This is a genomic window from Chroococcidiopsis sp. TS-821 (genome assembly GCF_002939305.1).
Lineage (GTDB): Bacteria > Cyanobacteriota > Cyanobacteriia > Cyanobacteriales > Chroococcidiopsidaceae > Chroogloeocystis.
In genome coordinates this window covers 1-57,671 of the sequence record NZ_MVDI01000012.1, presented here as the reverse complement: position 1 = coordinate 57,671, position 57,671 = coordinate 1, and the positions used below count along the sequence as shown (strand labels likewise).

At 44.5% G+C, this 57,671-nt stretch carries 48 protein-coding genes (1 of these 48 running past the window's edge); 25 read left to right on the top strand and 23 right to left on the bottom strand.

What is annotated here, in order from left to right; all coding sequences use genetic code 11:
• Window positions 1–395, top strand: the 3' portion of a protein-coding gene (gene rnhA / locus B1A85_RS20805) for a ribonuclease HI (protein WP_104548639.1). It extends 499 nt beyond the left edge of the window; the window shows 395 of its 894 coding nt (coding positions 500–894); its start codon lies off the left edge, out of view; the stop codon is at window positions 393–395.
• Here rnhA and cruG read toward each other — a convergent pair.
• Complete coding sequence (gene cruG / locus B1A85_RS20800; RefSeq protein ID WP_210404641.1) at window positions 355–1,518, bottom strand: 2'-O-glycosyltransferase CruG; 1,164 nt, start codon at window positions 1,516–1,518, stop codon at window positions 355–357. The two genes, rnhA and cruG, sit on opposite strands and share 41 nt — an antisense overlap.
• A 45-nt stretch (window positions 1,519–1,563) precedes the next feature.
• On the bottom strand, window positions 1,564–2,478 hold the full coding sequence (gene cruF, locus B1A85_RS20795) for a gamma-carotene 1'-hydroxylase CruF (protein WP_104548638.1): 915 nt from the start codon (window positions 2,476–2,478) through the stop codon (window positions 1,564–1,566).
• A 337-nt stretch (window positions 2,479–2,815) separates the two neighbouring features.
• Between cruF and B1A85_RS20790 the strand changes: the two genes are divergently transcribed.
• A complete protein-coding gene (locus B1A85_RS20790) occupies window positions 2,816–3,250 on the top strand; it encodes a hypothetical protein (RefSeq protein ID WP_104548637.1) in 435 nt (144 codons plus the stop codon).
• Between the two features lie 62 nt (window positions 3,251–3,312).
• On the opposite strand, the gene rpmA is transcribed toward B1A85_RS20790, so the two are convergent.
• Both rpmA and rplU read right to left on the bottom strand, forming a co-directional pair.
• Window positions 3,313–3,600 carry a 50S ribosomal protein L27 gene (gene rpmA / locus B1A85_RS20785; RefSeq protein WP_104548636.1) on the bottom strand — a complete coding sequence of 96 codons (288 nt, stop codon included), beginning with the start codon at window positions 3,598–3,600 and terminating at the stop codon, window positions 3,313–3,315.
• A 24-nt stretch (window positions 3,601–3,624) separates the two neighbouring features.
• On the bottom strand, window positions 3,625–4,023 hold the full coding sequence (gene rplU / locus B1A85_RS20780) for a 50S ribosomal protein L21 (protein ID WP_104548635.1): 399 nt from the start codon (window positions 4,021–4,023) through the stop codon (window positions 3,625–3,627).
• Between the two features lie 243 nt (window positions 4,024–4,266).
• On the opposite strand from rplU, the gene B1A85_RS20775 reads away from it, so the two are divergent.
• From B1A85_RS20775 to B1A85_RS20765, 3 genes are all read left to right on the top strand, one after another.
• Window positions 4,267–5,451, top strand: coding sequence for an NAD(P)H-quinone oxidoreductase subunit H (locus B1A85_RS20775; protein WP_104548634.1), 1,185 nt, complete (start codon window positions 4,267–4,269; stop codon window positions 5,449–5,451).
• Entirely contained in the window at window positions 5,451–6,635 is a 1,185-nt protein-coding gene (locus tag B1A85_RS20770) for a class I SAM-dependent methyltransferase (protein WP_104548633.1), read from the top strand. The genes B1A85_RS20775 and B1A85_RS20770 overlap by 1 nt, the downstream gene beginning before the upstream one ends.
• 856 nt (window positions 6,636–7,491) lie before the next feature.
• Window positions 7,492–7,932, top strand: a complete 441-nt coding sequence (locus B1A85_RS20765) for a CAAD domain-containing protein (protein ID WP_104548632.1) — start codon at window positions 7,492–7,494, stop codon at window positions 7,930–7,932.
• Window positions 7,933–8,057: 125 nt separating this feature from the next.
• On the opposite strand, the gene B1A85_RS20760 is transcribed toward B1A85_RS20765, so the two are convergent.
• The 3 genes from B1A85_RS20760 to petH form a co-directional block, all read right to left on the bottom strand.
• On the bottom strand, window positions 8,058–9,056 hold the full coding sequence (locus B1A85_RS20760) for an S-layer homology domain-containing protein (RefSeq protein ID WP_104548631.1): 999 nt from the start codon (window positions 9,054–9,056) through the stop codon (window positions 8,058–8,060).
• Window positions 9,057–9,168: 112 nt separating this feature from the next.
• Window positions 9,169–10,467, bottom strand: coding sequence for a homoserine dehydrogenase (locus B1A85_RS20755; protein WP_104548630.1), 1,299 nt, complete (start codon window positions 10,465–10,467; stop codon window positions 9,169–9,171).
• 133 nt (window positions 10,468–10,600) lie between these two features.
• Window positions 10,601–11,908 (bottom strand): ferredoxin--NADP reductase, encoded by a 1,308-nt coding sequence (gene petH, locus B1A85_RS20750; protein ID WP_104548629.1) that lies wholly within the window; start codon window positions 11,906–11,908, stop codon window positions 10,601–10,603.
• 535 nt (window positions 11,909–12,443) lie between these two features.
• Between petH and B1A85_RS20745 the strand changes: the two genes are divergently transcribed.
• The 3 genes from B1A85_RS20745 (at window position 12,444) to B1A85_RS20735 (ending at window position 16,823) form a co-directional block, all read left to right on the top strand.
• Window positions 12,444–13,457 (top strand): phosphoribulokinase, encoded by a 1,014-nt coding sequence (locus B1A85_RS20745; RefSeq protein ID WP_104548628.1) that lies wholly within the window; start codon window positions 12,444–12,446, stop codon window positions 13,455–13,457.
• Between the two features lie 109 nt (window positions 13,458–13,566).
• Entirely contained in the window at window positions 13,567–16,299 is a 2,733-nt protein-coding gene (locus B1A85_RS20740; protein ID WP_210404632.1) for a valine--tRNA ligase, read from the top strand.
• A gap of 83 nt (window positions 16,300–16,382) precedes the next feature.
• The gene (locus B1A85_RS20735) at window positions 16,383–16,823 is read left to right on the top strand and encodes a hypothetical protein (protein ID WP_104548627.1); all 441 of its coding nucleotides are present in this window, start codon (window positions 16,383–16,385) and stop codon (window positions 16,821–16,823) included.
• 71 nt (window positions 16,824–16,894) lie between these two features.
• On the opposite strand, the gene B1A85_RS20730 is transcribed toward B1A85_RS20735, so the two are convergent.
• Window positions 16,895–18,988 (bottom strand): AarF/ABC1/UbiB kinase family protein, encoded by a 2,094-nt coding sequence (locus B1A85_RS20730; protein ID WP_210404631.1) that lies wholly within the window; start codon window positions 18,986–18,988, stop codon window positions 16,895–16,897.
• 232 nt (window positions 18,989–19,220) lie between these two features.
• On the opposite strand from B1A85_RS20730, the gene recN reads away from it, so the two are divergent.
• Complete coding sequence (gene recN, locus B1A85_RS20725) at window positions 19,221–20,957, top strand: DNA repair protein RecN (RefSeq protein WP_104548626.1); 1,737 nt, start codon at window positions 19,221–19,223, stop codon at window positions 20,955–20,957.
• Here recN and B1A85_RS20720 read toward each other — a convergent pair.
• The gene (locus B1A85_RS20720; RefSeq protein ID WP_104548625.1) at window positions 20,947–21,537 is read right to left on the bottom strand and encodes a DUF2808 domain-containing protein; all 591 of its coding nucleotides are present in this window, start codon (window positions 21,535–21,537) and stop codon (window positions 20,947–20,949) included. The two genes, recN and B1A85_RS20720, sit on opposite strands and share 11 nt — an antisense overlap.
• 190 nt (window positions 21,538–21,727) lie before the next feature.
• On the opposite strand from B1A85_RS20720, the gene B1A85_RS20715 reads away from it, so the two are divergent.
• Window positions 21,728–22,222, top strand: coding sequence for a hypothetical protein (locus B1A85_RS20715; RefSeq protein ID WP_104548695.1), 495 nt, complete (start codon window positions 21,728–21,730; stop codon window positions 22,220–22,222).
• 54 nt (window positions 22,223–22,276) lie between these two features.
• Here B1A85_RS20715 and B1A85_RS20710 read toward each other — a convergent pair whose 3' ends face one another.
• The 3 genes from B1A85_RS20710 to B1A85_RS20700 form a co-directional block, all read right to left on the bottom strand.
• Window positions 22,277–22,570 (bottom strand): TMEM165/GDT1 family protein, encoded by a 294-nt coding sequence (locus tag B1A85_RS20710; RefSeq protein ID WP_104548624.1) that lies wholly within the window; start codon window positions 22,568–22,570, stop codon window positions 22,277–22,279.
• Window positions 22,570–22,908 (bottom strand): TMEM165/GDT1 family protein, encoded by a 339-nt coding sequence (locus tag B1A85_RS20705; RefSeq protein ID WP_371681698.1) that lies wholly within the window; start codon window positions 22,906–22,908, stop codon window positions 22,570–22,572. Before B1A85_RS20705 ends, B1A85_RS20710 begins: the two co-directional genes overlap by 1 nt.
• Before the next feature lie 151 nt (window positions 22,909–23,059).
• The gene (locus B1A85_RS20700; protein WP_104548622.1) at window positions 23,060–23,410 is read right to left on the bottom strand and encodes a YkgJ family cysteine cluster protein; all 351 of its coding nucleotides are present in this window, start codon (window positions 23,408–23,410) and stop codon (window positions 23,060–23,062) included.
• A 204-nt stretch (window positions 23,411–23,614) separates the two neighbouring features.
• On the opposite strand from B1A85_RS20700, the gene psb30 reads away from it, so the two are divergent.
• Window positions 23,615–23,755 (top strand): photosystem II reaction center protein Ycf12/Psb30, encoded by a 141-nt coding sequence (gene psb30, locus B1A85_RS20695; protein ID WP_210404630.1) that lies wholly within the window; start codon window positions 23,615–23,617, stop codon window positions 23,753–23,755.
• Between the two features lie 274 nt (window positions 23,756–24,029).
• Here the strand turns inward: psb30 and B1A85_RS20690 are convergent, their stop codons facing one another.
• The 6 genes from B1A85_RS20690 to cysH all read right to left on the bottom strand — a co-directional run bounded on the left by B1A85_RS20690 (window position 24,030) and on the right by cysH (window position 35,422).
• Window positions 24,030–24,587, bottom strand: coding sequence for a sugar O-acetyltransferase (locus B1A85_RS20690; protein ID WP_104548621.1), 558 nt, complete (start codon window positions 24,585–24,587; stop codon window positions 24,030–24,032).
• A gap of 359 nt (window positions 24,588–24,946) precedes the next feature.
• The gene (gene recJ / locus B1A85_RS20685) at window positions 24,947–26,995 is read right to left on the bottom strand and encodes a single-stranded-DNA-specific exonuclease RecJ (RefSeq protein ID WP_104548620.1); all 2,049 of its coding nucleotides are present in this window, start codon (window positions 26,993–26,995) and stop codon (window positions 24,947–24,949) included.
• Between the two features lie 561 nt (window positions 26,996–27,556).
• Window positions 27,557–29,800 carry an EAL domain-containing protein gene (locus tag B1A85_RS20675; RefSeq protein WP_104548618.1) on the bottom strand — a complete coding sequence of 748 codons (2,244 nt, stop codon included), beginning with the start codon at window positions 29,798–29,800 and terminating at the stop codon, window positions 27,557–27,559.
• Window positions 29,797–32,571, bottom strand: coding sequence for a hybrid sensor histidine kinase/response regulator (locus B1A85_RS20670; protein WP_104548617.1), 2,775 nt, complete (start codon window positions 32,569–32,571; stop codon window positions 29,797–29,799). The genes B1A85_RS20675 and B1A85_RS20670 overlap by 4 nt, the downstream gene beginning before the upstream one ends.
• Before the next feature lie 705 nt (window positions 32,572–33,276).
• Window positions 33,277–34,596, bottom strand: coding sequence for an exonuclease subunit SbcD (gene sbcD, locus B1A85_RS20665; RefSeq protein ID WP_104548616.1), 1,320 nt, complete (start codon window positions 34,594–34,596; stop codon window positions 33,277–33,279).
• A 97-nt stretch (window positions 34,597–34,693) separates the two neighbouring features.
• The gene (cysH, locus tag B1A85_RS20660; RefSeq protein ID WP_104548615.1) at window positions 34,694–35,422 is read right to left on the bottom strand and encodes a phosphoadenosine phosphosulfate reductase; all 729 of its coding nucleotides are present in this window, start codon (window positions 35,420–35,422) and stop codon (window positions 34,694–34,696) included.
• 114 nt (window positions 35,423–35,536) lie between these two features.
• Between cysH and B1A85_RS20655 the strand changes: the two genes are divergently transcribed.
• The 3 genes from B1A85_RS20655 (at window position 35,537) to B1A85_RS20645 (ending at window position 38,983) form a co-directional block, all read left to right on the top strand.
• Window positions 35,537–35,809 (top strand): glutaredoxin family protein, encoded by a 273-nt coding sequence (locus B1A85_RS20655; RefSeq protein ID WP_104548614.1) that lies wholly within the window; start codon window positions 35,537–35,539, stop codon window positions 35,807–35,809.
• 93 nt (window positions 35,810–35,902) lie between these two features.
• Window positions 35,903–37,423 carry a UDP-N-acetylmuramoyl-L-alanyl-D-glutamate--2,6-diaminopimelate ligase gene (locus B1A85_RS20650; protein ID WP_104548613.1) on the top strand — a complete coding sequence of 507 codons (1,521 nt, stop codon included), beginning with the start codon at window positions 35,903–35,905 and terminating at the stop codon, window positions 37,421–37,423.
• Between the two features lie 174 nt (window positions 37,424–37,597).
• Window positions 37,598–38,983 (top strand): DICT sensory domain-containing protein, encoded by a 1,386-nt coding sequence (locus B1A85_RS20645; protein WP_104548612.1) that lies wholly within the window; start codon window positions 37,598–37,600, stop codon window positions 38,981–38,983.
• 95 nt (window positions 38,984–39,078) lie between these two features.
• Here the strand turns inward: B1A85_RS20645 and B1A85_RS20640 are convergent, their stop codons facing one another.
• Both B1A85_RS20640 and B1A85_RS20635 read right to left on the bottom strand, forming a co-directional pair.
• Window positions 39,079–39,333 (bottom strand): DUF2087 domain-containing protein, encoded by a 255-nt coding sequence (locus tag B1A85_RS20640; RefSeq protein ID WP_104548611.1) that lies wholly within the window; start codon window positions 39,331–39,333, stop codon window positions 39,079–39,081.
• A 51-nt stretch (window positions 39,334–39,384) separates the two neighbouring features.
• Window positions 39,385–40,881, bottom strand: coding sequence for a sensor histidine kinase KdpD (locus tag B1A85_RS20635; protein WP_104548610.1), 1,497 nt, complete (start codon window positions 40,879–40,881; stop codon window positions 39,385–39,387).
• 492 nt (window positions 40,882–41,373) lie between these two features.
• On the opposite strand from B1A85_RS20635, the gene B1A85_RS20630 reads away from it, so the two are divergent.
• Window positions 41,374–42,057, top strand: coding sequence for a general stress protein (locus tag B1A85_RS20630; protein ID WP_104548609.1), 684 nt, complete (start codon window positions 41,374–41,376; stop codon window positions 42,055–42,057).
• Here B1A85_RS20630 and bioF read toward each other — a convergent pair.
• Entirely contained in the window at window positions 42,029–43,225 is a 1,197-nt protein-coding gene (bioF, locus tag B1A85_RS20625; protein WP_104548608.1) for an 8-amino-7-oxononanoate synthase, read from the bottom strand. The genes B1A85_RS20630 and bioF overlap by 29 nt on opposite strands.
• A 183-nt stretch (window positions 43,226–43,408) precedes the next feature.
• Between bioF and B1A85_RS20620 the strand changes: the two genes are divergently transcribed.
• The 5 genes from B1A85_RS20620 (at window position 43,409) to B1A85_RS20600 (ending at window position 47,698) form a co-directional block, all read left to right on the top strand.
• The gene (locus tag B1A85_RS20620; protein WP_104548607.1) at window positions 43,409–44,389 is read left to right on the top strand and encodes an ATP-binding cassette domain-containing protein; all 981 of its coding nucleotides are present in this window, start codon (window positions 43,409–43,411) and stop codon (window positions 44,387–44,389) included.
• Window positions 44,389–45,177 carry an ABC-2 family transporter protein gene (locus B1A85_RS20615; RefSeq protein ID WP_104548606.1) on the top strand — a complete coding sequence of 263 codons (789 nt, stop codon included), beginning with the start codon at window positions 44,389–44,391 and terminating at the stop codon, window positions 45,175–45,177. Before B1A85_RS20620 ends, B1A85_RS20615 begins: the two co-directional genes overlap by 1 nt.
• 245 nt (window positions 45,178–45,422) lie before the next feature.
• Window positions 45,423–46,208 (top strand): ABC transporter permease, encoded by a 786-nt coding sequence (locus tag B1A85_RS20610; protein WP_104548605.1) that lies wholly within the window; start codon window positions 45,423–45,425, stop codon window positions 46,206–46,208.
• 11 nt (window positions 46,209–46,219) lie between these two features.
• Window positions 46,220–46,699 (top strand): GNAT family N-acetyltransferase, encoded by a 480-nt coding sequence (locus tag B1A85_RS20605; RefSeq protein WP_104548604.1) that lies wholly within the window; start codon window positions 46,220–46,222, stop codon window positions 46,697–46,699.
• Window positions 46,700–46,828: 129 nt separating this feature from the next.
• The gene (locus tag B1A85_RS20600; RefSeq protein WP_104548603.1) at window positions 46,829–47,698 is read left to right on the top strand and encodes an aldo/keto reductase; all 870 of its coding nucleotides are present in this window, start codon (window positions 46,829–46,831) and stop codon (window positions 47,696–47,698) included.
• 34 nt (window positions 47,699–47,732) lie between these two features.
• On the opposite strand, the gene ribBA is transcribed toward B1A85_RS20600, so the two are convergent.
• Window positions 47,733–49,436: a bifunctional 3,4-dihydroxy-2-butanone-4-phosphate synthase/GTP cyclohydrolase II gene (gene ribBA, locus B1A85_RS20595; RefSeq protein WP_104548602.1), complete on the bottom strand. Its 1,704-nt coding sequence runs from the start codon at window positions 49,434–49,436 to the stop codon at window positions 47,733–47,735.
• A gap of 339 nt (window positions 49,437–49,775) precedes the next feature.
• Here ribBA and argC point away from each other — a divergent pair, with 339 nt between their 5' ends.
• Window positions 49,776–50,834: an N-acetyl-gamma-glutamyl-phosphate reductase gene (argC, locus tag B1A85_RS20590; protein WP_104548601.1), complete on the top strand. Its 1,059-nt coding sequence runs from the start codon at window positions 49,776–49,778 to the stop codon at window positions 50,832–50,834.
• Between the two features lie 151 nt (window positions 50,835–50,985).
• Here argC and eno read toward each other — a convergent pair whose 3' ends face one another.
• Window positions 50,986–52,275, bottom strand: a complete 1,290-nt coding sequence (gene eno, locus B1A85_RS20585) for a phosphopyruvate hydratase (RefSeq protein WP_104548600.1) — start codon at window positions 52,273–52,275, stop codon at window positions 50,986–50,988.
• A 293-nt stretch (window positions 52,276–52,568) separates the two neighbouring features.
• Between eno and gloA the strand changes: the two genes are divergently transcribed.
• From gloA to B1A85_RS20565, 4 genes are all read left to right on the top strand, one after another.
• Window positions 52,569–53,000: a lactoylglutathione lyase gene (gene gloA / locus B1A85_RS20580; RefSeq protein ID WP_104548693.1), complete on the top strand. Its 432-nt coding sequence runs from the start codon at window positions 52,569–52,571 to the stop codon at window positions 52,998–53,000.
• A 9-nt stretch (window positions 53,001–53,009) separates the two neighbouring features.
• Window positions 53,010–54,584: an iron uptake porin gene (locus tag B1A85_RS20575; protein ID WP_104548599.1), complete on the top strand. Its 1,575-nt coding sequence runs from the start codon at window positions 53,010–53,012 to the stop codon at window positions 54,582–54,584.
• A gap of 48 nt (window positions 54,585–54,632) precedes the next feature.
• Window positions 54,633–57,293 (top strand): ATP-dependent chaperone ClpB, encoded by a 2,661-nt coding sequence (gene clpB, locus B1A85_RS20570; RefSeq protein ID WP_104548598.1) that lies wholly within the window; start codon window positions 54,633–54,635, stop codon window positions 57,291–57,293.
• Between the two features lie 261 nt (window positions 57,294–57,554).
• On the top strand, window positions 57,555–57,671 hold a 117-nt coding region (locus B1A85_RS20565; RefSeq protein ID WP_148669260.1), incomplete at its 3' end, for a sugar phosphate nucleotidyltransferase.

The window sequence follows — 57,671 nt, the reverse complement described above, 5'->3', positions numbered from 1 at the left end:
CTGATTGCGTACCACAATCTACGATAACTTACGAAACAACTACTTCTAGCCACCTTGTCTCAGATATGACCATGATAGAATCTAGCGCACCAAACTCCGTTGTCAACAGTGAAGAAATTCCCCGCGAGACGAGAGTGGCACTGCTGCGCAGCTTAGTCGAAACCTTACGAATTGCTGACGAAATCGCGGCGAAGGGTTACTTAATCACAAGTTCTGAACTAGCGGATCTTATGGATGTCCACGCCAGCGCAGTCACAAGCCGCGGTGACGAATGGCGCTGGCGCAATTGGATTGTGTCGCGCGTCCGCCGCGAAGGCAACCAAATTCTGTGGGAGTTAGAACGCGCAGATCAAGTTAACTCGGATGACCATACTGGCGACCCCGCCACTGAGTAGGCGTGCGAAAAGCCGATAAGAAAATCCGCAGTACCGCCAAAGGATCGGCAAAAGGTGACAACCAGAATAACCAACCTCCTCGTGCTTGCGAGCGATCGTACGAAGGCGCGATCGCCAACAACAAAGCAAAGCGGACAACGAGTAAAAATACATTGAGTCCGAGCAATGCTAGTAAAAAAGGCGAAGGTGTAGACGGCAAAAAAAGCAAATAGCTAAGAACAATCGGTAAGGGTAAGGCTTGCACGGCAAAAAGTAGCCACAAATCCCACCACAAAGCCGCAGGTGAAGACGCGTCTTTTAAATCAAGCGATCGCCCCCACTCTTGCCAGGTTTGGACTGCGCCTTCATACATCCTCACCTTAAACACCTTAGCACCATCCAAAAATCCCACACGGAAGCCTTGTGATGAGATATTTCGTGCCAAAGTCACGTCATCACAAAACGAACTTTTGGCGCTGCTATAGCCGCCTACTTGAGCTAATACCGCCCGCCGACACAAAAAACACTGCCCGTTCGCCATCACTCTTTCGGCGACTGAACTATCGACACCCGCACTTTCAAACCTGTAGAGCAGCGTCATTAACAACGCCGGTTGCAACCAGCACTCTCCAGGAGACTTCAAAATAAATTGCGGTGATAAAGATAGCAAGTCATAGCCTTCAGTTTGAGCCGTTTTCACAAGGCTGGCAACCAAGCCAGGATGCGGTTGAGTATCGGCATCCATGCCTAAAAACCACTCGCTGTGTTCAGAACTGTGTAGAAAGCCGTTGTGTAAAGCCCAAGGACGTCCTACCCAGCCAGTGGGTAAAGGATCGTCGGTCATTAACCGAAAGCGCGGATCGTTTTTTTGCGCCGCCTTCACTAAGTCTGGCGTGCCATCCTGCGAGTTGCTATCGACAACAATCACTTCTCGCACTTCATAGCTTTGCCGGCTTAACCCATCTAAACAGGGACTAATGCGGTCAGCTTCATTTAAAGTCGGAACTACAACACTGACACTTCCTAATAAATCGGGTGTCGCCAAGGTTGGTTCCAGCGGAGGATGGCGACTGGGACCTTTGAGCAAACGCGACAGCAAAACTGCCGTTGCTGGTATTTGAAGAAGTAGGAATAATAATGCCATAGCGCCTTGAATTAACCAGCTGACCACATCTACTCCCCGCACGGCTTACTTCAAGGCAATTTTTACCGAAGGATTGTTGACAACTCCTGTCTTAGCTTCTGTAACAGCGTCTGTACTGGGTTGTGCTATCCACCAAAGGAAAATTACTGGGATGACACCAAAAATGAGACCTAAAGCGACGGGAAACCAAAATCCAAAAGCTAGGCTAATAGCAGCAGCAAACGCAACGTTACTTAAGTAGACAATTAGGGGAACGACAAGTTGCGATCGCTTTAAATTTAAGCGCGGATTTCGCCACAAGAGGGCAGCTACACTCATAAATAAGGCACTCGTGCCATACCAACCTAAATAATTACGATAAGGTGTTCCAAAGAACGCTCCTGGTTCTGCCCAATACCAAAATGGAAATGTTGTTTGACTCATTGCTGGTTCTAGCGCAAAATCCCAAGCAGTAAACAACATCGCACCCAAGAGAACTGCACTTACTTGGCGTAACCAGTTTGATTTATCGGAATTTAAAGCAACACTAGCAATTAAATAGGAAGAAAAACCCATATAAAACCAAGACAGCGGGATAGTAAAAGGAACTAGCCCCGCAATTTTGTATCCTAATCCGCTGAGGTAGCTGTAATCCCCAAACGGAAATCCAGTGCCTGTTCCTAATAATTCACTCGTCAAAGATATTGAAATGGCTGGCAGCATAAAGGCTAATGTCAGCCGCATCCCGACCGTGCGATAGGCAAAAATCGAGACAGCGGCTAACCCAAACAGGATATCTGTGACGCCGCCTCCTGCCATTGATTTTTCCACACTCCATTGAAATAAACTTTGCCCATCTGGCAGTAAACGTAAGATGGCATCCGCGTGCGGTACGACTAGGAGCAACCCTGCTAGTCCAAAAGTCTTTGCCAAAATATGACCGATTAAGCAGTAGCGTTCAGCAATAACAAGTTGCTTCATGAGAATTCCTTAAGACAATCTGACACTCTATCAATGTCACTCATAACAGTTTACAAATGTTTACGAACACAGTTAATAAGTTTTTTGATACATCAGTACATAAGTAAAGTAATAGTGCTGCGATCCTTAATCATAGAATTTTCACAGGAGTGTGAAAACCTCCAGGATGCGAAATGGCGCTATCAATAATGCTATGAGTCGAGGTAGAATACGACTGCTGCTTAAATAAAAAGTTAGAAGAAACAAAGATATAGAAGATCTATTTTCATTAGAAAGCGCTTCTTCTCGCCTTTGCGATCGCCACCTAAATAGATAAGACTTGTTGCTTGCCTGTCTGATGCTAAGCTTAAAAGTTCCCTGGGTAGCTTTTACATTGTTGTTATTAACGTATATCACCTTGGGGTGGCTGCTAGAAGCATTTGCAGATCCGGTAGCAGCTTGGGTAATCATTGTTATTGGTATTTTCTTGCTTTCCCTCCTCCTGTCTTCGCCGTGGTCTCACATCAGAAATGACTTAGGACTTTTGTTTAAGTCAGACACCAGAGCTTTTTTTGCCGCCGTTATCGGCGCTTTTTTAACTGTCCTGATTATCTCCTGGTTTCATATATTCGCGCATGGTTTAGTTGCTGTATCTGCAGCTATATTGTTTCGCTTAGATGCTCAAACGGCAGGGTGGAGTGAAACTCAAATTTTCTGGATAATGACTGCTGTTTCGATTGCGGGTTTGGCGCTGGGCGCATTCGTACAAAATTGGGTTTATTGGCAACTCTAAGGGCAGGTAATACTAATAGAGGCTAGGCAATGCCTAACCCCTGTTGTTCTGTTGAGCATCTTTTACGATGCGGTTGTCGTTGTTGCTTCTGTCGTGGCTACTGGATAAATGCTGACTTTTTTGCGGGTTCTATCCTTTCTTTCAAAAGTAACAATGCCATCAATCAGAGCAAACAAGGTGTCATCGCTACCGATACCCACGTTATTTCCAGGGTGAAATTTAGTACCGCGCTGGCGCACCAGAATATTACCAGCACGAACTGTTTCTCCACCAAAGCGCTTAACGCCTAGACGCTGCGCGTTTGAGTCACGACCGTTGCGGGTACTACCCGTTCCTTTCTTATGAGCCATAATTTCCTCTAGATCTCTATTTTTCTATTGTGCTTCATCAGCAGACTCTGTCTCAGAAGCTGCTTCAGGTTCAGCAGGTGCTGCGGCTGCGGCGGTAAATACAGAACCGTTGAAGCTAATCGAATTAATCATTAACCGTGTAATTTCCTGACGATGTCCCCGCTTTTTGCGTGTTTTCTTTTTGGGCTTCATCTTGTACACGAGCACTTTGCGATCGCGTAAATGACGCAAGACTGTTCCTTCTACAGTGGCTCCTTCCACAAACGGCTGTCCGATCGCAACGCCGTCGTCGTGCTGTACAAATAAAACTGATTCCAAAGTAACTTTCTCGTTAGGTTCAACGCTTAAGCGTTCGATATCGTAAAAACGACCAGGTTCTACTCTTAATTGCTTGCCGCCGGTTTCAATAATTGCGTATGTCATGGGATAGTTTCGTAACTTTGCCGTACAGGTAGCTGATCAGTTTGATTTTCAAGCTGCCAACTTTTGCTAATCGTTTACCTGATCCGAGCAGGATTTAGACAGCACAATCTATAATCTTATTAATAAAAATGGGTGTTTGTCAATAAAAATAGCTCTATGAGCTAATTGCTCATTCTCAATACACAAAAACATCGCTGTCAGGGATAATGAAGACAACGCTACAAAACTTAAACTTGCTGCTCTATGCCAAGAATTGAAACGAGAACGGAACCTATGGTGCTGAACATGGGTCCGCACCATCCTTCGATGCATGGCGTACTACGACTTATCGTCACTTTGGATGGCGAAGATGTAGTCGATTGCGAGCCAGTGATTGGCTACTTGCATCGCGGAATGGAAAAAATCGCGGAAAACCGCACCAATATCATGTACGTCCCTTACGTCAGTCGCTGGGACTACGCCGCAGGGATGTTTAATGAAGCTGTTACGGTCAACGCCCCGGAAAAGTTAGCTGATATTCCTGTCCCCAAACGCGCCAGCTACATCCGCGTCATCATGCTGGAGTTGAACCGCATTGCCAATCACTTACTGTGGTTGGGACCATTTATGGCTGACGTGGGCGCGCAAACTCCGTTTTTCTATATTTTCCGCGAACGGGAGATGATTTATGACCTGTGGGAAGCCGCCACAGGTTATCGCATGGTGAACAACAACTACTTCCGCATCGGTGGCGTAGCAGTAGACTTACCCTACGGCTGGGTAGATAAGTGCTTTGACTTTTGTGATTATTTTGAACCAAAAGTCGATGAATACGAACGCTTAATCACCAATAACCCCATCTTCCGCCGTCGCGTGGAAGGAGTAGGCACAATCTCGCGCGAAGAAGCCATCAACTGGGGACTGTCTGGACCAATGTTACGCGCTAGCGGCGTGAAGTGGGACTTGCGCAAAGTCGACCACTACGAATGCTACGACGATTTTGATTGGGAAGTGCATTGGGAAACAGCCGGAGATTGCTTCGCACGCTACTTAGTGCGGATTCGGGAAATGCGCGAATCTGTCAAGATTTTGCGTCAAGCACTGAAAGGATTGCCAGGCGGACCATTTGAGAACTTGGAAGCGAAGCGGTTAGCCGAAGGCAAGAAATCCGAGTGGAACGGATTTGATTACCAGTACATCAGTAAGAAAATCGCGCCCACGTTCAAGATCCCCAAAGGCGAACACTATGTTCGGATTGAAAGCGGTAAAGGCGAGTTAGGGATCTACATCATTGGCGACGATAATGTTTTTCCCTGGCGGTGGAAGATTCGTCCGGCAGATTTTAACAACTTGCAAATTTTGCCGCACATCCTCCGCGGAGTGAAGGTTGCCGATATCGTCACGATCCTCGGTAGTGTAGATATCATCATGGGTTCTGTAGACCGTTGATGACGCAACTGGTTAGTGACTCCCATCCGGCGTTGTGTGAGGCGATCGCGCTGCGGATAGCAGAAAGTCCGCAGCACCGCATTACTTTTGCAGAATATATGGATTTAGTGCTGTATCATCCTCAGCACGGTTACTATACAACCCACGCTACGCAGCTTGGTAAGCAAGGTGACTTTTTTACCTCACCGCATTTAGGCGCAGATTTTGGCGAGTTACTTGCTGAACAATTTCTGCAAATCTGGGAAATTTTAGAAAAACCGATTCCTTTTACGCTTTTAGAAATGGGCGCGGGTCAAGGTATTCTAGCGTCGGATATCTTGAACTATCTTGAAAGGCAGTATCCAGATTTTTTAGCAGCGCTTAATTACGTAATTATTGAGCGATCGCCTACTCTGATACAAGAACAGCAACAGCGACTCCACAAATACCACAGTCGCCTTCAGTGGCTGACGCTTGAAGAAATTCCCGAAAACTCAATTGTCGGCTGCTGTTTTTCCAATGAACTTGTAGACGCGTTCCCAGTACATCAAATTATTGTTCAAAACGGACAATTACGCGAAATTTACGTCACAACTGAGAAAACGGCTGATCCCCAAGCGACATTTACAGAAGTTATAGGCGAAGTTTCGACAAATAGGATTTTTGAGTACTTTGATTTCATCAAGATTGCGTTACCTTCTCCCGCTTATCCTGAAGGTTATCGTAGCGAAGTCAATTTAGCAGCTTTAGATTGGTTGAAAACGGTAGCAGCACGCCTTCAGCGAGGTTACTTGTTAACAATCGATTATGGATATTTGGCTAGCCGTTACTACAATCCATTTCGCCAAGGAACGCTACAGTGTTACTATCGCCATCATCGCCACAATAATCCTTATATTTACGTTGGAAAACAAGATATTACAGCGCACGTCGATTTTACAGCACTACAAGCATGGGGTGAACTGTGTGGTTTAACGACCGTTGGTTTGACGCAGCAGGGATTGTTTTTAATGGCTTTAGGATTAGGCGATCGCATTACTGCACTTGCGACATCATCGCCGCCATCAGTGCAAAAGCTACTACAGCGCAGGGATAGTTTGCATCAGCTAATCGATCCTATCGGACTTGGTGGATTCCATGTCTTAGTTCAAGGTAAAGCGATCGCGCCTACGCCACTTAAAGGTTTAAGTTCACCTTTAGTTTAAACGATTCGCGACAAGCGATCTGCTAGAGTTAGTAAAAGTAAATTTGCTTTGTCACATACTGCACGCGTTCAATTCCTGTCTGTCAACTTATTCTCGAAAGTACCTTTTCAGATTACCAAACTTCCGAGAATGGTTTTATTGTTTAATTGATGAGTTACACGCCTGAGGTGGGGCTAAGTATGTATCTCGATAGCACAATCCTCCGCAAGTGTGAGTGCATTTTTGATAACAGTAAATAAAGTGAGTTTAAAGTTCTAGAAGGAGACAAAAATGAATACCCATGACTTGTTGATGCTGATATTGCTACTTACACCTGGTATTCTCCTGTCAGTTTTGATTATGGCTACTTTTGCTGCGGGCGGTTAAGCTTGAACAATTTTGGTTGTCGATTTGTATAGTTAACCTTTATGCGAACGTTAGCTTTAACACAGTTAACTAAACAGTAATTTGCGTATTGTAAATTAGCCTTAACCTTGGCTAGTAGTAAATAGCTTCCCCAAGGCGCTCATAATCCATTGGTAGAAAAAACAGGTGATATACTAAGCAAAACTAGTTATATTCCAACAAGTGCATAAAAGTTGCGTAAAAGACAGGGATTTAAAGCTGAAAACTCAGCAAAATCAGCTATCTTAGTTTAGATGTTTATGTGCAAAAGGAGGATATATTATTCTGTCTTCTGACTTTTCTCACAATCGCACCTCTCTATCTTGGAGTTGATGAAGCAGACTTGTGAGTTAAGTATCGTAAATAAAGAAATCAAGAATACTTTTCTTTGCCAAACTTAGCGGTGCTACAAGTTTACAGTATCACCAAAGAATACTCATCAAAGTTGTCATTGGAAAACGAGCTTATAACTATGGAATCACAAGTGCAACCACCGGAATACAAAGACCCTACTACTTCGGAAACGATAGGTGTTTCAGATTCAGCACCTCTAGCTACTTTACCACCCTCTACACAAGACGAGCAGTGGCGACGTGTTGGCTCGCAAATTTCTGAATTCCTTGCCCAACTGCCTGATTATATTGGCAGATTTTTCAATGAGTATAAGCAGCCGATTATTACTGTCGGTTTGATTTTAGCAGCAATTATTACTGTCAAGGTAGTTCTAGCCGTGTTGGATGCACTCAACGACATTCCACTACTGGCTCCTACTTTTGAACTTGTAGGTATTGGTTACTCAATTTGGTTCGTAAATCGCTATTTACTGCAAGCTTCCAAACGGCAAGAGTTATCTCAAGAGCTGCAATCGTTGAAAAAGCAAGTAATTGGCAGTCAGCAACTACCAGAATCGTAAACAAGCTATTAACCATAGCCAAAGATGAGGGCGAGGGAAATTGTATTTGATACAACCTGCGCCCATTTATTTTGTTGATACGTTGATTTTCTTGCTGCGACTTCACTCGCCCAGCTTATCCAAATTTATTGTTGCTGTTGTACTATGTATTGCGATTGAATTGGCTCTACTCTTCCTGCACGCACTAACGCTTGGTAAATAGAGGCAGTTACCTCAGCACGGGTAGCATTGCGGTTTGGTTCTAGGACATTGGTATCAGGATAATTCACAACTAAACCAGCATCGGTTGCAGCTGCTACCTGCTCAACTGCCCAGTTAGGAATTTGATTAGCATCACCAAATATGCCTAAGGTTTGGTTAGGGTTTTGGGGTGCTGGTAAGTTTAAGCCACTTGCTAGGGCAACAAATACTTGGGCACGCGGAATCTGTTGTTGTGGTTGAAAGATATTTCCTGGATACCCTTGCATAAAGCCACTTCTAATCGCGCTACCAATTGCTGGAACTCCCCAGAAATCAGCGGGAACATCTGTAAAAGCGATCGCTTGTTCTGCTGGTCCTGGTTGTTCGTCAAAAGCTGCTTGTAAAATTGCGGCAAACTCCGCACGCGTTACTGGTTCATCGGGACGAAAATAGTCGCCAGCAAAGCCACTTACGATCCCGCGCGCCGAGAGCGCATCAATAAAAGGACGTGCCCAGTAATTTTCGGGAACATCAATAAACGCAATCGGTTGCAGTTGTTCTGGAGTCGGAGTAGGTGTCGGTGTTGGTGTTGCTTGCGGGACGGGCGCGGGAACCGGCACAATACCTGCAAAAGGTTGGGGTTGTGCGGGCGCCGGTACAAGTGCTTCGGGTGACGGTGCGGTTGGAGCAACTGGTGGCAGTGGTAGGATCGGTGTTGCTGTTGCCGCTGGTGGAGTTGGTGCCAATGGGGGAGTCACAGTCGGTGTAGGTGATGGTGTTAATAACCCTGGAATACCAACCCAGTCGAAACCGCGATCGCGACGACCAATTGACCAAAACAAAATTGCCCCAATAGCGCTCAAAGCAACCAAAACAGCAATAAATTCATCAAATCCTAAGGGACTTCTTGGCGATGACGGCGGGTCGGGAGGAAGATTTGTCATCTGAACTACCCAAATAGGTAAATCTAACTCTTAAAAAAGTAACCCACAGGTGCAAATTTTGAAATACTCCGTTTTGGAGAGTTTTACTGGAAAATTGCAAAGAAATTTGCCTCTAGAGAACTCGTAGTACGCTAGGAATGCTATCCACTGCTTCAAGAGTCCGAATTTCAGCTAAAGATGAGTGGAAATCTCCTTCGCGGACGTCGTGGGTGACAACGACAATTTCGGCCAAATCGCCTTGCAAACCAATTTGCACGATTGATTCTAGGCTTACGCCGTAGTTACCAAAACAAGTTCCTAATTTACCGATGACACCAGGACGGTCTTTTGTTAAAAAGCGGGCATAAAATCGCGTTGTGAGTTCAGCCATTGGGGCGATCGCGCAATAGTCTTGATGCGAACAAGCAAGTAATGGATTCGATTGCGTTTGCACGCGATCGCTTTTTGTTTTCAAGACGGCGGCGATGTTCATAATATCTGAAACTACAGCACTTGCCGTTGCCCCTGCCCCTGCGCCAGGACCATAAAACATTACTTGTCCCAAGGGTTCACCTTCGATTAAAATCGCGTTGTATACGCCCTGAATGCTCGCTAAAGGATGCGATCGCGTTACTAGCGTCGGGTGGACTCTGACGGAAAGTGCTGTAGAGGTTGGTGTCCGTTGCGCAATTGCTAAGAGTTTAATCACAAAGCCGAGTTTATCGGCGTACGCAATATCTGCTTGACTAATGCTGCGAATTCCTTCTGCATAAACTTCTTGTCGCTTGATACGCCCGCCAAACGCCAGCGACGCGAGAATCGCAATTTTATCTGCGGCGTCTAAACCATCTACGTCTGCACTCGGATCGGCTTCGGCGTAGCCAAGTTTTTGGGCATCGGCTAAAACTGCGTCAAAGTTGCTACCTTCAGTTTGCATTCGTGACAAGATGTAGTTCGTTGTGCCGTTGACAATACCTGTTACAGCTTGAATGCGATTAACGCTTAAAGCTTGCTTGAGGGGTTGAACCACAGGAATACCGCCACCTACTGCTGCTTCTAGCATGACGTAAACGCCCGCCGTATTTGCCGCTGTAAAGATTTCGTCGCCATAACGCGAAATTACGGCTTTATTTGCGGTGACGACGTGTTTACCGTGATGAATGGCTTTGAGAATGAGCGATCGCGCGGGTTCTAATCCACCTAAAACCTCGACAACAATATCTACCTCTGGCGCAGTAACTATTGATTCTAAATTTGTTGTCAATATATCTTTCGCAAGATTTATTTGACGTGCTTTGGCAAGCGATCGCACTCCTATGCGGTAGATTTCGATTTCTTGTAATAGTGGATGCCGTCCAGCAGGGTCGAGTAGTACCTGTGCAGTACCCGTGCCGACAGTTCCTAATCCTAGTAAACCTACTTTAAAATTCACAGTTTTTTTTGCACCAGTTCACCAAAAACAAGGGAGCAAAGAATCGAAGATTGGAGGTCGGGGAATCTGTTTTGTGTAAACAGGACTTCCATTGATGTTGTTTCCCCGATCTCTGACCTTTGATCCCTGACCTCTAGTACGTTTCTACGTGCCAGCGACCTGCTTTTTTCATTTGTTTCTGGTATTCCATCCAGTTGACACCATCTTTAGCTGCAGCCGCTGATAGTGCCTCATCGATCCCACCTTCCATACCCTTGAGACCGCAAATATAAGTATGCGTATTCTCCTGCTGAATCAATTGCCACAATTCATCAGCGTGTTCGGCTACGCGGTCTTGGATGTACATCCTACCGCCTTGGGGGTTTTTCTGTTCGCGGCTAATCGCGTACGTCAAGCGGAAGTTATCGGGATACTTCTGTTGAATTTCTTCGAGTTCTTTCTTGTAGAGAATATTTGGAGTTGTAGGAATACCAAAGATGAGCCACGAGAAGCCCTTAAATTCATAATCCGGGTTAGCGGCTTTTTCCTCATCTTTAAACATCCGCCACAAGTAAGCCCGAAAAGGTGCAATACCTGTTCCGGTAGCAAACATGATGATATTCGCATTCGGATCGTTGGGCAGCAGCATTTCTTTACCGACAGGACCGGTAATTTTGACATCTGCACCAGGTTCGAGATGACACAGGTAAGTTGAACAAACACCGTAAACAGTTTCTCCCGTCTCTGGATGTTTGTACTCGAGTTGCCGGACGCAAAGCGATACTGTTTTATCGTCAACAAAGTCGCCGTGACGCGTCGAGGCAATTGAGTATAGTCGAAGTTTTTCTGGCTTACCGTTTTTGTCGGTTCCAGGGGGAATAATACCGATACTTTGACCTTCAAGATAGCGTAAGTTACCTTCAGAGATATCAAATATCAGGTGACGGACAGTACCAATACCACCTTCACCGACTAACTCTTGATTTGAAATACACTTACCAATAAAAGGAGCATTCGGGCGATAGATGTTAACTGGAACATCAGCGTGCGATTCTTTAGCCTTTGCTTGAGTCATAGGCTTGCCTTTTGTTTCAGAAGTTTTTGGCTGTTGATCGTCTGATTTGATGGCATTACCTTTGCTTGTAGCAGTTGCAGGGGTGGCTGTTGCGCCATCTCCTTGACTTTTACTTGCTTGCATCTTCAATACAGAAGAACCATTGGTTACGCCATCAGCATTCATGGGGTGGATGCTAACAATTTTGCCGCCTAGACGAGTGATGCGCCGCATTTCTTGATTCATACGGCTGTAAGGCACTCTGATAAAGACACTACCGCTTTGACGAATGGGGTAGTTGGTTTTGTCAGTTTCTTCGTTTTGACGTAAACCTACTACTTCGTAAATAAAAACGCGGCTACCAGATACTGTATTGGCAGCACCATCAGCGGCGCTTGAGTTGTACATCGATGAATTTTCTCCGAACCCTACTTAACTTGTGACTGAACAAAGTTCCTGCCCAAAACAAATTTTACTGCCGCAGCACGGAAGTAAAAAATATTTAAAGACAGTAACCTTATTCATAGGAACCCCTACGACGCTCACTCGTTATTCAGCAACAATTGCAACAATGACACCTGAGCTTTTATCACCCTATCGGGTAAACAACTTGCATAATGTCAAGAGTGAGTCAGTTTTGATTTTTTTTAGAAAAATGCGCAACTAAACCTTAGCATAAGTACTGAGGACGATAACGCTCGCGTCAGCCTTGTAGAGTAGTTTACATTCTGGTAGGATCTACTATAACAGTAGGACTAAATACTTAACAGCTATATCTCCCGTCTCCCAAGTTGGGGATTGCTGGAGTGTTACGCGAAGACGCTGTCTCCTGTCAAGAGCTCTGTGGTGTTGTATCCACAGCTAGCTGACCAACAGAATAACCCCTGGGCTAAAGATAAGCGAAAACTTAGCAATTGACTCATCTTGTTGTTAGAGGACACCTATGACCAGTAAGCCGGACCGCGTGGTTCTAATTGGCGTTGCCGGAGACTCCGGATGCGGGAAATCCACCTTCTTACGCCGTTTAACAGATTTATTTGGAGAAGAATTTCTAACAGTCATCTGTCTCGATGACTATCATAGTTTGGATCGCAAACAGCGTAAAGAAACTGGAATAACTGCACTTGACCCAAGAGCAAATAATTTTGACCTAATGTACGAGCAGATCAAAGCGCTCAAGAACGGTCAAGCGATTGATAAACCGATTTATAACCACGAAACCGGCACAATCGATCCGCCGGAGCGGGTAGAGCCGAATCATATCATTGTCATCGAAGGGTTACATCCGTTGTATGACGAGCGAGTGCGATCGCTCCTCGATTTCAGCGTTTACTTAGACATCAGCGACGAAGTCAAAATTGCCTGGAAAATTCAACGCGACATGGCAGAACGCGGTCATCGTTACGAGGACGTGCTGCAAGCTATTAATGCGCGTCGCCCCGACTTCCAAGCGTACATCGAGCCACAACGAGAATTTGCGGATGTCGTGTTGCAGGTATTGCCTACCAATCTCATCAAAGACGACACCGAGCGCAAAGTATTGCGCGTGCGAATGCTCCAGCGCGAAGGTAAAGAAGGCTTCGATCCGGTGTATCTCTTTGACGAAGGCTCAACAATTCACTGGACACCTTGTGGTCGCAAACTGACTTGTTCGTATCCTGGAATGCGACTATTCTACGGCTCTGACGTCTATTATGGTCGCTATGTGTCGGTGCTAGAAGTTGACGGTCAGTTTGACCGCCTAGAAGAAGTCAGTTACATCGAGACGCATCTGAGCAACACTTCGACCAAGTATCCTGGTGAAATGACGCATTTATTACTACAGCACCGCGAGTATCCTGGTTCGAATAATGGTACAGGATTATTCCAAGTGTTGACAGGTTTGAAGATGCGGGCGACTTACGAGCGCTTGACGGCTGCTAAGTATAAAGAAGCTAAAGTTGCTGTTCAAGTTTAGAAGTACATACGAGACTTCTTCAGGGGCGCAGCAGAATGCGTCCCTTTTTTTTCTTCCATCACCCTGTGGCAAAATCTTATATAAGCTGTCCTCATATAGTCTTCCCTCCATGACCGCAATCGTGACCAATTTGCCTAGCCTCTACGAACCTTTCTCCACCGAAGCCAAATGGCAAAAAGCGTGGGAGGAAAACCAAATCTACAAAGCCAATCCCGAAAACGGCGGCGAACCCTACTGTATCGTCATTCCACCGCCGAATGTCACGGGGAGTTTGCACATGGGACACGCCTTTGAAAGTGCCTTAATCGATACATTAGTGCGCTACCATCGCATGAAAGGGCGCAATACCCTCTGGCTTCCTGGGACGGATCACGCGAGTATTGCGGTACAGACAATTTTGGAAAAACAACTCAAAGCTGAGGGGAAAACGCGCTACGATCTGGGACGCGAGAAGTTTCTCGAACGCGCTTGGCAATGGAAGGCAGAATCGGGCGGAACAATTGTCAACCAGCTGCGACGCTTGGGTGTGTCGGTGGATTGGTCGCGCGAACGCTTCACGATGGATGAAGGTTTATCGAAGGCGGTTTTAGAAGCGTTTGTGCGGTTGTATGAAGAAGGGTTGATTTATCGCGGAAACTATCTGGTCAATTGGTGTCCGGCTACGCAGTCGGCAGTGTCGGATTTAGAGGTGGAAAGCCAGGAAGTTAACGGACATTTGTGGCATTTTCGCTATCCATTGAGCGATGGCTCGGGTTATGTAGAAGTCGCGACGACGCGCCCTGAAACGATGTTGGGTGATACGGCAGTAGCGGTGAATCCGAATGACGATCGCTACAAGCATTTGATTGGTAAAACCCTAACTCTTCCCATTCTCAATCGCGAAATTCCCATAATTGCGGATGAGTTGGTGGAGATGGAGTTTGGCACAGGTTGCGTTAAAGTGACTCCGGCGCACGATCCGAACGATTTTGAGATGGGTAAGCGCCACGATTTGCCGTTTATCAACATTATGAACAAGGACGGTACGCTTAATGAAAACGCGGGACCGTTTCAAGGACAAGATCGATTTGTGGCACGGAAGAATGTCGTGCAGCGATTAGAGGCGGATGGTGTTTTAGTTAAGGTAGAAGAGTATAAGCATACTGTACCGTACAGCGATCGCGGCAAAGTTCCTGTGGAACCGTTGCTGTCAACGCAGTGGTTCGTTAAAATTCGCCCTTTGGCAGATAAGGCACTGAAATTTCTTGACGAACAAAATTCCCCTGAGTTTATTCCGCAGCGCTGGAAGAAGGTCTATCGCGACTGGTTGGTCAATCTCAACGATTGGTGTATTTCGCGTCAATTGTGGTGGGGACACCAAATTCCAGCTTGGTACGCTGTCAGCGAGACAAATGGAGAAATCACGGATGCAACGCCGTTTGTCGTGGCACCGAGTGCGGCGGCAGCTCGCGAAAAAGCGGTAGCAAAATTTGGAGAAAATGTCAAACTAGAGCAAGATCCTGACGTTTTAGATACGTGGTTTTCTTCAGGATTATGGCCGTTTTCGACTTTGGGCTGGCCTGAGCAAACTCGCGACTTGGAGTTTTATTACCCCACGTCTGCGTTAGTAACAGGCTTTGACATCATTTTCTTCTGGGTGGCGCGGATGACAATGCTAGCAGCACATTTTACTGGACAAATGCCGTTCAAAGATGTGTATATCCACGGCTTGGTGCGCGATGAAAATAATAAGAAAATGTCGAAGTCGGCAAATAATGGCATCGACCCCTTGATTTTGATCGATAAATATGGTACTGATGCACTGCGCTACACGTTGGTTAAAGAAGTTGCAGGCGCGGGACAAGATATTCGCCTGGAATACAACCGCAAAACTGATGAGTCGGTTTCAGTTGAAGCATCGCGCAACTTTGCGAATAAACTGTGGAACGCAGCGCGGTTTGTGATGATGAATTTGGATGGAAAAACACCGCAGCAGTTGGGTTCGCCAAGTAGCAGTGAATTAGAATTAAGCGATCGCTGGATTCTGTCGCGGTTCTATCAAGTCGTGCAGCAAACGAGTGACTACATCAATAAGTATGGATTAGGAGAAGCTGCAAAGGGATTGTACGATTTCATCTGGGGTGATTTCTGCGATTGGTACATTGAACTTGTTAAATCGCGTCTGCAAAATAAATCGACAACAGCCTCGCGACAGGTAGCTCAACAAACTCTAGCGTATGTTTTAGAAGGCATTCTGAAACTGCTGCATCCATTTATGCCGCATATTACGGAGGAAATTTGGCACACGTTGACGCAAGCAGAGGCAAATCAATTTTTGGCGTTGCAGTCGTATCCAGAGGTCGAGCGAAACCTTATCGCCCCAGAGTTGGAACAACAGTTCGATCTACTCATTGGTACTATCCGCACAATTCGGAATTTACGCGCTGAGGCAGATATTAAGCCTGGAGTAAAAGTCACAGCACTTTTGCAAAGTGAAAGCGATCGCGAGCGCGAAATTTTGACACAAGGACAATCTTACATTCAGGAATTAGCGAAAGTCGAAACATTAAAAATTACGGCTACTGTCGAGCAAGAGCTAAAATCGGCGATCGCAGGTGTTGTGGGTACGATCCAAGTACTCATTCCGCTGACAGGTGTTATTGATGTAGAAGCGCTGCAAGCAAAGCTCAAGAAAGATATTGCGAAACTTGAAGCTGAAGTCCAAGCACTCACTGCACGGTTGAATAACCCTAATTTTGTGAATAAAGCTCCGGCGGAAGTTGTCCAAGGTGCAAAAGAAGCACTTACAGAAGCCCAAACGCAGCAACAGATTCTCCAAGAACGGCTGCGTCGTCTAGGTTGATGTCTCTTGTTTTTAATGTAGATGCGCAGCAGCTTGCCAAAGTGTTATAGATAAATTACTCCCCTTCACCCCTCTATCAGACAATGCGACATTTGGCTCAGGTGCAAAAACAACAACTATCTGGGAAGTTGAATCTTCGGTTACTTGCGGTTCAAGAAGCTGAGTACACCTGGGCAATTTTGACTGAGGAAAAAGTGATTCCGCCGGCTGAAGTGTTAAAAAGCTCTGATGCTGAACAACTGCATGAAGGGTTACTGGTCTTGTTGGAGTTATCCCCCACAGGGGAAATTCAGCATATCGAAAATGCGACAAATTGGGTGCTGGATTTGATCAAAACTTATTTAACGAGTGGCATTACTCCAGCGTTTTTACAGCAGGAAACCGAAAGAGCAGAACAGTGGCGACAAACTTTAACTTTACAAACTCAAGAGCTGGCAAGGCGATCGCTCGAGGTTGAAGCGCGTCGCGAACAAATTCAAGCGTTGGAAGAAAGTTTGAAGCGCGAACGAGAAGGGGAAAACTGAAGAACGGTTTTAGATGCGAGTCCGCGTAGGCGGACTTTGTTTATTAGCGGCGAATTTATTCGCTAGGCTTTTTATCTGAAGCTTGTTTGTTCGCTAGCCGCTAACCTAACCGCGAAATTGTTCGCTTGGCTGTCTTGTGTTTTAGCTGGAACAGGCGCGATCGCAGGTTTCTTAACTTGACCGTTAGCGTACGCTGGTTCGGGCGAAACGAGGACTTCTCGAATCAAACGCGCGATCGCCCGTTGGGCTAAACGGCTAGCAACTTGTTGCCCCATGCGTTGTAGTTCAGGTTTTAACAAGAGTTGTGGAATCTGCGGCGCGATTTTGGCAGCGTCAAAGCCTTGGGTATCTTGCAAGATATTCCACACGCGCTTGATGTGTTCTAGCGTTTGTTCTTGCTCAACAGAGGCGTTGGGTGTTTCTTCGATTGCCCAAGCGAGGCGGTTGGCTAAAGGTGCTTTGAGGAGGCGATTGCGCAGGTTACTCGTGACGTTGTGCAAGGTATTTTGACCTAAAGCGTCAATACCTTTAACAATTTCATCGACGAGGTTGTTGCGAATGAAAGCACCGCGTTCAGAGGAGAGAAACTCGATCGTTTGGTCTAAAACTTGATTGAAATCGTATTCCTGACTACTACGCGCGTTGCGCAATAAGTTTTCTAGGCGATTCCAACGAAAACGACCGTCTCGAAACAGCAAATCGCGTAACGACGCGCGTAATTCGGGCGCTGGATCCGTGAGCAATCGCTTCGCAACGTAGGGATAAGCCGCACTGAGAACTTTAAAGTTGGGGTCGATATTAATCGCAATTCCTTCTAACGTCACCAACGACCTGATAATTAACGCGTAGTAGGCTGGAACGCGGAAGGGATATTCGTACATCAATGCCGATAGCTCATCGGTAATATTTTTAATATTTAGCTCTGCAACACTTGCACCTAAAGCATTATTAAAAACGCGCGCTAACGCGGGAATAATTGGAGTCAAATCGGTATCTGGAGTTAGAAAGTCAAGCTTGACATAATCGCGGGCTAAACCTTCAAAATCGCGGTTAACCATGTGGACGATCGCTTCGATCAAACCATAGCGTTGATGCGGTTTAATCTCGCTCATCATGCCGAAATCGAGATACGCTAGTTTGCCATCAGGAGTTGCTAACAAGTTACCTGGATGCGGATCGGCGTGGAAAAAGCCATGTTCGAGTAATTGGCGCAACGAACATTGAACGCCGACTTCAACGAGATAGCGCGCATCAATTCCCTGGGCGCGAATTGCTTCGGCTTGAGTTAACTTTGTGCCGACAATCCACTCCATTGTCAGAACGCGACGCTGCGTATACTGCCAGTAAATCTTGGGAACGTAGATATCCTTAATATGACCGTAAAGCTGAGTGAAGCGTTCGGCGTTTTCACCTTCTTGGATGTAATCCATCTCTTCAAAGATGCGATAGCCGAATTCATCTAAAATCGCCACTAAATCGCTACGCACGCGCTTGATGTTCTTGTTTGCCCAGGCAGCGATGCGACGAAGTATATATAGATCTACAGTGATACATTCGCGCAAGTCAGGACGCTGAACTTTAACTGCGACTGTCTCGCCTGTTTTTAACTTACCTTTGTAAACTTGCCCCAAAGAAGCAGCAGCAAGTGGCTGTGGTGACAATTCTGCGTAAATATTTTCGGGGCGATCGCCGAGTTCTTCTTCGATAAATCGATACGCGATTTCGTTGTCAAACGGTGGGAGTTGGTCTTGGAGCTGAGTTAATTCCTCTAAATACACCGGCGGAACTAAATCAGGTCGAGTCGATAGCGCTTGACCTATTTTGATATACGCAGGCCCTAATCGAGTCAACAGTTCGCGTAACTGAATTGCCCGACGTCTTTGATTTTCTCCTACGCGGTTGCGTTGGCGATCCCACCATAAACCAAATGCAAAGCTGAGTATAGGAAAGATAACTCTCAGAACCCGCCCAACAACTTCAAGCGGTCTATGACGAAAGTATTCGGCAATTTCAACTGGGTCGTAGCGCAGCGTTTCAGGTTCTACAGCACTGGGAACAACAGTATGATGTGATAGTCGCTCCTCTACGACGGTTAGGTCATTTACTTGCATAGCTGGGGTGGTTGCAGGCTCAGTAAGTTGTGAAGAGTAGTATTTTCCGTTCATGAATCTCTAACCGCTGTAGCGGAACTATGTTAATAATTGTAACAAGTTTTGCGGTAAGCTTCACGTTTCAGTTGTTTCGCTGGAAATACAGTACTTACCACGCTGGAATGCATTAGCTTGATTTTTGTATCAATATTTTGTTTTAACCCTGACCTCAGATTCCTCATAATTAAAAATAGTGTCCTCTAGATTGTCAGCTTGCGGCATCTGCCCTCACGGTGAATTCAACATTATGTTAATATGCCTGCGGATCGAAAACTTTGCGTTAATTGACCAGCTAGAACTCGACTTTGGTGCGGGTTTAAATGTATTAACGGGCGAAACTGGTGCGGGAAAGTCGATTATTTTAGATGCAATTGATGCGGCATTGGGAGGTAAAGTTTCTAGTCGCGTGATTCGCACCGGAACAAATCGGGCGTTGGTAGAAGCAACATTCAAACTCGATGCGAAGATGATTTCTTGGTTGACTGCGCAAGAAATTGAGCTAATTGATGAAGACTGTATCGTCTGTAGTCGCGAAATGACGACCACAGGAGGTAGCCTCCGCAGTCGCTCGCGGGTGAATGGTATTTTAGTAAATCGCCAATTAATGGCAGAATTGCGCGATCGCATCGTAGAAATTACCGCGCAAGGGCAAACGGTACAAGTTGGACAACCCGCACTCGTTCGCGATTGGTTGGATGCTTATGGTGGTGCGGCGCATTTTCAACAGCGCGAAATTGTCAGTGCAGCTTTTGCAGATTATCAGCAAGCAAAAACCGTCCTCGAAAAACGGCGACAATCAGAACGCGATCGCCTGCAACAACTCGATTTACTCGCGTATCAAGTCCAAGAACTCAAAACCGCGAATCTCACTGACCCAGATGAATTTGAACAACTCGAACAAGAACGCCAGCGCCTCAGTCACGTTGTCGAGTTGCAGCAATTGAGCTACCAAGTTTACCAAGCGTTGTATCAAAATGATGATGACGTACCTGCAGGTGCAGATTTACTCGCGCAATCAGAAGCAAAGTTAACTGATATGGTGCAATATGATGCGCAGTTACAGCCGATTTTGGACTTGGTAAGTGAAGCCTTAGCTGCGATCGCCGAAGCAGGACGGCAAATTAATGCTTATGGTGAAAGCTTAGAAGCCGATCCGCAGCGACTTGTTGAAGTTGAAGAACGCATTCGCGAACTTAAGCAAATTTGTCGCAAGTACGGTCCAACATTACACGATGCGATCGCTTACTATCAAAAAATTGCTGCCGAACTAGAAGAACTCAATAGCAGCGAATACTCGGTTGAAGCCCTAGAACAACAAGAACAGAAATATCTCAAAAAATTAAATCAAGCTTGTGAGAAATTAACCGTTCTCCGTCAAACTGCTGCAGCACAACTCGAAGCGCGGTTAATCGCAGAACTGAAGCCCTTAGCAATGGAAAAAGTTCAGTTTCAGGTGGAAGTGACGGCGACATCTCCGACAGCGATGGGTGCAGACAAAATTACGTTTTTGTTTAGTCCAAACCCAGGCGAACCACTACAACCGCTAACGGCGATCGCTTCAGGTGGGGAAATGAGTCGCTTTTTATTAGCCTTAAAATCGTGCTTTTCCGAAGCTGATGCAGCGGGAACGTTGATTTTTGATGAAATTGATGTTGGTGTTTCTGGAAGAGTGGCACAGGCGATCGCCGAGAAATTACACCAGCTCAGTCAACATCATCAAGTTTTGTGTGTCACGCACCAACCTTTAGTCGCCGCCATGGCAGATCGGCATTTTCGTGTCGATAAACACGTGATTGAGGAGACTTCAGCAACAAATTCTGACTTACGCACAATTGTCCGCGTCACTGCACTGGATAACTTCACGACTCGCCGCGAAGAACTCGCAACGCTTGCGGGTGGCAAATCGGCACGTGATGCGATCGCTTTTGCCGAATCGCTACTCACTCAAGCTGCGCAACGCCGCACATCTTTATCTAATGTATAAACGGTAGACTGCGAAACAACAAAGGTCGATTGTTGCCGTAGAAGTGAAACCTTCCAAAGCCGAGAAATTGACCGTGGGCTTTTTCGCCAGGAGGAAACGCTGTCACGCCAAATAAGTAAACTCCAGAAAATAGGGGATTGCGAACAGGGCGTAAACCGATTGTAATTGTTCTTCCTGGAGCTACTGGCGGGTCAAATGTCATGGTAACTGTTCGAGTATCGCGATCGCGCGTCACTTCACCTAAAGTTAACTGCGTACCTCGGCGATCGCGCGTTCCTTCAAAGGCACGACTATCATCAAGTCTAAAGCGGACGTGATTACTACCATCCCGCTGTTTAATTGTGACTCTTTGCAAGGGTTCATCAGCATTTTTGGGAATATTTATTGTGAAGTAATACGTTGCTCCCCAAGCACTAACGCTGTTAACCGTCGTTGTTGCGCTAACTAAACTTGGCGGCTGCACAAAATAAACTGTACCGTCGCTTAATTGAACTGCTTGCGCCGCTTGTGGAATGATTCCACTTATTCCTGTTACGAGAATAAGTGTCGTGCTAAAAACACTCGGATTCAGCAGATTCATGATTTTAATTTTTTTCTAAGCGATCTTTCATTAATTATGACTTAAATACCATTTTTAATAATTCTTATTTAAACTTTTGTGAACATAAAAAAAGTATTTTTGCACAGCCTGAGAAGTTCTAAAAAATATTTCACATTCGTGTCATAACAAATTCGTTAAGCTAAAAATATCAAAGTAAATCATGGCAATTATTATGACTATTTCTAGTATTCAATTTAAGCGTTCTGTTTGGCAGAATGTTGCGCTCTTAACTCTAGGATTTTGGCTGAGTAGTAGCCTGATTTTAGACTGGGTAATTATGCCCAGTTTATATATTTCTGGAATGATGACCCAAGCGGGATTTACAACTGCAGGGTATTTGATTTTCTGGAACTATAATCGCATCGAATTATTAGCAGCAGCTTTAGTGGTAACGAGTGTTCTAGTGTTAAACAAAACACAATTTATCGAAGACAATCGGCAACGCGGTACGATAATTCTCGCTTTACTCTTGCTCGCTGTTCCTTTAGTATCTACTTACTTTTTGACTCCGCAAATGTCTGCTACAGGCGTGCAGTTGAATTTGTTCGATTCAGTAACTGAAGTTCCTACCACAATGAACTTACTACACGCAGGCTACTGGGTATTAGAAACAGTAAAATTTGTTGCGGGTAGTACCCTGTTGTGGTGGGGAATCCGCAAATAAGTTGAACTCCATTATAATCCGTGCAAGAAAGCCCCTGACTCTCAGTAGGGGCTTTTAGTTTTCTTCATTTTGCGATAATTCAGAGTTGTACCACAAACGAATTGCGAGAAAGGTAAATCCGAAAGCTGCAAGTATTTTTGTTGTCTTGACGGGTAATAGTTCGGCTGCCCATCCACCAGCTAAAGCACCAAGTAAGCTAGTTAATAATAGCGCGGCTGCCGTTCCCAAAAATACCGCGCGGGGGAATTGCGATCGTCCGCTAAGCGCGATCGCCGCTAATTGGCTTTTGTCGCCAAGTTCGGATAAAAATACTGTGATAAAACTCAGTCCGAGTAAATTCCAATCCATTATTGCAAGACATCCCAAAACAGCATCATAGAAATCAAAAGTAAACTAACGCTTGCAAGTTTTTCCACGGTTTGAGGTGCAATGCGAGTTGCAATCCAGCACCCTACGAGGACACCTAGTAAACTTGTGACAATCATTGCTGCTGCTGCACCACCAAAGACAATCCAGGGTGATTGAGATTCAGCACTCATCAAGAGGGTGGATAGCTGTGTTTTATCGCCAAACTCAGCTAAAAATATCGTGACGAAGGTTGTTGCAAATACTGTCCGTGAAGACTGCGTGCAAGCTGAATAAGGTTGTGTTTCGGTTATCGTCTCGTTAGGGTTTTCAATTGCAATATGCTCAGATTTGAGTTCAGATTCTTCACGGAACTGAGTGGGTAATTCAAGTTTCACAGGTATTCAAAACGTCGCAGCGCTTTCATATTTTTTTCATTTTCTCGGATCTTTGTTACAAAAATCAACCCCACGATCGCGCGAATGTCAGAAATTAGTCTTGTATCGCTTGCTCGAAGCGCAACATTTCAAGGCTGCGATCGCCATAAACACCACTGATTTGCTGCTGACAGCATTCGATGGCAAAGTCATTTAATTGTTCTGGAGAGACATTGTACATATCCTGAAATACCGCGGGTTCTACGCGACAAAAGCGCGGGCGATTTGGGTAAATGCGGCATTCGCGTGTTAAGCGATCGTAGTTAGTACACCAACCATCGGCACCTACCATACTTAAATAAAGCTCGAGTTCGTCAGGTGATAAATAATCTTCAATATCTGGACGCTCTGCTGGATCGAGATTACAGCAAGCTCCACATTGCTTTACACAACGCCAGGTGGCCATAGGTCGAATTTGGGCTATGATTTTTCTTGCACTTCGAGTCTAACGATTTTATCTAGCAGGTCAGTAATATGAGAAAGCCGTTATAATTGTTTGTTGTTTTTTATAGATTTATTAAGTTAGTTAAATCGAGTCATCGTCATCCAGGTAAAATCGATTGCGGAGCTTTATCTGAGTTACTAACTCGGCTAGGTAATGGGAGGAAAAATGGACGTTGTATCTGGAATTTTTGAAGGAATTAGCACTTTTCAGTGGGAAACCTTTTTTCAGTTAGTCAGTGTGACGCTGATCATGCTTGCTGGTCCAATTATCATCTTTATTTTGGCAGCACGCGGTGGCAATATGTAGAAGGAGTTTAGAAGACAGAAGGTGGAAGGCAGAAGGCGAAAGGCAGAAGTTTGATATACACCGTATTTCTAACGCTGCGCGTCTCGAACATCTTTTTTGTTTTTTATAAAAAAATTTAGGGACTTTCAACCATGAAGCGAGAGCGAAATTAAATTTTCCTTCTGCCTTTCTCAATCCTTACTTTGGTTGACGATCGCTCTTTCTTCCATAAGTTATTCAAATTCAACAAAAAATTTTAAAACAGCTTTGCCTTGTAGTGACAAGCCTGTCAACTTTACAATTCTTTGATGATTCTACAAGGATTTCCTGCGGCAACGACGTTAGCAGGAATATTTTTGGTGACAACGCTTCCCGCGCCAATTGTGGAGTTGTTTCCAATTGTGACTCCTGGACAAATAATTGCTCCACCGCCAATCCAAACATCATCGCCAATTGCGACCGGCGCAGCCATCTCCAAGCCGGATCTCCTCATTTCTGGATCGAGGGGATGATACGCTGTGTAGATTTGTACTTTTGGGGCAAGCAATACATTATTTCCAAGATAAACTTTGTTGCAGTCTAAGATGATGCAATCGTAATTGATATACAAATTTTCCTTAGCGTAGATATGGCAACCATAGTCGCAACGAAAAGGTGGTTTAACCTCAAAAACTTGACCGATTGAGCCGAAAAGATTTTGCACAATTTCGCGCCGTTTTTCGCTCTCGTCAGGAAGTGATAGATTGAAAGCATGTAAGAGATTTTGTGCTTTTTTGTACATACTTTCAAGTTCAGGATCGATGGCGATATATGGCTCATTTGCCAACATTTTCTCGCGTGCTGTTTTGTTCATCTTTTCATAGTTTTGCGATTGGCATAGCGATCGCACTTTCAAGTTATGCCGCGCCAACACCAAGCACTTTAAATGCCACAATACTAAATTAACTTAATTACCGTCTGACTCTATGTAAGTTAAGGCTCTAACAATTGAAGAACTCAAACTCCTAATTCAGGAGACTTTTACTGAAACTATCCAGTCTTTGCTGATTGACCTCTGACAGGGGAAGAATCGAATGATGCTAAACGACTCGCCTCTTCAACTGCGATCGCAGTACAAATAAAAAGATCGTCGAATTTAAATACTACATGAATGCTGTTTGCGAGGGAACTTACGCAACAATCATAACCTAAGTTACCTAACAACAGAATAATTTACTTGGATAACTGATTTAAAGCAGTATACGCAGCGATGACTAATTGGTGAAAGTGCGATCGCGTGATATCAACTTGCTGGGCTGTTTCGCGCTTAGTACCTAAAAATCCTGTGGATTCTCCTTGCACGATCGCCAATATTTGACCTCGATCGTTTTTTATTCGCAATTCAGCTGTTGAACTACTTGTAAATATGCCACAGATATAACGGCGTTGATTGTGATAAAACTCCGCTTTTAAAGCAGGTGATGCAGTTTTAACGGGTTGTGTTGGTAGGCGCACGCCGACTAATTCGAGTTCAATTGTAGTGTTACCGTTCCAGGTATTTTCGCGCAAGCAGTAGGCAATATCTATGCGTGGTGGTAGCGGGAAATAATCGCGCGCCTTTCTCCAGGCGATCGCATTTACCTCAAACCGCTGCGTCCCTTCATTTTGTGCTAATTTCAGTTTGATATGTCCTTTACCGACAATTCGCTGTTCGACCACTTCAACATTAGCTGTCCAAAATAGTGGATAAGGATTATCAATACCGCAAGGATGCAACGCGTCTAATTGCTTGTAGAGTTGACGATCAATTTGACTAAAATGCGCTTGTGCATCAATTTTGAGCAATGGTTTGAGGTGTTCGACTTGCAAGCATTGATGGGCAAATTCCCGCAACCGCGATCGCAGTGCGGCTAAGTTTTTTGCAGGTAACGAGAAACCCCCAGCGGCTTTATGTCCGCCAAATTTACCTAATAAGTTTTGACAAAATTCTAAAGCAGCAAAAACGTGAAATTCGGGAATTCCTCTCGCAGAACCGCGAATATTGTGTTCGTCTTCGTAAGTTCCAATAAACACAGGAACGCCGTAGCGCTCGACTAAGCGCGATGCAACGATCCCGATGACACCATGATGCCAATCGGCTTGCACAACGACTAAAACGCGTTCTTCTAGTAAATTGATTTGGTTGTGTTCAATGTAGGCGATCGCTTCTCGTTCGATTTGTTCGCACAATTGTTGACGATGCTGGTTAATTTGTTCGCACTGCATCGCGCGTTCTAGTGCAATTCCCTTATCGTCTGTTGTCAGTAAATCAATAACAATTTGCGGATCGGCGATGCGCCCTACAGCATTAATTCTTGGACCTAATCGAAAACCGATATCATCAGGCTTAAGCGATTTGGCATTGACGGTGCTATGAGTGTTATTTTGCACGCCTGCAACTTGAATTAAAGCTTGCACTCCTGCTAGTTGTGATTGCGGTAGTAACCGCAAGCCACGCTTTACCCAACGACGATTAACGCCGGTTAACGGGGCGAGATCTGCGATTGTACCGAGGGTAAATAGCTCAAGCAGAGGTTTGACTAATCCGGCAATTTGTCCTAATTTTTGTGCCAGCGAGACAGCCAGAATGTATGCCACTCCTACGCCTGCAAGTCCGCGATACGGCGAAGATTCTGGAATCAGTTTAGGATTGAGGATCGCGTTCGCTGGGGGTAGTTGTGGCGGGATGTCGTGATGATCGGTGACAATCACTTTGAGGTCGAGTTCTCTAGCTTTGGCGATCGCATCATAAGCGGAAATCCCGTTATCAACCGTGAGAATTAACTCGACGCCTTCGCGCTTGAATTCTTCAACAATGCGCTGATTAATCCCATATCCCTCATGCATCCGGCTAGGAATTGCATAGTCAACGTTTGCACCCAACCAGCGGAGCGATCGCAGTAATAACGCGGTACTTGTCATTCCATCGGCGTCGTAGTCACCGCAAATTGCGATTTTTTGCTGATGCGCGATCGCTGCGTGTAACAATTCCACACTCAACGCCAAATCGGAAAACTCTTCTAGTGGAGAAGGAAGGACTTGTGATTCGGGGTCTAGAAATGTTTGTGCTTGTTCGAGTGTCTCTATGCCGCGATTAGCTAGTACTTGACCTACAATTGGCGATAGTTGAGCAGCCTCAGCCAGTTTCTGGGCGAGTTCAGTTTGTTCGGAATAGATTTGCCAGCGCTGATTTGGTAGATGCTGGGAACAGGGAGACAATTCTGGATTAGAACGATTTAGCACAGTTACACGACTAGCAACTCGCCAAATATTTTAACCCTTAGTCGCTTTACTTTAAAATTTTTTCTTTGGAGTGGTTTTTTAATTTTATTCAGTTCTTATATCCTATTGTTAGAATCGAATTTGAGCGCAGCTAATTGAGGCGCTCTATTTAAATCCTTACTTTTCAACTATTTTTTAATAGTTCCTGTTAGCAAAAATATGCCTAATTATTTAAAACAAGATATTCGCAATGAAAGAATCAGAGCAATCTATAAAAAATGCCAAACCCTATAATACTTTTGAACGTATATTTTATCTATTCCTTCTGATTTTTATTAGTATACTAGGGATCGTCATTATTTTACCTTTATTTCTAATTAAACAAGTTTTTAATCTTGGTAAGAATATTTTAAAATACGCTTCATCAAAAGATGAGAATAATTCTCAAGTTTAACATTCTAAAAATAAAAAAATACGATTATTTTAGATTTTTTAATTTATGTGAACTAGAGCAGTTCATAAAAAAATAACTTCCACAAATCGAATCAGATGGCGTTGCAAGTGTAATATATAACTATCTATCTATAAAGGTTGATTTAGCTCAGTCAACTCTAGCCATTGAGGATCGCTCGCCATTAAAGCTGTAGCAGAGGCGCAATTCAAAGATCGCGCGAAAAGATATCCTTGACCAAACTCACACCCTAAGGTTCTTAAGATTGCAAACTGCTCAGGTGTTTCTACGCCTTCTGCAACGACGCTCATCCCTAGTATATGCGCAAGCGTAGTAATTGTGCGCACAATTTCATAGTTTTCACCGTTAGAATGCATGCCACTCACAAAAGAGCGGTCTATTTTCAAGCTATTTATTGGAAAACGATGTAAATAGCTTAAAGACGAGTAACCTTGCCCAAAATCATCAATACTTAACTGAATTTGTCGCGATCTAATCTCTAATAAAGTCCTAACAGTTTCTTGTGCATACTCAATGAGTGTACTTTCCGTAATTTCTAATTGTAAATAACTGCCATCCAATCCAGTTTCAGCTAAAATTCGGTCAATTTGGTGAATAAAATTTGGTTCTCTAATTTGTTGTCCAGCGATATTGACACTTAATTTGAGTGGCATTAGATGTGGAAATTGTGCTTGCCAAACTTGCAACTGACGACAAGCTTCTTGTAGTACCCATTCGCCGATAGTCACAATCAAGCCGATATCTTCAGCGACAGAAATAAAGTTGGTGGGGGAAATTAGCCCGCGTTGAGGATGTCGCCATCGGATTAACGCTTCAAAGCCTGTTAGTTTACCTGTCGTTAATGAGATGATTGGTTGGTAGTGGAGACAAAATTCTTGGCGTTCTAAAGCTTGTCGCAGATCGCTTTCTAGTCGTAAAAGCTTTAGGTTTTTTTGATACATCTCTTGGTCAAAGATGGCGTATCTTGCTTTACCTTGTTCTTTAGCTTGATACATGGCAATATCTGCATCGCGGAGTAGATCTTGTGCTTCGCGATAAGCTGGCGACGAGAGGGCAATGCCAATACTCGCACTCGAAAATATTGTGTGGTTTTCGAGTTGAAAAGGTGCCGTCAGTTGTGCTTGAAGTCGCTCAGCAATCCGGATAGCATCAGTAATATCTTTGATGTCATCGAGGAGAATGGTAAATTCATCACCACCAAATCGAGCGATTGTATCCGTAGAGCGCAAGCATTGTTGCAGAAGAGTAGCGATCGCGCATAACAATCGATCGCCCAAAGTATGACCCAGGCTGTCATTAACTACCTTAAAGCGATCTAAGTCGATAAACAGTACCGCAAACAAATAATGAGCGTTGCGCTTAGCGCGGTGTAATGCGCTTTCTAAGCGTTCCATAAATAGATTGCGATTGGGTAAACCTGTTAACGCATCGTGCAAGGCATCATAAACTAGTTGTTCTTCGGCTTGCTTGCGGCGTGTAATGTCGTAAACAATGCCATCGAGACGAACGGCAACACCATTTTCGTAGATAACGCGGCTACGAGTGCTCACCCACCGTAGCGTGCCATCAGGTTGTAAAAGGCGATATTCTAATTCAGCACTACCTTGTTCGAGGAGCATTTGATGCGATCGCTCTACTTTACGGCGATCTTCTGGATGGACAGCTTCTAACCACAAGTTGGGATTCTCAAAAAATTCAGCAACAGGACGACCATAAACTTTTTGTACAGCCGAATTGAGATAAAATATTCTGCGGGTTTTAGGACAAACCGACCACACAACTTCTTCTAGAGAATTTAAAATACTTTCGAGTCGTTCTTCACTTTCTTGTAAGCGTTTTTCTGCAAGTTTGCGTTCTCCAATTTCGCGTTGCAGTTGTTGGTTAGCTGCTTGCAGTTGTATCGTGCGCTGTTGAATGCGTTGTTCGAGTTGAGCATTAAGTTGAGAAATTTCTGCTTTGGCACTTTGCAGCGCAATCTGACTTTGAACGCGGGCTATAACTTCGGCAATTTCAAATGGTTTCGTAATGTAATCTACTCCGCCGACGGCAAAAGCTTTGACTTTATCAAGTACATCATCCGAAGCACTCAAGAAAATTACTGGAATATCGCGCGTTGTGGGCGAAGCTTTCAGGCGACGACAAACTTCGTAGCCATCGAGATCGGGCATTTTGATATCGAGTAGAATCACATCAGGCGGCGCGGTATTAGCTCCCATCAATGCCATCGCACCATTCTTCGCACAGCGAACTTGATAGCCTTGTCCTAATAAAGTTTTGGACAGGACGCGCAGGTTTTCTGGAACATCGTCAACGATTAAAATTGTGCGTGATGTATCAAGTGAAGAGCTATTCATAACGAAGATGGCTGAGCTAGGTCGATGATTTGATCGAAGTCAAAGTTGTTTACTTTTTGTTGCAATGCTTGGGCTAGGAAAGCATAATCTGTAGGAATCTCCGTAATAAGTTGTGCTATGGTTTCAGCGTCTAGTTTCGCTGCTGCCTCGTGTAGTTGCGCAATCCACTCAGTCGGCATAACGTTGAGGTTATCAGCATTGAGCGCGTAACCTGGGGTTGTACCCTGCAGCGTTTCGCGAATTGCATGCGGATTTTCATATATATAACGAACACCAAGATGTTGCTTGAGCTTTTCCCAAATGACTTCTTCGCGAAAAGGCTTGCGGATAAAATCATCGCAACCTGTTGCTAAGACAGTTGCTTGTTCTTGCTCAAATGCACTAGCAGTGAAAGCAACAATAATAGTTGATTGCCCTTTTGGCTGAGATTTAATATACTGGGTTGCTTCATAGCCGCTGACAACTGGCATTCGCATATCCATTAAGATGAAGTGCGGTTCCCAGAGATTCCACAGCGCGATCGCTTCTTGACCATTTTCAGCTTCGCGTACCTCAAATCCTACATTGGTTAGCGTTTGTTTTAGAATGCGACGCATCGCTAAGTGATCGTCAACGACTAAAATCCGATACTTTGGTTGTCCTGGTTCTAAACCAACAACGCGCTGAGTCTCAGTTTCCTGTGATGTCGCTTCGGCGAGTTCAACGGGAATATCGAACTGAAAAATGGTGCCTTTTCCTAACTCGCTACTGAGCGTAATTGTTCCTTCCATCAGTTGCACAAATTTGTGCGTAATCGCTAAACCTAACCCTGTTCCTTGTTCGGATTTTCGTCCTGTTTCTGTTTGCACAAAAGGTTTAAATAGCATGTCAATTTCATGCGCTGCAATTCCTATTCCCGTATCTTCTACTTCAAAATGCAGTGTTATTTTGGGAGTATTTTTTGGCGTTTTGTCTTGATTGTCTATAGTTGTTACGCGTAGAAATATACAACCTTCTTGCGTAAATTTAATCGCGTTGCCAACAAGATTAATCAGAATTTGGCGTAATTTTATTTCGTCTGACTTTATATATTGGGGGACTTCTGCGGTACGCTCAATTTGTAGCTGCAAGCCTTTTAACTGAGCTTTGCAGGAAAACATTTCTTCGATCGTGTTTAAGAGGCTATATAAATCAAAGTTTTTCTTATTTAATGTAATCCGACCTGCCTCAATTTTTGCCATGTCAAGAACATCATTAATTAATGTCAGCAGGTGTTCGCCACTGCGATTAATAATTTTTAAATTTTCTCTTTGTTCAGCAGTGAGCGAGACATCTTGATTCATGAGTGTTGTAAAGCCAAGAACTGCATTGAGAGGAGTACGCAATTCATGACTCATGTTTGCGAGAAATTCACTTTTAGCACGATTCGCGGCTTCAGCGGCTTGTTTAGCCTCGTTGAGTTGTGCTGTGCGTTTTTCTACTCTTGTTTCTAGCTGTTCAAAGGATTCTTTGAGTTGTGATGCCATGCGATTAAATGACTGCGATAAAACATCCAGTTCTCTGACTCCTTTAACCTCAACTTTTTGGTCTAAATCACCATAAGCGATCGCTTTACTAGCAGCACTGAGTTCTCGAATTGGTTGGGTAATCCATCGCGAGGTCAACGTTCCTAAAAGTGTCGCGAATAGCATTGCCAACAAACAGAAAATAATTGTTATTTTTGTATTTTCATTAATTTGTGCCATGAAGGCAGACTCAGGGACAACAACTACTACTAACCAGTCAAGTCCAAGGTTGTCTTTCCATGGTGTTACGTGGATAAAATGACGTTCATTATTATGCTGAAAACTTAGTTCTTGACTAATACTTATTGCCCCAAGGCTACTAAATTCTTTATTTAAATATCCTGCAGTCGCTTGAATTAATGGATCTTGACTTTGTAAAACTTGCAGTCTTTGGGCTTTACCTTGATGAAGTGTCAAAGGTTTTTCTGCGCTAGAACTAGCGATTAAATCTCCGCTCTGCTCAATAATAAAAATTTTAGCTGAAGGATGAATATCTAAACTGCGCAAGAAATGACTAATTTTAGTCAAAAGAAAATCTACACCAAGTACGCCAATGAGTCTCCCCGCCCGATCGTAAATAGGATGACTTGCTGTAATCAACAAGTGACCTGCAGGATCGTTCCAAGTATATACTGGACTCCATAGAGGTTTTCGGGCTTTTACTGCTGATGTATACCAAGATTCTATTAATGGTTGATAATTATCATAAATTCTTAAAACTCGCGTGCGGTCTCCTTGAGCGTCAGTTGCATAAGTGTATGCTTTACCTTGAGTACGTGAAGAAAGTTCATCAATCGTTACACCTTTACCATCTAAATAGCGCCCAGATGCAACGAGTTCGCCTGTAGCAAGTGCATAACCAATGTAGCTGACATCATACACTTGCATCTGTTTCCAAAAATAATGTCCTGCTTTTTCAAAGTCGTATACGTCTAATATTCCTAGCTGAATGGCATCAATATTCAGCTGATTAATTTTTTGCGGTGTCGATAGATAACTATCTAAATGCTGTGTCACCAGTCGATTGACTTTATCCATCAACTGATATGCTAGATAGTTAACTGCCTGTTGCCCGTTACGCAGCGAGAAATATCCAACGAGTCCTACAACTGTAAAAATTTGTAGTATAAAAGGTACAACAAGCAATCGATGTAATGTAACTCCACCCGACTCGCGTGCTTTACTACTAGGTATTTTCAGTAATAGGTTTGGTTTCAGCACCCTCATAGATTCAATAGGTTTAGTAATAAATTATACTTGGTAAAAGCAACATATTTCATTACAGTTATTCCATAAAAAATGTTGACATCGAGACAAAACTAGCTAGTGGCTATTTTTATTATTACTTTCTTGTTTGAAGCATTGCTCGCTCAAATAGATTTTTCTGGTTAAGTATCAGTAGTTTTTAGGTACATATTTTGTATTATTAAGTCAAATTTCCTAGTTTTTATTGAAATTAGGCGATCGCTTGTCATTACTGTCATTACAATATAGCAAGCTTAAAACCAATAAAGTTGAGTGTTATTGGCGATGATGCGTACAGCTTTGTCTGTAAATTCTCGCATCTTATTTACTTATAAAAGCCATAAATTCCTAGCACATCCGTAATTATGCTGAAAAATCAGGCTTTACTGTTGAGCAGCTTAAGAATTACCTAATTAAATAACAGTATTAGGAGTTACACTCTACCCAGCTATCTACTTTTAAAGAGAGTAGAAAAAGCATATAGCACTTCGCTTTTGCCAGAAAAAAATGAGTAGTCGGTCGCCAATTATTCAGTGCTAATAATTCTTTTTTGAAGCAACGCTGAGTTTCAATTACTAGCCCTGATCGAGAAATAATTGCTCAACCACTCGCTTTTTAGTTTTGAAGATATAAAATTTTGACTGCGGTTGTAGCTGAGCGTGTAGATAGTAACCTATTAGTTCTTCTTTAAAGTAAGCGCAGTTGACGGTCTGTATTGTTCGTAGCTTCTGGGTTACTAGCATCCGCATTGTCTGCACTACGTGGCTCTATGTTGAACCATTCTTCTGTATCGCCCGCTAATAACTTATGTGCAGCTTCTAACATTGGAGCTGAGATATCTTTGAGGTCTTCTCGATTATTTAAATAAGTTTTTAAGGCTTCTATGGGGTCGATCGCGTTACTTGTTCCTAGTTCGGGTACGCGGGGTCTTGCGAGTTGGCTAACTAATTCGGGTTGAATTGTGTATGTATGTGCTGGACTTAATGTTTGATGCAATAATGCGGTATCAATTTGGTCGAGTTGCTCAGAACGCAGCTTATAGATAAGACGTACAACAGCGTCATGAATATTTTTTTGGGCGATCGCCTTTAATATTTTCGCTTGCGGATCGGCAGCATTTGAGACATCAACATCAATTGTGCAGAATTTCCGCACGGGTAAAGGACAAAATTCCCACCGAACTTTACCGCGTTCGATTTCGACGAGCACATAGCCTTTATCTTCTTTTTCTTCGCTAAAATCTACGCGTTCGATACTACCTGGATAAACAATCGGCGGATCGTTCGATTTATTGAGGTTCTGGTGGCGATGGACATGTCCTAAAGCAACATAGTCAAAACAAGGGCGCGCCAGTAAGGATAATGGCACGGTGAAGCCTTTACCAACCGCTAAAAAGCGTTCAGCACCGTAAGACGCATTATCAACCATGAGATGCCCTAATAATACCGTTGGTACTTCTGGGTTAAGGCTGCGGATTTCGCCTTCGAGGGCGACACGCAAGCGTTCAATAAGTAGCTGATTGACTTCAGCTAAAGATAATCCTTCGGTTTCGGGGCGTGTCAGCAGCGTGGAACGGGTTAGCCAAGGTAACGAGATGACTTGAATTGGACCATTGCGCGTTTGGATGTAGTGTGTCATCAGGCGATCGCCGACGATAAATCCTGGCACGCCCAAAGTCCGATAAATACACAAACTCGCTCCCCCTTGTCCTTGCGAATGCTGGTCGTGATTGCCAACTAACAAAACTGTGGGGATTTGCGCATCAACCAATCGGCGAAACTGACTCGCAAATTTTTCTTGAACAAACGGTGGTGGTGTTGCATCTGGAAACGCATCGCCCCCAAAAACAACCAAGTCAACTGGTTCTGCGATCGCGCGGTCGATACACCGTGAAAGCGTCTTGACAAAATCTTCCAAACGTGTATTAGTTCCCGTTTGCGGGTCAATACGTCCGTGGGAGAAGCTACTTCCCATATGTATATCGGATAAGTGGAGGATTTTGAGCATGAGTGGCTAGTAGTTAGTTGTTAGTGGTTAGTAGCTAGTTTTGAGTTAACGCTCGTTTGTCATTACTTATTCTCCTCTGCACCTGGAGCACCTCTCATTAGATATGAATTCCGCATTCAGTTTTACCTGTACCGCGCCAGCGCCCTGCACGTTCGTCTTCGCCTTCAGCAACGGGGGTAGTGATAGGTTCGTCGCCGATACTCGGATAACCTTGGTCGTGGAGTGGGTTATAAATGACATTGTGTTGGAAGACATAGTTCCAGGAATCTTTCCGCGTCCAACTTGCTAAAGGATTCACCTTAAGACGCTGTTGGGCATCTAATTCAAATACTGGCATATTGGCACGCGTCATCGCTTGGTCGCGACGTCGCCCCGTAATCCAAGCAACGGTGTTCAGTTCGTCCAAACCACGCTGCAAAGGTTCAATTTTTGTGACGTAGTGGAATTTTTCGATATCCTTATTCCACAAAGCTTCGCCATATTTAGCGGCAAACGCTGCACGCGAGTCTGCGTCAGGAGTTTTGTAGATGCGCAGGTCAAGATTGTAAGTTTCTTTCGCTTTGGCAACCAATTCTAGTGTTTGTGGAAAGTGATGTAACGTGTCGAGAAAAATAATTGGAATTGCGTGCTTGAGGTCGCGATATAAGATATCAGTGATAACCATATCATCAACATTAAAGGCACTTGTTTGCACTAGTCCCTTTACAATATGCTCAACGCACCAAGCTAAAATCTCTCTCGGATGAGCAGTATCAAATCTTTGGTTAAGTTGTTCTAAATCAAAATTGTCAATTTGGCTATGAGAAGATTCGGTCGACAGGCTCATGTCAATTCTTTAGTTATTTCTCCTACATCCAGAATATCTAAAGATGGCATGGGTGAAAGCCTTTTCATTTTTTTTATATCAAGCCTTTGTTTTTTATGAAGTAGTTTCTTTAAAATGCGATTAATCTTATACAGTAAGCCTGGTTGCCATTTGTGTGAGGGATTGGAGGAAAAATTGGCACAAATTCACTCATTCAGCTTTGATTTGGAAGTACGCGACATTACAACTCGTACCGATTGGTTGCAAGCATATCAGTACGAAGTTCCAGTCCTTTGCTACGACAACAATGGGAAAGAAGCACAAATTCCTCGCCCTTCTCCCCGCGCTAGCGTGGCACAGTTGGAGCAATTGCTACAGAAATATCTCAAAACTCGTGATTCACACTAAAGGATGCGTGTTTGTAGCAGAGGTTAGAAGTCACAAGAGGTTTCCTAAGGTTTTTTGGGGTCTTTGGAGTTTTTGTTGTGAGGAGTTGATGCCATGAAATTGCGGGATTTATTAACAAATATTGCAAGTGTTGTCGAAATTCCCCAACACCCTGCAATCGATATGGAAGTAATAGGGTTAAAAACAAACTCTCATGCTTGCCAAGCGGGAGATCTATTTATTGGAATGCCAGGAACGCGAGTCGATGGTGGCGAATTTTGGCAAAGTGCGATCGCATCAGGAGCGATCGCCGCTTTAATTTCCAGCGATGCGGCCAAAAAACAGCCTGCGACAAACGATGCTTGCGTCATTGTGGCAACTGATATGGTAGAAGCGTGCGCCTCTTGTGCTGCGGCTTTTTATGGCTATCCTGCAAAACAGCTAAAACTTGTGGGGGTGACGGGTACAAATGGCAAAACAACAACAACGCACCTCATTGAATTTTTTCTCGTGCAAGCACAATTTCCTACCGCATTGATGGGGACTCTCTACACGCGATGGCAAGGTTACGAGCAAACGGCAACGCATACTACGCCCTTCGCCGTTGAACTTCAACAACAATTAGCCGCAGCCCGTGACGCTGGTTGTCAGTGGGGTGTCATGGAAGTGAGTTCCCATGCTTTAGCCCAAGGGCGAGTCATGGGCTGTCCGTTTGAAGTTGGGGTGTTCACAAATTTAACGCAAGACCACCTCGATTTCCACAAGGATATGGAAGATTATTTTGCGGCAAAAGCACTGTTATTTAGTCCCGACTATCTTCAAGGACGTGCAGTGATTAATGCTGACGATCCTTACGGACAAAGGCTCATTGCGCAAATCCCAAGACCGCAACTATGGCGCTATAGCATCCACAATGCAGAAGCGGATTTTTGGACGAGCGATCTTCACTACGAACCGACGGGCGTGAGTGGAACGTTACATACACCTAAAGGAGATATTGCGTTTCATTCGCCTTTAGTTGGCGAGTACAACCTTTCAAATATGTTGGCAGCTGTCGCTGCAGCATTACATCTGGGTGTAGATTTAGAATTAATTGCCCAAGCTCTACCAAAATTTACAGAAGTTCCAGGGCGGATGGAACGCGTGCAAATCGCTCCAGAGCAAGACATTAGCGTGATTGTCGATTACGCGCACACCCCCGATAGTTTAGAAAATTTACTCAAAGCCTCGCGCCCGTTTATTCCAGGTAAGATGATCTGCGTGTTTGGTTGTGGTGGCGATCGCGATCGCACAAAGCGTCCAAAAATGGGAGCAATTGCCGCGCAACTAGCAGATATCGCGGTTGTTACGTCAGATAACCCGCGTACCGAAGACCCCGAACGCATTTTGCAGGATATTTTAGCCGGAATTCCTGAAACAGTGCAGCCCAAGGTTATCTGCGATCGCGCGAGTGCCATTCGTACCGCAATTCTCGAAGCCGAACCAGGAGATGGCGTGCTCATTGCAGGTAAAGGACACGAAGATTACCAAATTTTAGGAACAGAAAAAATTCACTTTGACGATCGCGAACAAGCAAGATTTGCTTTACAAGAAAGACACAACGCCCAAAAGATGCAAGTGAGTGGCGGCTATTAGCTACTGACGAGTGGTTAGTGGATAGTAGTTAGTGACTAGTTTTGAGCGGTGAGTTTTGAGTTAACGCTCATTTATCATTAATTTATTCTCCTGTGCTTCCTCTGCACCCCTGCTTCCTCTGCACAAGAAGCTTCCCTCAGGTAGCAACTTTAAAGCAAAACAATATTACTCACTATGGATTCGCTTTATAAATCTATTCTGAATGTCGAACCGCCCCCGCAACTTTTAGCCGTCAGCCCTGTCACTTTGCTTTCCCTAGTTAGAGCAACAATTGATGTCCTGATTGAAAATCAAATTTTAGCAACACTGTGGCTCAAGCTACCGCCAGGGGAAATTTGGCACGCAGAAATTCAGCGTTACCACAACCAAGTACAGCCGCCGCATACTACCTACGTTATTGTTCCCCAAGGCGGCGACAATGCCGACAAACTGAACTTTCCTCACGTAACCACCCCACTTAAACTGAATCATCAGTCGCGTCGGGAATACTTTTTGGCGATCGCCTCTAGTCATTTTTGTGGTCTGATTCTGGCATACCGCCTAGGACCAAAGCAGCGACAACAGAAACTCAGAGAAAGTGCATCCTCAACGACAATCCGTAAAAAACCACCGTTAGTTGCGTTTTACTCGTTTGAAGGACGCGTGATTCAACCAGTACTTAACAGTCTCAATAGCGCGAGCCAATCAACATCAGCAGGGTTGACAGCTAATTTTGATGAAGTGCCAGCGATTCCTGAGCCGCTATTGTTAAATCAAATCTTAACCAGACAAATTCATCACCAAGAACAAATTCGCAGTCGCACTAAACTCCGCCGCGATCGCTTACTTAGTAGAGCCACTCGTGCGAAAAAGCAAACTAGTTTTTCTTTGAAAGATGAGTTTGTGAGTGAGCTATGTCAAGAACTGCGGACACCATTAGCACATATGAAGATGGCACTCAGTTTACTCAATTCTCCACAACTCAAACCTGCACAAAAACAAAGGTATTTGCAAGTACTTAGTACCGAATGCGATCGCCAAAACTCGTTGATTAATGGTTTATTAGACTTAATCCAGCTAGAACGTGCGGTGCAAACACCTTTAGAATCAGTACGCTTAAGTGAAATTGTCCCTGGTGTTGTCAGTACATATCAGCCTCTGGCAACTGAAAAAGGCATCATGCTGGCTTACACTGTACCGGAGGATTTACCCCCTGTTTCTTGTGTGAGTGCTTGGCTCAAACAAATTGTAATTAATTTATTGCACAACAGCATCAAGTTTACTCCTACTAACGGTCAAGTTTGGGTGCGATCGCGTCTTCAAGGTGATTTTGTCCAACTCGAATTTCGCGACACAGGTATTGGCATTGCACCAAGTGAAATTCCTAAGATCTTCGATCGGTTCTACCGCGTTCGTCCCGCTGCTGGTGAGGAGGGTAGTGGTGCTGGGCTTGGTTTAACAATTGTGCAGCAACTTCTCTTACGCTGTGGTGGCTCGATTTCAGTCAAAAGCCGCTTAGGAGAAGGTTCGACTTTTAATGTGCTTTTACCTGTAGATCCTGCTGAGAGGTTAGGGAGTTGAAGGAGTAGAGGAGGCAGAGGAAGCAGAGGTGCAGGGGTGCAGAGGAGAATAAATTAATGATAAATGAGCGTTAACTCAAAGCTAGTTACTAACGACTAACCACTCTCTACTTCTTCATTAGGTACGCGCCAGTAGATACTATTCTCGCGTTGCATGAATTGATAGCCGATCAGTTCGCGACGTAATGTGGCACAGTCTTCGTGGAAGCGCTTGAGGATTGTATTAACTTTGATTTCGGGATACTTGACTCTTGTTTTAAATTGGCTTGCTAACCACTTAAAAATCACAACGCGCTTTTTTCGACTCGCCGGAATTTCTTTGAGTCGTCCATCAACAAGAAAGTTTTGCAATACTTTGCGTTCCCACGCTTCACCTTTGAGTGAGTTGTCGTTTTGCTGAGTCTAACTGCAATATTCGGTTTGCTTAACGTCTAACGGTAAGAAAATCGTCAAGACTTCGCCTTCGTCTGGGCGTTGGCGCACGATGAGTTTACCGCCAATTGCTTGAAATAGCTGCTTGGTCGCTGTCATATTTAAGCTGATAGTGCCTGTTTCAGGTTGAAACGTGAGTAACTGACCAAGCGACTTGCGAATTGGTGGAACTGTAGATTGTTGTCTGTCTTTGTCACTTAGCTGAGACTTCGGCAACAATTGCAACTTTAACTGATCTCCTGCCGGAATAACTTGCACTTGTATATGGCTTCCTGGGGGTAAGCTGCGTGTAAAGTTTTCAATTAATCCTGTCAATACTCGATCGAGCATTTTCGGATCGCTAACGACAGTTGGTAGCTGTTGCTGCGGTAAAACAACATCCAACGTCAAGTTACGCCGACTCGCTTGTTTTTGCCAACGCGGAATACTCTGCTGTAATACCTGCGTTAGAGACATTGCCGTTAAATAAGTCCCTGGCTGCTTAGTAGTACACTTTTCTAGTTCTGCCGCACGAAATAAAAGTTCCATGCGGTCAATTTGCTCGGTACACTCGTGGTCGATAATTTCTAATCGTTTGATCGCATCAGTTGCCAGATCGCGGCGTTTGAGAAGCAAGCGAGTTAATGTCCGAATCGTTGTCAACGGTGTCCGCACTTCGTGCGCAAATGCTTGAAGTAATTCCACATCAGACCGCGGCGCAGAGAAATTAAGTTCTGAGTTATAATTTCGAGTTGCACCACCATCGCGAACTGCTTCCGGTGGTACTTCAGGCATATACCGCAACAGCAAGCGACTAAAGTGCATCACCGTCTGGTAATTTGGCGCAATGGGATAATATTGTTGAACTAATTTATCAAGATGTACTACTGACTCAGAAGTTGTCAGCGCGGCTCGTGCTCGCAGCGCATACCAAGCTTGTTCAACGACTTCTGGTTCAAACGAAAATAAAAATACTGGTACACTGCCGTTTTCGGCTAAAACCATTACCAAGCTAAACTGTGCAGTTAATACCAAACAAAACTGTTCTTGTGCTAGCGGATCTCCAGGAAGTAATGGGAATACAACTCCTGATTCGGCAGCTAATTGTAGCATTTCTTGTGCTGCAACGCGATTCGCATCTGCTGGCAGTAGTTGATGCTGCCAAGAATCTTTGGTAAAAGTCCAAGCACGTAGCTTGCTCATCAGTTGAGGATTGGCGATCGCTGGTGCAAAACTTGCCAATACAACTCCTTGAGGCGCTGAGTTGCAATTCGTATCAACTGTGTCTTGAAGAAGTGTTTGTCGTAATAGGTTCTCTAATGCAGCGATCGCTACCCGCCATTGCTGCGCTGCTTTTGCAGACTTATTTGCCACAGCAGACTCTTCGCTACTTGCTGACACTACACAGGAATTGCTACTATAGCCATCGTGTTTTGCATCGTTGCTTGCTAGTATTTCACTCAGTGTTGGGATTATCCATCTGTGCACCAGTACTCACCCCTTCAACTCGCCATTGCTTGCAGTGCTTGCATCTCAATCTCAATACATAAGATATCGGGATTTGATCGTCAAAGGCAGTCGTAGAACCGAACTCATAAGTCGCGATTTCCGTTGCAGGTCGCTCTTTTCTTCAACAACTCATGCACTTAGTCAGCAAGCTTTAGTTTTCTTAATTCTTGTTTTAGCTACTTTCATGCGTTTTGAGGCGGCAAATAAAATACTTTTTTAACTTGCATATATTTTGTTTTGAAATAATCATCTAAATTAAAATACTCTCATGCAATATCAATTTTCAGTTTGCGTTTTTTCGCAATCCACACAAAAAACTTTGCATATTCAAGACAAAACAAACAGAATAATTTTTGTAAACTTCTTTATTCCTAATTTATCTCTTAAGATTGAGGATTTTTAAGGTGTTAATTTGATAGAAATCTTATTGTTACATCATATAAATTGAAAATATAAGTAAGGCGATAAAACATGGTCAATGATATAAAAAAACGCGCAATTGGTGTATTTTCTAGTTATTTAGATGCAGAAAAAGCAATCAATGATTTGCGCGATCGCGGTTTCTCTATGGATAAAGTTTCGCTCATTGCCCGCGACGAAGCAACTCAAGACGAAATCGCCGGAATTGATGTGAACGAAGTTTTTGAGAACAAAGCTGGTGAAGGCGCAACAGCCGGAGCACTAACAGGTGGTATCCTAGGAGGAATCACAGGCTTACTTGTTGGTTTGGGTAGTCTTGTCGTTCCTGGTGTAGGTCCAGTACTATTTGCTGGAGAAGTTGCTTCAGCGTTAACGAGTGCGATCGCCGGAGGTGCGGTTGGAGTTGTAACTGGTGGTTTATTTGGTGCATTGCTTGGTTTAGGTGTTCCAGAAGAAAGAGCCAGAATTTATAACGAACGAGTAGCGAGTGGGGGTTATTTGGTCATCGTTGATGGTACGACAAAAGACATCATCAACGCCGAAACCATTTTAATGAATCGAGGTATTCAAGAGTACGGCGTCTACGATGTTCCAACTGCTACTGATATGCAAAATCCCGAACATGATGCAACAACTGAGGTACCTCGCAGCACAGAATACCCTCAACCAACTAGCGAAACTGTTACGAGTGACGATCCTCAGGTCATCATTGTCGATCGCCGCGAGCAGATTTAGGTGAAACTATTTCAATAGCGCTCAAACTATCTACAAGTTGCTGGATGTGAGCGAACGTATGCGTCGCCATCAGTGAAATTCGAATCCGGCTTGTGGGTACTGTAGGTGGGCGAATTGCTGGCGCAAAAACCCCAGCATCTTGCAAAGAATTAGCTGCAGTCAAAGCACTCGCAGGACTGGGTAATAATAAGCAAAGAATTGCAGATTCAGACGGGAGTAATTGTAAGTGTGGTAACTGTTGATGTAGGAGTAACTTCAAGTTATCAATGTTACGCCATAGCTGTTGACGTCGTTCGGGTTCTTGCTGAACAATGTGAATTGCGGCTAAAGCTGCTGCTGCGTTTGCAGGTGAAAGTGCAGTAGTATATATCCAACTAGGGGCGCGATTGCGCAAGAAATCAATCAATATTTTGCTTCCAGCAACATAACCGCCTAGACTTCCTAACGCTTTACTGAGCGTACCAACTTGAATTAGCTGACGTTGCGTACAGCCAAAGTGTTCGACACATCCAGCACCGTTTCCTAGTACTCCAGTCGCATGCGCTTCATCGATTAATAGCATACAGTTGTGTTGTTCAGCTAAGTCGAGTAGTTCTGGTAGAGGACACAAATCGCCATCCATACTAAAAACGCTATCAGTCACAATGAGACAACGACGATAGCGATCGCGTTGTTGAAGATGCGTTTGCAGCGACACCAGATCGCAATGCGAATATTCAATTACTGTTGCACCACTGAGAATTGCTCCGCTTTTTAACGATGAGTGATTGTATTGATCCGCTAAAATCAAATCGCGTTTCCCGACAATTGCCGAGATTGTACCAATATTTGCCAGATAGCCGGAACTAAAGACAAGAGCATCTTCCGTTTGTTTAAGCCGTGCGATCGCGCTTTCTAATTCGCGGTGTAATTGGCGATGTCCGCTGAGTAACCGCGACCCTGTAGTGCCTGTACCATATTGTTGTGTCGCACTCATTGCCGCTTGAATTAAGCGATCGTCGCTGGCTAATCCAAGGTAATCGTTACTCGCGAAGTTAATAAGCGATCGCCCGTCGATTTCTACAGTAGCCCCCGAACGTCCTTGGATCGCCTGCACAGTACGATACCAATCGGCTTTGTGGATAGTTGCAAGCGATTGTTCAATCCAGCTGTAAGCGTCACTCGGCATTCTGATTCAAATTTTGATTACTATTGTTCATGGAGAGCAATTTATTCATAAGTTTGCAATTTCTCTAATTTCATTTACTAGCCTCTAATCTAAGCGCTAAATGCAGGCAAGATGCCAACCCACAAGTTCACTAGCCACTAGTCATTGATCGCGCTAACCCCTCACTCCTCGCTCCTAAATTATATGCCCATCATTTCGGCTGAAAGTTTAAGTAAAGTCTATCCTGTCGCTGTCAAAGAACCTGGATTAAAAGGAACCATACAACATTTTTTTCGCCGCACCTATCGCATGGTAGAAGCCGTCAAACAAGTCTCCTTTGAAATTGAACCAGGCGAAGTAGTGGGCTTTTTAGGGGCAAATGGTGCAGGTAAAACGACTACGCTTAAAATGCTGACAGGTTTAATTCACCCTTCTGCGGGGCGCGTGCGAGTTGCAGGATACATTCCCTTTCAACGCAAGCCTGGGTTTTTAAAGCAAATCACGCTCGTCATGGGACAAAAGCAGCAGCTAATTTGGGATTTACCTGCATTAGACACCTTAAAGATCAACGCAGCAATCTATAACCTTTCAGACAAAGAATACCGTCAGCGCGTCGGCGAACTTACAGAAATGCTGTCACTGCAAGGTAAGTTAAACCAACCAGTGCGCAAACTGTCACTGGGGGAACGCATGAAAGCTGAACTGATGGCAGCATTACTGCATCAACCCAAAGTACTATTTTTAGACGAACCAACGCTAGGACTCGATGTTAACGCCCAAGTTGGAGTGCGGGAATTTTTACGCGAATACAACCAAAGATACGGTGCGACGATTTTATTAACGAGTCACTACATGGCGGATATTAGTGCATTATGCGATCGCGTCCTTGTTATCCACCAAGGACAATTGATTTACGATGGCAGTTTAACAGGGTTAATTGATAGATTTGCACCTTATCGCGAAGTACAAGTAGAACTCGCGCAGCCTTTACCCGAAGGAAAGCTGATGCACTACGGTGAAATTAAGTCTGTCGAAGGACAATCAGCACGTTTTCTAGTGCAACGCGAAGCCTTAACCCGCACCGTCGCTCAAATTTTGGCAGAGTTAGAAGTTATCGACTTAACTGTCACCGATCCACCCGTCGAAGAAGTGATCGGTCGTGTCTTTAGCGCTGGTGGTGTGTGATGAATTCAATTATTAAAAAAGCTAGAGTTTTGCTTACCAGCTACTACGCATATATGCTCGAATACCGTGCCGAGCTATTTTTATGGGCTTTGTCTGGTAGCTTACCACTTATTTTAATGGGGGTATGGACACAAGCGGCTCAAAGCGGAGAATTTGGCTTAAGTCCAGAAGATTTTGCGCGTTACTTTCTCACCGTTTTTGTTGTTCGACAATTCACAGTTGTTTGGGTAATTTATGAGTTTGAAAAAGAAGTCGTCGAAGGAAAACTTTCCCCTAGATTATTACAACCAATGGATCCGGTTTGGCATCATGTTGCCTCGCACCTTTCTGAAAGGTTAGCACGTTTGCCATTTGCTTTAGTTTTAGTAGGATTATTTTTCTTTCTTTATCCACAAGCTTTGTGGATACCAAGTCTAAGTAACATTTTCTTATTTATCATTACAGTAATTCTGGCATTTATCCTGCGTTTTCTTATTCAATACACGTTTGCTTTATTTGCCTTTTGGACAGAAAGAGCTAATGCAATTGAAAACTTTTGGTTTTTATTTTATTTGTTCTTTTCGGGTTTAATTGCCCCTTTAGAGATGTTCCCCGAAAATATCCGCAATGTCTTACTATGGACGCCATTTCCTTATTTAATCGACTTCCCTGCATCGCTATTAATTGGTTTGCCTGTGAATTTGTTGCAAGGATTTTTAGTGATGCTGGGTTGGATTGCGTTATTTTTTGTTGTCAATCGCTGGCTGTGGCGAAGAGGATTAAAACAGTATTCGGGAATGGGTGCATAATTGCACTTTTAGTTGGTATTTAATCGAGTAGTGCTGGTGAGAACCAAAGCGAAGTTGCAGGAAGCATCGCTAGTATAATTTATACTGTTTTTCAACTCATTGATGATGCATACTAGTAGAAACAATATCGCTGATAAAGATACGATCGCCTCTCACTTTCCCAATTTGCAATTCACCCTTGAATTGATATATACCGCAATCACTAGTGTCTAGTAAAGTTTCGTTCACTGATAATAACTTGATTTGTGTTAAAACGCTATTTTGAAGTATTACAGCTATTGTGGGGTGCAGCGATCGCTGCTGAATTGGAGTATCGAGTTAACTTCGTCTTAGCAACGCTCACAAGCCTCGGTAATCTTGCAGGTAGTTTATTTAGTCTATTTCTTTTCTACCGAACTGGTTACACATTCCAAGGATGGGCGTGGGAAGAAGCACTAATTGTCCTTGCGATATTTACCATGTTGCAAGGTTTTTCTAGTACATTCTTAGCTCCTAACCTCAACAGCATCGTTAACCACGTTCAACAAGGTACATTAGATTTTATCTTACTTAAACCGATCAGTAGTCAGTTTTGGCTTTCTAGCCATACACTTTCACCGTGGGGACTACCAGATATCATCTTTGGTGGGATTCTTGTCGGTTACGCAGGTGGCAGATTAGGCTTAACACTACAAGACTACCTACTCAGTGCAATTCCTTTACTATTTGGACTTGCTAGCCTCTACAGCCTGTGGTTTATGCTGGGTGCGACTAGCATTTGGTTTGTCAAAATCTACAACGTTACAGAAGTTCTCAGAGGCTTGCTAGAGGCGGGTAGATTTCCCATTGTCGCGTATCCTGTTGCTTACCGCTTTTTCTTTACTTTTGTCGTTCCAGTCACATTTTTAACGACAGTTCCCGCAGAAGCAATGCTGGGGCGTGTGGAGTTAGGCTGGGTGATTGGTGCGGGTGTACTCGCGTTAGCTTTGTTATATATTGCTAGAATTTTTTGGAATTTTGCACTGCGTTTTTACACAAGTGCTTCTAGCTGAATGGAAACGATATGCAGATTCGTCCTGCTACACCTACTGATGTCCCTGCTGTTCTACCCATGGTTGCATCAATCTGCGCTTTGCACGAAACTTGGGACAGCGCTAAATATGGCTTCTTACCCAACCCGCAACAGCGTTATGAGCAATGGTTAATCGCACAGGCTAAAAATGACAAAAGTGTATTTTTAGTTGCTGAGAACGAGCAAACAGGGCAACTGGGAGCTTTTTTAGTCGGTACTGTAGAGCGAGAAATTCCGATTTATCGCTTGCGGGAATTTGGCTTTATTCACGATTTATGGGTAGAACCACAGTATCGTCATGCTGGAGTTGCAAAACAGATGGTGATGTTGGCGATTGAGCATTTTCAACGCATCAAAGTTCAGCAAATTCGGTTGGATACTGCGGCGGCTAACGAAGCAGGGCGAAAATTATTTAGTGCGTGTGGCTTTCGGGTGAGTACTGTGGAGATGTTGATCGAGTTGACAGGATGACATAACGGCTTGACAGAGCCAAGCCCTTAGCGTGATGGATCGAGGATTTACCACAAGATATAGGTATTCAGCTTGGAGATTCGATCGTCTAAGGAAAGTATCATCGCTCATTATGTTAGGAGAGTACCGATGCAAACAACACAACTCGGAAATACTGATGTGACAATCAGTGCGATCGGTTTGGGGGGAATGCCAATGTCTTTGAGTAACCGACCTCCAGAATCGCAAGCGATTGAGGTCATTCATCGCGCTTTGGATTTAGGTGTAACGTTGATTGATACTGCTGATTCTTACTGTAAGGATGAGTCGGATAAGCACCACAATGAACGATTGATTGCTAAAGCGTTACAGCAGTACGAAGGCGATACAAGTAAGGTGACAGTTGCAACTAAAGGTGGTTTGATGCGCCCCAATGGCGATTGGACGCGTAATGGTAATCCAGAACACTTGCGTGAAACCATTCGAGTCAGTTTTGAAGCGTTAGGTGGAAATAAGCCAATTGATGTTTGGCAATATCACGCCCCCGATCCCGACTACACTATTGAGGAAGCACTCACACCTGCTAAAGAAGCTGTAGAATCCGGTTTAATTCGCTTTGTTGGTGTTTCTAACTTCTCGGTAGACCAAATCAAGCAAGCACGCGATGTTGTCGAGATTGTCTCTGTTCAAAATCAGTACAATCCTTGGCATCGTCAGCCAGAATTTGATGGGGTTTTAGAATACTGCGAACAGGAAGGTTTGACGTTTTTGCCGTGGAGTCCTTTAGGTGGAAGTCGGCGCGTCAGTCGTTTAGAAGACATTCCGGCGATCGCAAATCTCGCTCAAGAAAAAGGTGTCTCAGTCTACGCAATTGTTCTCGCCTGGCTGCGCGCTAAGTCACCTTGTGTTGTCCCCATTCCTGGTGCGAGTAAGGTGACAAGTATTGAAGATTCCGTTGCGTCGCTCAATGTGACTTTATCCGCCACTGAAATTCAGCAAGTAGATCGAGCGTCAGCTTAACAGGTAGGGAAAGGGGAATTCCCTTTTCCTTAGCTTACAGTTCTCCAAAACTGTAGATTTTTTGCGTTTCCAGCTTACGGCAAACGCTAGAAGGTAATTGCTCTGCACTTAACTTCTGCCGATCTAGCTGCACCTGTAAGTTAGCCAAGGGGTCGCTACCCGAAGCAACTAAAAATTCAAGCTGGCGAATGTAAGGCAGAGTCACCAAATCATCGAGAATTCGCGCGATCGCTTCCACGTAGGGATGACCACTATTACGATACCAATCTGGTGCGGCAAGATGAGGTTGATCTAATCCTAAATGAACTGTCAGTGAAGGTTTGCCAAAAAGAGCGATCGCAACAGGTCTTGCTTCTTCTTGTAGCAACAAGTTATGCATTTTGACAATATGACGAACTTTCTCTAATCGTTCATAGCGTTCTGTTACGGAGTTGAGTTCGTCGCGCCAGTGAATGGCGACTGTGACAAGGTAAGTTTGTAACAACATATGACCTAGCTTTTGTGCTTTTGTTGCTAGGTAGTTTGAGTTGTAGTCTGTCGCTTCAATCAGTAACGGGACGCGATCGACAACTTCCAAACCATAGCCCTTCAGTCCAGCAATTTTGCGCGGGTTATTGGTAATCAGGCGAATTTGATGAATTCCCAAATCCATCAACATTTGCGCCCCCATACCATAGTTACGCAAATCCGCAGGAAAGCCCAAGCGTTCGTTGGCTTCCACCGTATCCAAGCCCATATCTTGTAACGAGTAAGCTTTTAACTTGTTAATCAGTCCAATTCCGCGACCTTCTTGTCGCAGGTAAACGACAACTCCACTTCCCGCATTTTCGATCATTTTCAACGCCGCTTGCAGCTGCATCCGACAATCGCAGCGCAGTGAACCTAAAGCATCACCTGTTAAGCATTCTGAGTGCATCCGCACCATGACAGGTTGGTTGGCAAAAGTCGCGGGATCGCCTTTGACAATCGCCACGTGTTCGGAGTTATCGAGCGTGTGGCGGTAGCCGTAGATTTGGAAATGTCCAAACTGCGTTGGTAACTGCGTCACCGTTTCACGACGTACCAGGCGATCGTGTTTCAGACGGTAACTGATAAGATCCGCAATACTGATAATTTTTAGGTCGTGGCGCTTGGCATATTCAATCAACTGTGGTAAGCGTGCCATTGAGCCGTCACTATTTTGGATTTCGCAAATCACTCCTGCTGGATAAAGTCCGGCTAAACGTGCTAAGTCTACCGCAGCTTCAGTATGACCCGCGCGTTTTAATACGCCACCTTCGCGCGCGCGGATTGGGAAAATATGACCCGGACGGCGCAAATCTTCGGGACGTGTTGCGGGATTGATCGCTACTTGAATTGTGCGAGCGCGGTCTTCGGCAGAAATACCAGTAGTCACGCCCAAGTGTGGCGCAGCATCAATACTAATCGTAAACGCGGTTTGGTTGGTAAAGGGAGTATTGTGACTTTCTGGAATGGGGATGGTGCTCACCATTAAGGGCAAATCTAATTCATCTAGGCGATCGCCCGTCATCGCTAGACAAATCAACCCCCGTGCTTCCACTGCCATAAAATTAATCGTACTTGGCGTAGCAAATTGCGCGGCGCAGATCAAGTCACCCTCATTTTCTCGGCTTTCATCATCCACCACCACGAGACAACGACCGGCTTTGAGGTCTGCTAACGCTGCTTCTATCGAATCAAACTGAAACGGATTAGAGGTGGTTTTAGGCTGCTGCACAGATAAGTAGACCGTAAACTTTTTTAAAGGAAGCTTTTCCTTGATTGTAGCTCCAATTGGAGTTAAGATATCGCGCTCTCAACGCAATTACCCTGAAGGTAATAGGTGATGGGTAATTGGGTGAACTGAAGTAAGTACTTTATGGATAACATTTTATAGCTTTTGTTGGGCTAATCCCGTTACCGATTACCAATTACCAAGCGCTACCAAAATTTAGTCATTAGCCACTTTTTCCCCAAATCTGCCAAAATTGATGCGCCTAAACTTCTGTTTTAGTACTACAATGCAGCGAAAGCGGATCCTTTTTTCCAATTTGTAAGTGTATAGGAATTTTGCATCATGGGCGATATGGGGCGCGTTTCCGTCGGAATTGTGGGCGCTTCAGGCTACGGCGGGGTGCAGCTAGTACGACTTCTGCAAGATCATCCCAAAGTCGAAATAGCGTATTTAGGCGGCGAGAGTAGTGCGGGCAAAACCTTTGCCGATCTCTATCCGCATTTAGCGCATCAAGTTGACCTTGCCATTGAGCCAGTAGAAACAAGCACAATTGCTGCTCGTTGTCAAGTGGTATTTCTGTCGCTGCCAAACGGTCTTGCCTGTCAAATGACACCCACTTTAATAGAAAAAGGATGTAAAGTACTCGATTTAAGTGCCGATTATCGGTTTTTTGATTTAGAAACTTATAAAAATTGGTATGGAACTGAACGCAGCGATCGCCAAATTGCAGCGAAAGCAGTTTATGGCTTACCGGAACTGTACCGCGATCGCATTGCTAATAGCCAATTGATCGGCTGTCCTGGGTGCTATCCCACTGCGAGTTTACTAGCACTTGCTCCTCTACTCAAGCAAGGGTTAATTGTACCTGAGACTGCGATTATTGACGCGAAATCAGGAACTTCGGGCGGCGGACGTCAAGCAAAAACAGGGTTATTACTCGCCGAAGCCGATAATTCGTTAGCAGCATACGGTGTCGCCCGTCACCGTCATATCCCAGAAATCGAGCAAATTTGCAGCGATTTAGCTGGTCATGAAGTGATGGTACAGTTTACCCCGCATCTGATTCCGATGGTACGCGGCATTTTGGCAACAGTGTACGCAACATTACGCGACCCTGGGTTAGTCCGCGACGACTTGATTACGATCTTCAAAGCCTTTTACCGCAACTGTCCTTGGGTGACGATTTGCAATAGCGGCGTGTATCCGCAAACCAAATGGGCGTGTGGTAGTAATTTATGTTACATCGGCATCGAAGTTGACCAACGCACAGGTAGAGCGATCGTCATGTCCGCGATTGATAACTTGATTAAAGGTCAAGCTGGACAAGCGATTCAGTGCCTAAACATCATGATGGGCTGGGAAGAAACGCTAGGACTACCAAAACTCGCGTTTTATCCTTGAAGAGGAAGGGGTGAGTGGAAGGGTGATGAGTTTTGAGTTATATAGAAAACACTATATTTTCCTCTGCGTCCTCTGCTCCCCTGCCCGCGCCAGTCGCCTCAACGGGGGAAACCCCTGCACGGCACAGGCTCCTCTGCTCCCCTGCTATAATTTATTTCGGTCCCATACCTACTGCACCTGCATAAACGGCGCGATCGCCAAGTTCGTCTTCGATGCGGAGGAGTCGGTTATATTTGGCAACGCGTTCGCTGCGACAAAGAGAACCTGTTTTAATTTGACCGGCGCGAGTAGCGACAGCTAAATCGGCGATTGTTGTATCCTCCGTTTCTCCTGAACGATGACTAATTACCGATCGCAAGCCATTGCGCGTTGCTAAGTCGATTGTTTCTAAAGTTTCAGTCAAGGAACCAATTTGATTGAGTTTAATCAAAATCGCGTTACCAGCTTTTTGTTCGATACCTTTTTGTAAGCGCGTGGGATTCGTCACAAATAAGTCATCGCCGACTAACTGAATGCGATCGCCTATTTTCTGTGTCAACAATTGCCAATGTTGCCAATCGTCTTCGTGCAAACCATCTTCAATCGATACAATTGGATATTGCGTGGCTAATTGAGCAAGATAATCAACTAACTCGGTTGGTGTATGAACGGCGCCGTCGTAAACGTATTGCCCATCTTTGTAAAACTCACTTGCAGCAACATCAAGTGCTAAAGCAACTTGTTCGCCAGGTTTGTAACCGGCTTTTTCAATTGCTGCTATCAATAGTTCCAGCGCGACCTGATTTGACTCTAAGTTAGGTGCAAAGCCACCTTCATCACCCACACCTGTTAGTAAACCCTTATCGTCTAGAACTTTGCTCAACGTCGCAAACACTTCAGCACCCCAGCGCAAGGCTTCTCGAAAAGAAGGCGCACCGATTGGCACAATCATAAATTCTTGAAAATCGACGTTATTAGCCGCGTGCGCACCACCGTTAATCACGTTCATCAGAGGTACAGGAAGTAAATTAGCTAAAGGACCTCCCAAATAACGATACAACGGCAAGCCCAAAGATTCAGCACCCGCTTTGGCAGTTGCCAGCGACACGGCGAGAATCGCATTTGCACCAAGATTTGCTTTATTCGGCGAACCATCCAAGGAGATCATCGTGCGATCGATAACTTCTTGGTTCAAGGCGTCCAAATCCATTAACTCTGGGGTAATTTTCTCCTTCACATTTTCGACAGCTTTTAGTACCCCTTTACCGCCATAGCGACTTTTATCATCATCGCGTAGTTCATGAGCTTCAAAAGTTCCCGTTGAAGCACCACTAGGAACTTGTGCAATTCCAACAACGCCACTGAGTAAGCGAACTTCAGCTTCTATTGTCGGACGTCCCCGCGAATCAAGAATTTCACGGGCAGTAATATTTTCAATTGCAGTTTCTAACGTGTCAATCATCCTCTCTGGCACCTCGAATTAATTATGGGTAATAGGTAGTGGGTAATAGCTCTAAGATTTCAATAACCAATTCCCGATCGCCAATGACCAACCAATTACCAACTTTGTCAATTTATTGATGCTACGGTCAAGTTTGATAGTTAGGATAGGGGTTTAGATCACTTTTTTGGGTTGCGAGATCGGACTTTGGCGATCAGTTCTATCCTCCTAGCTTGCGCTGCATTTGTTGTATCACTCCTCTAGACGTGCTAGCTGCGCTCTTTACAATGAAAAAAGGACATCAGGAGTTTGTCATGAGATTACTACACACAATGTTACGCGTCGGGAATTTGGAAGAATCGCTGAAATTTTACTGTGATATTTTAGGCATGAAACTACTGCGGAAAAAAGATTATCCTGGCGGCGAGTTTACGCTAGCATTTGTCGGTTACGGCGACGAATCAGACCACACCGTCTTGGAGCTGACTTATAACTGGGGTACGGATAAATACGACTTAGGCGATGCTTATGGTCATATTGCCATTGGTGTTGACGATATTTATGGTACTTGTGAGGAAATTAAAGATCGTGGCGGTAAAGTTGTCCGCGAACCAGGACCAATGAAACACGGTTCTACAGTGATTGCTTTTGTAGAAGATCCCAACGGGTATAAAGTAGAGCTTATTCAACTGGGTACTCAAGGAACTACAGAACAAGCAGAACAACCGCAGTTAGTATCTCAGTAGTACTTCGCCATGCCAAAGTGGTGGACTGCTTGGTACTGGTTAACTGGAATGACAAGTTGGGCGGTGTTGAGCCAAACTGTGCCAGTTAGCGCTAACCCTGTGCCGCTGGTACAGACACAAATTCCCTATGCGGTTGCTAGTTGTCAGGAAATCTCACCTGAAAGTGGAAACTCTACAACAGCCTTGATGACCCGCATCCCTGCTGTGCGTGAGTTAGTTGATGAAATAGCACCAAGCGATTGGGAAGTGCAGGCAATGCTTTCGCTGGCTTCGCGCTATGGTGTTCTGATTGGATTGAGCGATCGCACGTTTCGCGGCGATCGCCCACTTTCACGTTATGAATTTGCGGCGGCGCTGAATCAAGTTCTCAATCAAGTCAATACACTCATCGCCAGTGAAGCGGTGCAAGTAAGTCAAGAAGATTTGACGATACTACAGCGGTTGCAAAGAGAATACAATTCAGTACTACAAGAAACGAACGCTCGACTTGACACGATCCAGAGTCGCACAAACCTCTTAGAATCTAGCCAGTTTTCCACCACAACAAAGCTGAATGGCGAAGTTATTGTGGGCTTTACCGATGGTACGGATGCAAACGCTGCGGTAGTTTCTAGACAGCGACTGAATTTATTAACAAGTTTTGCGGGACGCGATCTTTTGCTAACACAACTCGAAGCGGGTAATCGCGGACAAGATGCAGTTTCTGTCGCGCACAACCGCGAACAAAATCTTTTGGGAACAAGTGGTTTACTCGCTGATGGTGGGGGCTTAGCGTACGCGGAGATTGACGATCGTCTGCGGTTGCGGCGACTTTATTACACATTTCGTCCGAGTAACGACTTGGCAGTTACACTAGGAGCGAAAATGTCTCCGAGTGATTTTATTGACCGCAATCGCTTTGCAAATAATCCGGCTGTTGATTTTAGCTCCAGCTTTTTGATAAATAATCCGTTGATTATCCAAAATCAGATTGACCGCGAAGGTGGTGCAGGTGCAGCGGTGGCGTGGAATATCAACGGCGGTGCGTTTACGGTGCGATCGCTTTACATCGCAGCGGATAGTCATCAACCTAATTCAACAACCCTTACTCAAGGAGGATTGTTTAGCGATCGCTATCAAGGCAGTGTGGAATTGGAATATTCTTCTAGTGCTAACTTAGCCGTACGACTGCAATATACTAATGCTGTGATTAACAACACCGATATTCAAGCTGCGGGGATCAACGCTGAATATGCTTTCAATCGCAATGCTGCGGTTTATGGACGCTTCGGCTTTGGCAGCTATCAAGGGTTTAACACTGCTATTGCGCAAGAACTTGACCTAAATCCTAGCGCGTGGGCAGTTGGTTTAACCGTACGCAATTTAGCAATTCCTGGAACAATTGCCGGAATTGCTTTTGGTCAACCTTTTATTGAAAGGGATCTAGGTAATGCTACTCAAACAAATGTCGAAGCATTCTACAATTTGACTCTAAGCGAAAATATTAGTGTTACTCCTGCCCTGCAACTCGTGAAATACGCAAACAACGACCGTTCCAGCGGCACCATTTGGCAAGGTACTCTGCGCACAGTATTTTCTTTTTAACTAAAATCTCCTATCTCAAAGCCTACATCATAATAATAAATCGTCAAAATGCAGCCTACCGATCCTAGTAAGTTCACTGATAAAGCTTGGGAAGCCATCGTTCAATCGCAAGATGTGACTCGTCGCTTCCAACAACAACAGATGGAAGTCGAACATCTGATGATCGCCCTCTTAGAAGATCAAAAAGGGATAGCACACCGGTTTCTCAATCGTTCTGGTGTCGAAGCTACACAAGTTCTCCAACAACTCGAAGCCTTTACCAAACGCCAACCTAAGTTTTTAGGAAAAGCTGACCAACTGTATCTCGGTCGCGCCCTCGACGTTATGCTCGATCGCGCCGAGGCGGCTAGAGTGGCAATGGAAGATAGCCTAATTTCGGTTGAACATTTTTTGCTAGCCTTTGCTGATGACGAGCGAATCGGTCGCCGTTTATTTCGAGGGTTAAACTTAGATAAAGCAAAACTAGAGGCTGCAATTAAAGCAATTCGAGGTAGCCAGAAAGTAACCGATCCTACTCCTGAAGCCCGCTATGAAGCTTTAACCAAATATGGGCGCGACCTCACCGAACAAGCAAAAGCAGGTAGACTTGACCCCGTGATTGGACGCGATGACGAAATTCGGCGGGTGATTCAGGTATTGTCGCGTCGTAGTAAAAATAATCCTGTGTTGATTGGCGAACCTGGTGTTGGTAAAACTGCGATCGCCGAAGGTTTAGCGCAACGAATAATTAATGGCGACGTTCCCGAATCGCTGAAAAACCGCCAATTAATTGCCTTAGATATTGGTAGTTTAATTGCGGGTGCTAAATATCGCGGTGAATTTGAAGACCGCTTGCGAACTGTATTACGCGAAGTCACCGATTCCAACGGTCAAATTGTCTTATTTATCGACGAATTACATACCGTTGTTGGTACGGGTGGAACGACGCAAGGCGCGATGGATGCGGGAAATTTACTTAAACCGATGCTCGCCCGCGGCGAACTACGTTGTATTGGCGCAACGACTTTAGACGAGTACCGTAAATACATCGAAAAAGATGCGGCTTTAGAACGCCGTTTTCAACAAGTTTTTGTCGATCAACCTTCAGTAGAAACAACAATCTCAATTTTGCGGGGACTCAAGCAACGTTACGAGGTGCATCACAGCGTTAAAATTACTGATTCAGCCCTCGTTGCAGCGGCGACACTTTCCAATCGTTACATCAGCGATCGCTTCTTACCCGATAAAGCCATCGATTTAGTCGATGAAGCGGCGGCGCAATTAAAAATGGAAATTACCTCCAAGCCGTCAGAAGTTGAAGCAATCGATCGACGGTTGATGCAGCTAGAAATGGAAAAGCTGTCGGTTGCAGGTGAAGACCAACGCGCGGCGAAAAATCGCGAACGTTTAGAACGCATCGAGCAAGAAATCACCGCACTCAAAGCCAAACAGCAGGAACTCAATGCGCAATGGCAAGGTGAAAAACAACTTCTCGATGCTATTAGTGCTTTGAAGAAAGAAGAAAATGCACTGCAAGTCCAAATCGAACAAGCCGAACGCGCGTACGATCTAAATAAAGCAGCGCAGCTTAAGTATGGAAAACTCGAAGGAGTCCGCCGCGATCGCGAAGCTAAAGAAACGATGCTGATCGATTTGCAAGCGCGTGGTTCAACGCTGCTGCGCGAAGAAGTCACCGAAGCCGATATTGCAGAAATTGTCGCTAAATGGACGGGAATTCCCGTTAACCGCCTATTAGCATCCGAACGACAAAAACTCTTGCAACTCGAAAGTCATTTACACGAGCGCGTCATCGGACAATCCGAAGCTGTATCAGCGGTATCAGCTGCGATTCGCCGCGCGCGCGCCGGAATGAAAGACCCTGGTCGTCCGATTGGTTCGTTCTTGTTTATGGGACCTACAGGGGTAGGAAAAACTGAACTCGCCCGTGCTTTAGCTGAGTTTCTCTTTGATTCGGATGATGCTTTGGTACGCTTAGATATGTCCGAGTACATGGAAAAACACTCGGTTTCGCGTTTAGTTGGCGCGCCTCCAGGGTACGTTGGATACGAAGAGGGAGGACAACTTTCTGAAGCAATTCGTCGTCGTCCTTATTCAGTGGTGCTATTAGATGAAGTTGAAAAAGCTCACCCAGATGTTTTTAATATCTTGTTGCAAGTTCTTGATGACGGACGTATCACCGATTCGCAAGGCAGATTAGTCGATTTTCGCAACACCGTGATTGTGATGACGAGTAACATCGGTAGCGAGCATATTCTAGATGTGTCCGGTGACGATAGCAAGTATGAAGTTATGCACAAACGCGTTATGGATGCGTTGCGATCGCACTTTCGTCCAGAGTTTCTCAATCGCGTTGATGATATTATTCTGTTCCATACGCTCAACCGCAACGAACTCGGACAAATTATTCGCATTCAACTCAAGCGCGTCCAAAAACTTTTAGCCGAACAAAAACTTGGCTTAGAGTTAACTCCAGCGGCTGAAGCCTATTTAGTAGATGTTGGTTACGATCCAGTTTACGGTGCTCGTCCTCTCAAGCGTGCCATCCAGCGCGAACTCGAAAATCCACTTGCGACTAAATTATTAGAAAATGCCTTTGATGAAGGAGAAACAATTCTAGTTGACTATCTTGATGGTAGTCTTACTTTTAATTCGCAAGGAAAAACTCACAGCGATCGCTCAGTACTTACCGAAGCCACTCGCGGAAATTAATTCATTCGAATCGCACAATAATTAGTAGGCTTTGGGGGAAGACCACAGCCTATTTTTTTTGCACCTTCAGGTAATGCAATGCAGATTTTTTAATATCTTGCTAGTTTTAATACTTTACATTTTCACCAAATTTTTAGAGAAAACGCTCATTGTTCACGCATTCTTTACGGTTTCATCCATAACCTCCGCATTAGTATAGGTACGTAGAAAGTTAAGTTTACGAATTACGCCTAGCTCTAATAAAAAACTATAGGAAAACCAATGAAAGCGGTAATACTAGCAGGGGGATTGGGGACAAGGATCAGTGAAGAGACAACAATCAAACCGAAGCCGATGGTAGAGATCGGGGGCAAGCCAATCTTGTGGCACATCATGAAA

Bases quoted from the DNA above. Each gene is read 5' to 3' on its own strand.
- bioF (WP_104548608.1), bottom strand. From the start codon at position 43,225: ATGCCGAGTGACGCTTACAGCTGGATTGAACAATCGCTTGCAACTATC.
- cysH (WP_104548615.1), bottom strand. From the start codon at position 35,422: ATGAGCCTGTCGACCGAATCTTCTCATAGCCAAATTGACAATTTTGAT.
- B1A85_RS20760 (WP_104548631.1), bottom strand. From the start codon at position 9,056: ATGACAAATCTTCCTCCCGACCCGCCGTCATCGCCAAGAAGTCCCTTA.
- B1A85_RS20650 (WP_104548613.1), top strand. From the start codon at position 35,903: ATGAAATTGCGGGATTTATTAACAAATATTGCAAGTGTTGTCGAAATT.
- B1A85_RS20645 (WP_104548612.1), top strand. From the start codon at position 37,598: ATGGATTCGCTTTATAAATCTATTCTGAATGTCGAACCGCCCCCGCAA.
- B1A85_RS20745 (WP_104548628.1), top strand. From the start codon at position 12,444: ATGACCAGTAAGCCGGACCGCGTGGTTCTAATTGGCGTTGCCGGAGAC.
- B1A85_RS20710 (WP_104548624.1), bottom strand. From the start codon at position 22,570: ATGGATTGGAATTTACTCGGACTGAGTTTTATCACAGTATTTTTATCC.
- B1A85_RS20675 (WP_104548618.1), bottom strand. From the start codon at position 29,800: ATGAATAGCTCTTCACTTGATACATCACGCACAATTTTAATCGTTGAC.
- B1A85_RS20775 (WP_104548634.1), top strand. From the start codon at position 4,267: ATGCCAAGAATTGAAACGAGAACGGAACCTATGGTGCTGAACATGGGT.
- B1A85_RS20720 (WP_104548625.1), bottom strand. From the start codon at position 21,537: ATGAATCTGCTGAATCCGAGTGTTTTTAGCACGACACTTATTCTCGTA.
- B1A85_RS20730 (WP_210404631.1), bottom strand. From the start codon at position 18,988: ATGAACGGAAAATACTACTCTTCACAACTTACTGAGCCTGCAACCACC.
- recN (WP_104548626.1), top strand. From the start codon at position 19,221: ATGTTAATATGCCTGCGGATCGAAAACTTTGCGTTAATTGACCAGCTA.
- B1A85_RS20770 (WP_104548633.1), top strand. From the start codon at position 5,451: ATGACGCAACTGGTTAGTGACTCCCATCCGGCGTTGTGTGAGGCGATC.
- clpB (WP_104548598.1), top strand. From the start codon at position 54,633: ATGCAGCCTACCGATCCTAGTAAGTTCACTGATAAAGCTTGGGAAGCC.
- psb30 (WP_210404630.1), top strand. From the start codon at position 23,615: ATGGACGTTGTATCTGGAATTTTTGAAGGAATTAGCACTTTTCAGTGG.
- B1A85_RS20765 (WP_104548632.1), top strand. From the start codon at position 7,492: ATGGAATCACAAGTGCAACCACCGGAATACAAAGACCCTACTACTTCG.
- gloA (WP_104548693.1), top strand. From the start codon at position 52,569: ATGAGATTACTACACACAATGTTACGCGTCGGGAATTTGGAAGAATCG.
- sbcD (WP_104548616.1), bottom strand. From the start codon at position 34,596: ATGCTCAAAATCCTCCACTTATCCGATATACATATGGGAAGTAGCTTC.
- B1A85_RS20575 (WP_104548599.1), top strand. From the start codon at position 53,010: ATGCCAAAGTGGTGGACTGCTTGGTACTGGTTAACTGGAATGACAAGT.
- B1A85_RS20700 (WP_104548622.1), bottom strand. From the start codon at position 23,410: ATGGCCACCTGGCGTTGTGTAAAGCAATGTGGAGCTTGCTGTAATCTC.
- rpmA (WP_104548636.1), bottom strand. From the start codon at position 3,600: ATGGCTCATAAGAAAGGAACGGGTAGTACCCGCAACGGTCGTGACTCA.
- B1A85_RS20735 (WP_104548627.1), top strand. From the start codon at position 16,383: ATGCGACATTTGGCTCAGGTGCAAAAACAACAACTATCTGGGAAGTTG.
- eno (WP_104548600.1), bottom strand. From the start codon at position 52,275: ATGATTGACACGTTAGAAACTGCAATTGAAAATATTACTGCCCGTGAA.
- petH (WP_104548629.1), bottom strand. From the start codon at position 11,908: ATGTACAACTCAAGCGCCGCTGATGGTGCTGCCAATACAGTATCTGGT.
- B1A85_RS20655 (WP_104548614.1), top strand. From the start codon at position 35,537: ATGCGATTAATCTTATACAGTAAGCCTGGTTGCCATTTGTGTGAGGGA.
- B1A85_RS20620 (WP_104548607.1), top strand. From the start codon at position 43,409: ATGCCCATCATTTCGGCTGAAAGTTTAAGTAAAGTCTATCCTGTCGCT.
- B1A85_RS20670 (WP_104548617.1), bottom strand. From the start codon at position 32,571: ATGAGGGTGCTGAAACCAAACCTATTACTGAAAATACCTAGTAGTAAA.
- rplU (WP_104548635.1), bottom strand. From the start codon at position 4,023: ATGACATACGCAATTATTGAAACCGGCGGCAAGCAATTAAGAGTAGAA.
- B1A85_RS20605 (WP_104548604.1), top strand. From the start codon at position 46,220: ATGCAGATTCGTCCTGCTACACCTACTGATGTCCCTGCTGTTCTACCC.
- B1A85_RS20690 (WP_104548621.1), bottom strand. From the start codon at position 24,587: ATGAACAAAACAGCACGCGAGAAAATGTTGGCAAATGAGCCATATATC.
- B1A85_RS20790 (WP_104548637.1), top strand. From the start codon at position 2,816: ATGCTAAGCTTAAAAGTTCCCTGGGTAGCTTTTACATTGTTGTTATTA.
- cruG (WP_210404641.1), bottom strand. From the start codon at position 1,518: ATGGCATTATTATTCCTACTTCTTCAAATACCAGCAACGGCAGTTTTG.
- cruF (WP_104548638.1), bottom strand. From the start codon at position 2,478: ATGAAGCAACTTGTTATTGCTGAACGCTACTGCTTAATCGGTCATATT.
- B1A85_RS20615 (WP_104548606.1), top strand. From the start codon at position 44,389: ATGAATTCAATTATTAAAAAAGCTAGAGTTTTGCTTACCAGCTACTAC.
- B1A85_RS20600 (WP_104548603.1), top strand. From the start codon at position 46,829: ATGCAAACAACACAACTCGGAAATACTGATGTGACAATCAGTGCGATC.
- B1A85_RS20630 (WP_104548609.1), top strand. From the start codon at position 41,374: ATGGTCAATGATATAAAAAAACGCGCAATTGGTGTATTTTCTAGTTAT.
- B1A85_RS20740 (WP_210404632.1), top strand. From the start codon at position 13,567: ATGACCGCAATCGTGACCAATTTGCCTAGCCTCTACGAACCTTTCTCC.
- argC (WP_104548601.1), top strand. From the start codon at position 49,776: ATGGGCGATATGGGGCGCGTTTCCGTCGGAATTGTGGGCGCTTCAGGC.